This window comes from Patescibacteria group bacterium (assembly GCA_023473585.1).
Classification (GTDB): Bacteria; Patescibacteriota; Microgenomatia; order JAMCYU01; family JAMCYU01; genus JAMCYU01.
Window position 1 is genome coordinate 1 of record JAMCYU010000008.1, and the last position, 57671, is coordinate 57671.

Sequence of the window (57671 nt, forward strand, 5' to 3'; positions counted from 1 at the left end):
AGGTTCCTGCATTCGCCAAACCATTCCATTGTGAACAATCAACAGCACAAGCAGGCGGAGCCGTTGGCACCGGCGTCGGTCCGGGCGTGGCTGTGCAACAAGAAGGTCCGACGCAGTTGACCACCGGACTTGACCCCGCGGGACATTCACCGGAAAACTCACCGCCGGTGCAAGCCACAACCGAACCACCCTGACAACAGGTTTTATAATCGCCGCCAACCTTACAACCGCTCGCGTCGCATAAACCCGCCTCTAAATAGGGCGTATCCAGACAACTGTCAACCGCTCCACACTTGGAGTAAGAATACTGATATTGGTAATCACATTGTCCAGCTTTAGTTTCGTTTGCTTTGACCTGGCAACTGGCCGCGTAACACCAACCCCATTGGGCCAATGTTCCACAGGCGCTGCTGCAACCTCCGCCGCTTTGTGTACAGCAAACGTTTTGAGGACTGCCCAAAGATGATTGACACTCGCTAACCGGAACATTGGTCCAATTCGTATAGGGACAACTGGGATAACAGCAGTTTAATAAATGACTCTTACAGTAATTAACATCGGTTGAACAAAGACCCGGACCCTCGGGACAACAATCAACAATCGCCTTAACTTCCGGTGGCTGATATAAAAAAAGAGAAAAAAGAAAGAAAAAAAAGAAAAGAAATTTAATTTTCATCTGAGCATTTCTTTCGTCAATTTAACCGGCTTACCGTTTTGGATTAAGGTCACGCCCAAGTTGGCTCCGCCCAGACAGTTGATCCCGCCGCTTAACTCGTCTATTTCGGCGATTTTTTCCGCCTCAAGGACGCTGTCGCCTTCTTTAACTAAAAGTTTGCTCCTGGCCGAGAAAAGATAGCTGGCGTTAAGATTTTTTGCTTGGTTTCTGATAATGATATTCTCAAATTCGGGTGTCTCTCCGGAAAGCTTGCTACCAGCATAAGTAATTTTGCCGGAAATAAGAGCGTAAACAGGGGTCCTTGGGGCGAGGAAAAAAACCAACCGATCGGAGTCGCTGGCCGTCGCCGGCAAGGTTCCTAATAATTCTTTTTTGACCGGTAAGGCAAAAGTTTCCTTAAGCTCGACGGCTTGCAAAGCCGGGGGCGTTGGCGAAGATTGGGCTTTTTGCCAGAGTTTGGCTGATTTGGGGAAGAAAAAATTGAAGCTGATGACAATAACGGTTACAATTAAAACAATCAGGCTAAATGATAAAATTAATCCGCGTTTATTCACCGGCAGTAATACCTCTAAATTTTAGACTACTATAATGTTAGAAGACTGTCAATCCCTCGTTGATTAAAAATTAAGAGAGGCGAAGAAAAAAGTTACTTTATGTAAACGAGGCGACCCTCATTAGTTCTTAAAAAATTCGCAAAAGAAATGTCTGTGGCTTTTTCTCTTAACGAAGACGCCATTATTGTTTGACAATCACTGTCTCCAAAAGCAGATGGAAAAGTTGTTTCACTAATATTGACAAGAGGCGTTTCAAGATTAACCACACCACCATAAGAAGGACCAAGATACTGATCTTTAGTGGGATAATAGATATTTACGCTAATTAATTTGTCAGGGCTGGATAGCTTAATATAATAAGCATCGATCCTTCCTTTACCATTTCCCGACGCAACTTTAGATACCATTCCCCCAAAAGAAGCAAAGATAACCGTATTTGTTTTAAGATTACGAAACGCGAGATATTTTTTTAGACTCGCTCTTTCTAAAACCTGTCCCTCATTCGGCAAAAAGGGAATGGGCAATTTTATTTCTCCCTCTCCCGCCGCCTTAAGAATTGCGCTTTCTGCTTCTTTAGCCGCCCAACCCGTAAATAAAGCTTGGTGTTTTTTAAAATCAATTTCTTTTATTCCTTCTATCAGTTCTACCCTTCCTTTCCCTTCGTTTCCTTTTTCATTCCAATAGGCAATTTTTTTACCGTCAGTATCAAGATAGGTCCAGACTTTCTTTTCCGGGTCGTATTTTTGGGTAAAACCTTCAAGTTTTAAACCTTTAAATTCCGGTATGGGAATAATTTCTTTGGCTTCTCCGGTTTTGGGGTCAACGGTGGCGATCAGTTTTTTGTCTTTGGTCCAATAGCCCATTTGTTCCATGCCAAACCAGCCGGCACCTTTGGTCGCGATGGTGCTGTCGCCCAAATAACCTACATTCCCCTTTGAATCTTTAAAAGTCTCCTGTTTGGCCCAAATAATCCCCGTCACTTCATTTTTCTCATCAAGAGCAAAATAGCCCCAGTTTCCGGCCAGAACCGAATCTTCCAGCCTTTCGCCGCTTAAAGTTCTTATTGAAATCAGCAAATTGCCGTTCGTGTCTCTTTCCGAAACGATAACGCCCGAGAAAGGACGGTTATTTAAAACGTCAATTAAAGGATTTTTAAGATAATAGTCGGCGGCTTTTTGCGCCAGACTCTCTCTTTGGATATCGGGCGTCGGGGTTGGCCGGGGTTCAGGCCCGCCCACCACCGGCGGCAAATTAATAACCACGGCTGTTGGCGTCGGCGGAATCCTTGTCGGGGTCGCATCCGGTTTTAAAGTCGCTGTCGGCGAAGGTAAAGGAGTGGGGGTATCGGGTGTCGGTGTTGATTCCGGTTGGCCTCGATTACAACCTAAACCCGCAAGAGCGGCGAATAACAAACTTCCGCCTAGAAGTTCTCTTCTCCCGAGTTTTTTGTCCGAGTTATTTAAAGCCGAAACCAAAACACCACCGGCAATAATCGCTTCGACTAATGGCTTGGGTAATTTGACTTCATCACGTTCATCAGGAAAGCTGACAAGAACATAGGTCCGGTCAGGACTTATCTTTTCCGCCAAAGGATTACTTTCTCTTTCGAAACTTAGACCCGCTTTTTCAGGTGTCTCCATGATTTCGCTCTCTTTATCCTATAACATTTACGGCTTGCTTGTCAAATCCTGGGTTTTTGATCCGGCGGATATGCTGTATTGCTATTTAAGTAGGCTAACTCAGTTGCTTTTGCTAGATCATCAAGATTATGGCTTCGCGACGTAAACACAGGAAGCATTTCAGCGCTCAGGCCAATGGGAGGCATACGCACCATTCCTATGCAATAAAATTTATCATCCAGGAAATATATAATGACGCTTTTTTTGGCAAAACTCATATGATTACGGTACCTCAACTATAACCAGTGTAACATCTTTTGTTTGCGCGTAATCCTGCATCTCTAAAAGTTCTTTACTTGTTGCTTCAGTGGCTTTTCCAGCTGAAATTCCTATTTCTATGTATCATCAAGATCATATCTTCTTATCTGTGTGATATACTTTACTCAAAATTTCTTCTGCTATATTCTGAGCAGAAAGCGGTGGAAGTAATATTTTTCTCGCGCCATCTATTCCTCTCCACGCCTTTCCTTCTCCCAAATCTGGCTCATTAGGATCATAGGACTCCTGAGGCGATATTTCCACACTTCCGTCTTCGTACCAATCAACCTCCCATAACTTTGCGGCCTTAGCCCAAACTTTTCCGTAATCTCCATCCCATGGCGTCACATCTGTTCTTATTTGGTGTTGAAAATAACGCTCCTTACTTACATCACTTCCTAACCGCGCAGATTCTATGGCCTGTGCTAATTTTTTACCATCTGAAAACTGTACCATATATACAGGTTCTACCTGACGACAAAAACCAAAAGGCTGGATGCGAACCGACCCCACAACATAAAACTGATCGTCTAGGTAGTAGACAGAAACCTCGTGAATATTATCACCCCTTGCTTCAATCATAATTATGGCACCTCACAAATAACCAACGTTACATCTTTACTTTGAGCATAGTTTTGCAATTCCTCCAACTTTTCAATCTGTTCTGGGCTAGCTTTCCCTGCAGGAATACCAATCTCTACATATCTATCTTGAAAATTTTCTTCTTTACAGCTGTTTTAATATCTCCCTGGCAATATCTTTTGTAGAAACGGGTGGAGAGAATGTTTTTTCTGAAATTGTTTTCCATTGCATATCTCCCCTATACATTTTATCGGGGTTTTCAGTATCCATATCAACGCTTCCATCTTCCTTCCACCATAAAGACCATAACTTTAAGGCGTGGTTCCACACCCTGTTTTTTTCTCCATCCCATGGTTTTATTTCTAGATTTGCATGGTCCGGGTCAAAATGAGATTTACTTACTATGTGAGCTGAATCGATTGCTTGAGAGAGTTTTTCAATACTGAAATCTTGTAATTTTATCACAGGGTTAACATGTGCCCAGACAAAAATAGGTGGAAGCTCTACCGAACCAACCACATAAAGAATTCTATTAAATAAGTAAATGGATACATGATGATACGTTTTTTTAATTTCAACCATAGATTATGGCACCTCAACTATAACCAGTGTAACATCTTTTGTTTGCGCGTAATCCTGTAGTTCATAAAGCTTTTCAATCTGTTCTGGGCTAGCTTTCCCTGCAGGAATACCAACTTCTAAATATCTATCTTGAAAATTTTCTTCTTCACAGCTGTTTTAATATCTCCCTAGCAATATCTTTTGTAGAAACGGGTGGAGATAAATGTTTCTTGGCACCCTTTATACTCCTCCAAGCCTTACCTTCTCCCAAATCTGGTTCATTAGGATCGTAGGGTTCATCAAGCGACATGTCCACACTTCCGTCTTCATTCCACCATATTGACCACGATTTTGAAGAATTATTCCAAACTCTTTCATGTTCTCCGTCCCACGGTTTTATTTCTGGGTTTGCATGATCAGGATGAAAGCGTGACTTACTTATCAGTCGAGCCACCCCTATAGCATCCGCAAGTTTATCTCTATTGTGGTTTTTTACTGTAATAATAGGATTTACTTGCCTCCACACAAAAATAGGTGGCATTTCGACCGCCCCCACAACGTAAAACATGTCACTGAAATAATAGACAAGGACAAGGTGGGCTGTTTTTTTTATTGGCTCAGTCATATTTATTATTTTATTATGGCACCTCCACGATGACAAGTGTTACATCTCGACTTTGTGCATAATCTTGTAATTCATGAAGCTTGGCAGTCTGTTCTGGGTTGGTTCTTCCTGCAGGAATACCTAGCTCTAAATACCTGTCCTGAAAATTACGCCCTCTTTCAAAAACCATATCTTTCCATCGTCCATAAGTAAATCCACTAAGTTCATCAATATATTTTCTCACTGTCGAATCAACTTCTCTTATATCTTGATATGATTTTAGTGCTAAGTCAAGCGTCTTCATGCTTGTTGCTGTCATTGCATCAATAACGATATCATCAACTACGGGACAGTTACTACCCAAATTAGCCCTACGCAACTGTTCGTAATCATGTCCACGTGCATCTATTCCTTTTTCGCTCCACAAAGTATCTCTATGTAGTTTAGTTTGCAATTCGTCATGACTCATACTAAACCAATGTGGTCGTTCTTTTGTTTGCTCTTTCTCTGGTCGATTTCCACGCCCACCGTCGCCTGCAGATTTTGATGCAACATCTCATCTTCTAAATAAAAACCAAACGCTTTATCACATCTTGGGGTATGAATATAATGCAGGGACAACTTGAATATCTCCTCTTTCAACACTCTCTTTTAAGGTATTTTGCAGAGCTTTGAAATGAGAATATTGAATAATTGTCTTTAAAGCACTTAAATAAATATTGCCTGTATTTGGAACGACTAGATCGACATTTCTATCAATATTCGCAAAAGCTATGCCTTTTCCATTAATCGTTATGGCCGGACTTTTAATGTCGGGGTTACTGTTTCCCATAAAAACAAGCAGGCTTTTGTTTTTAGCTACAAATTCCCTAAAATATCTTGTGGTGTATCCCATGAATGATTCGTAACCTGCTAAATCCCTTGTTAATTCTGATCTTTTTTGAGCTTCTGCCGAAACTACACTAGTAATATCAATATTCGCATCGGGTCGTTTTTCGGTAATGGTTATCCCTCGATTTAACGCTGATAAATCTAATCTTGCAATTAGATCATCATAAAAGGATTTTCTTGCTTTACCAATCTGCCTGCGTAAAGTAGGATTATCTCTTAATTCTTGGCTTCGTTTATATTGTTTATCATAAGGAATGGTTAAATTATCCCTAATTATTAAGTAGGCTAAGGCATGTAGAATAAAAAACTCACTAAAAGGTGCCCACCAAAGATCTCATTGACTCTATAAAATTAGAGACTTTAATGTCATCTGGAGCTAAAAAATCCCCATATGGAATTTTATCCCAAGATATTAAGAGATTATTGTCTCTATAGACTAACCTTCTTTCTTCTCTACCCTTTTCCCTATAGTTTTGCGCAGGCAAAAGATCTGTTATCGCTCTGTTTGGCTGTGTTTCAGTAATACTCATATATAAACCAAAAATAACTTTAGGGGCTATTATAGCCTATTACATCATTCATATCAAATATTATAGGCTCTAGTTGCAAAAGCTCTCCAGCATTCAAATTAATCATGAATTCGAATCCCACTGGGGCTCTACATTATGAGTTTAACGTTGGGAGGAGATCACGCTGGCTTCTGCTTTTTTATCTGGTCTTTGCGCCAGGCGGCAATTGGGAAATGAAAATATCTGTACTTGGGAGACAATCTTTAAAATTAATTTTTTCTGGCTTAAACCATTTAAAATCTCGATTCTCTTGATTAGCAATTTTGGGTTGTCCTCTAATAATTTGAGTCAAATAACACAAAAGGATACCGTGATAAATCATTTTATCGGTCCTAAAAACATAAGAGGTAAGAAAAGGCGTTTTCGTCAAGATCCTAACTTCCACGCCCAATTCCTCTTTAAGCTCTGTTACCAGCCTTTCTTCGGGATTATCACCGAATTCTAAATGTCCCCCAGGAATGCCCCATTTTCCATCCCAAATCGGAAATTCTTGTTCATTTCTCTGGGTGAGCAGGACTTCGTTATTTTTATTTAGCGACCAAAAGTACGCCATATTCAAAAAAACCCGTTTCAAAACGGGGAAAGACTAGTTTAAAATGACGACTAAAAATCCTTTTTTGTTAAGTTTGTTTTAATTTTTTCTCTATAAAATAAAAAAGCTCTTCCGCATCAAAAAGGGCCTGTTCTGTTTCCTCTTTTGAATAATCAATAATGGCATCAGCCGGATACTTCGTTTCAATGAAATATTCGTTAAGTATTTTACATTGTTTTTCGAATTGCAAAAAATCCCGATCTTTATCCACGCACATTGTCAAAAGCAAAGGAAGAATATGAATTTTAGGAAGAAATTCCAACCCTTTGGCTAAAAGATAGGCTTTAAGAGCCTTCTCGGTTGCTTGATGGCAAAAATAACATGTCGTATCCGTATAACCGCCATGACGATTATTCAAAAATCCCGTATCAAGATCACGCCTGGCTTTTAATAGCCAATCTTCATAATATTTAGATTCGCGAAACTTTTTCTTCACAGAAAAGCTTTGCTTAACCATACAGAACTTTACCTTTTTGGAGAATTTCGCTTATAAAAACATTGCCCCTGTTGATTTCGTACTCTACCTCCGAGGGAGTATAAATCAAAAAATCTACGGGGATATTTTGGGCAGGAAGACATGACCAAGCTTCTGTAGCTCTTTTTCCCAATCTGCTCACTAAAGTTTTTTTGATCAAGAAAAGATCTATGTCATTACTTTGGGTTTTAGAATCAATCATACTACCGAAGAGAATGATCTTTTCCGGCTTGTAGCCCTTTTTAAGAGCAGCTACTATTTGAGGAAGTTTTTTAAGATAATCTTCCTTTCTACTCGCGGAGAAACTTTGCTTCTTTAGCATACTTAATTATCTTAACATATCCGTCAACTTATTTTCGTCAAGTTTCTGCTTTTTTTCTGGTCTTTGTGCCAAGCGGTGATTGAAATTGATATCTTGACTTTAATTCTTTAAACATCTTAAATAAAGATGTGCAAACTACTAAAAAACCCAATATCGAATTAAAAAGACTAGAAAAACTGCTAAACAAGCTTCTTGAGCAAACTGAAATTACGAAGATTGAGGCAAGAAAACTTAACGAAAAAATTGAGGGAACGCGAAACTGGACATGGTTTGAGCTTGAAAAATTTTCAGATAAAATCCTCGACGAGATGGCTTTACTTAGAAACGATGTGGCCAACATAAAAGACGAAATTATAACTGAACTTAAAACGTCAAGAGAGGAATTTGTCGCCCATCAAGGCGCTCACTTCCGCAAACAAGAAACACTTGACGATCACGAAAAAAGAATTGCCAAACTGGAAAATTCTTCTCTTCCTTCTGTTAACCCCACCTAGATTTAAATTGATTTTTATGGATATAAATGTCCCAGTCTTCGCTTTTTGGCCTCTAAATCTTTGGCGGTCATTTTGCTATTTACTTTGATGGGTAACGGTTCGACGTCAACGACAAACCCCGCCTCCCGCAATGCCGCAAGTTTATCGGGATTATGCGTCATCATTCGCAATGGGGCGGTAACATGCAAATTCCTGTAAATATCAACCCCGGCCTGGTAACAACGGTTTTCTCCCTTCATGCCCTGATTCTCAAAAGCCGTTACCGTATCCACGCCTTTTTCCACCATTTCCTTAAGCTGTAAAACCTTGCCCGCCAAACCATTTCCCCTGCCCTCTTGATGCAGCCAAACGATTAACCCTCTGTTGGCATCGGCTATCTTTTTCATCGCTGCTTCTATTTGTTCATGGCAATCGCAGTTGGTAGCGTGAAAAGTTTCTGCCGTCACACAAGACGAATGCAGACGGGTTAATAATGGTTCTTTTGTGGTTATGTCACCTTTGTATAAAACAACGTGTTCTTCATTATCATCTTTTTGCCGATAACTGACTATATGCCATATTCCTGTTTTTGTAGGCAATAATCCCTCGGCAGTTCTTTCAACGATTGATTGGTACTTATTAGGTTCCATAGCTACTCTCCTTTCAATTGGCCTATATTGCTGGCCGATGATCCACCTGTCTAACATATTATCCTTTAAAAATTAATTTTTTGCTAATTTTAGTTCTATCTACATGGAAAGCTGTTCTTTTCTCTCCATGAGTGGTACAAATAAATATTGTTCCAAAAACAACCCCGCACCTTGAGCAGAATAAAGTTTTGTCGTCTTGTCTTGCCAACCCTCATTCCAGCACCTTATCGGGATAAATTTTCCTAAACATCCTGTGGGATAGACCGTCTTTTTGGTAAATTAATAATTTTCCTTTACAGATTATACACTTAACTAAATTGACAGTTGAGATATTACCTCTTGTCTCCCGATATTTGTCTCCTATAAGTTTCATAATTATGAGATTAAGTCCTGCATTTTCCTTTCAGGTTTTACTTTTAATTTCATCTCGTCTCCAGGCGGCAAAGGTACAGGTCGGATAATTACGGCAACCGAAAAAGCTTCTGCCTTTTTTCGTTTTTTTGATGACGATGTTTCCCCCGCACTCGGGGCATTTAAGATCGGTTTTGTTGACAAAATTTTTCGTGAACTTGCACTCCGGAAATTTAGAACAGGCCAAAAACTTGCCAAATTTGCCCAGCCTTATAACCAAAGGCGCCCCGCACTTCTCGCACTTCTCGTCGGTTTCCTCAACCGGAACGGCCACCCTTTTGGCTTTCTCCAAAACCTCGTCCAGTTTTTTTTCAAAAGGAGTATAAAACTCGGAAAGCATCGGCTGCCATTCAACTTCACCGTTGGCAATGGCATCCAAATTATCTTCCATTTTCGCGGTAAAATCGTAATCAACAATTTCCGCAAAGTTCGCGACCAAAAAATCATTGACGGTTGTCCCTAAAACCGTCGGCGCAAATTTTTTGCCCCGCCCGCCTCCTGATGGGTCGGTTTTTTCCACATACTGGCGCTCCTGAATGGTCGAAATAATCGGCGCGTAAGTTGACGGCCGGCCAATCCCCTTTTCCTCCAAAGTTTTAATCAGGGTCGCTTCGGTGTATCTGGCCGGCGGTTCGGTAAAATGCTGGTTGGGCAAAAGTTGAAGGAGCGTTAAAAGCTCACCGATGGTTAAGGCCGGGATTTCATTTCCCGTCCCCTCCTCCTCATCATTATTATTCCCATAAATTTTCTTCCAGCCGTCAAATTTTAAATTACTCCCTGTGGCGCGCAAAAGATAGTTGCCCGCGCTAATTTCCACTTTAGTTTCCTCAAAAACCGCTTCTTTCATTTGACAGGCAACAAACCTTTTCCAAATTAATTCGTAAAGCTTTTCTTCATCCCGACTGATTCCTGATTCCTGATTCCTGATCTCTACTTTCGTCGGTCTGATCGCTTCGTGAGCTTCCTGGGCAACCTTGCTTTTCGTTTTATAAAAACGCGACGCCTCGGGCAAATAATTTGGGCCGTATTCGTGAACGATGAAATCGCGACAAGCCGAAACCGCCAATTGAGCCAAATTTAAAGAATCGGTCCGGTGATAGGTAATTAGGCCCTGCTCGTATAAACTCTGGGCGACCTGCATCGTCCTTTTGCTTGTCCAGCCGAAAAGAACGGCCGCCGCCTGCTGCATCGTCGAGGTCGTAAACGGCGGATAAGGATGCCTTAAAGCATCATTAATTTTGATTTCTTTAACCTGATAGGTTAATTTTTGTAAGTCGGCGACAATTTGCTCGGCCTGCTCTTTATTTTTAATTTCCAATTTTTTCTCGTCTTGACTGACTAAATTAGCCAAGAAAGAGTTTTTAGTAATGGCGCGGGGAGGCACAAAATTTTTGAGGGTTTCATTACGAGCGGCAATAGACTGTTTAACAGTTAGTGCCACATCCGCGAGAGATTTGGAACCCGAAAAAATTTTTGTGCCGACATCAGCGCCAACTTTATCGGATATTAATTCCGCCTGAATCGTCCAATATTCTTCCGCTTTAAAAGCCTGAATTTCCCGTTCCCTTTCCACAATCAAACGAACCGCGACCGATTGCACTCTTCCGGCCGACAAGCCCCGCCTTATCTTTCTCCACAACAAGGGCGACAGTTTATAACCGACCAGCCTGTCTAAAATTCTTCGGGCTTGCTGGGCATCAACCAAATGAAGATCAATTTCCCGGGGATTTTTTAAAGCTTCTTTAATCGCTGACTCTGTGATTTCGTGAAAAACAATACGTTGGTATTTATTGGGAGTCTTGGTATTTATTGGGAGTATTTTGGAAACGTGCCAGGCAATCGCCTCTCCTTCCCGATCAGGGTCGGTCGCCAAAATAACCTGGCCGGCTTTTGGGGCATCTTTGACCAGTTTATCAATCGTTTCTTTTTTCTTGGGAATTAAAGCGTAATCTGGCAAAAAATCATAAGATTGGCCTTCTTTTTTCTTTTTAATTTCGATGCTCAATTTTTGAGAAGGCAGATCGCGAAGATGACCCATGGTCGCTTCGATTTGATAATCGCTGCCCAAGAAGCGACTTAAGGTCTTGGCTTTTGTCGGTGATTCAACAATAATTAAATTCATTTTATAGTCATTAGATTATTTGTTTATTGTGTACACCATTCCGCCCAGATTTTTGACCTTGCCTTTAATTTCCATTAAGGTCAAAAGGCTGGCAATCCTTCCTGCTTCCATACCAGATATTCTAACAAGACTGTCAATATGCAGACGTTCGTTTTCCAAAATCTGCAGAATTTTTTCTTCCTCGGGATTTTCCGGGATAATTTTTTTTGCCTTTTGACTTTTAATTTTTGATTTGATGTCAAGTTCTTCCAGTATATCAGAAACATGATAAACCAATTTCGCCCCTTCTTTAATCAGAATCGAGGAGGCTGCCGAAAGATAACTGGTAATCGGCCCGGGCACGGCAAAAACCTCACGACCCTGGTTCGCCGCATCCCGGGCGGTAATTAAGGCTCCGGAGTCCTCGGCGCCTTCAGTAACGACCACGCCTAAGGAAAGACCGGCGATAATCCGGTTGCGGGCAGGAAAAATACCTTTGGCCACGTATTGTCCGGGCGCCACTTCGGAAACAACCGCACCATGCAAAATTATTTGTTCATAAAGGGCTTTATTCTCCGGTGGATAGACCAAATCGACTCCGCAGCCTAAGACGGCAATCGTCCGGCCGGCGGCCTCAAGAGCGATTTTATGAGCTAAAGAATCAACCCCTCTGGCCAAGCCGGAAACGATGGTCAGGCCCGAGGCGACGAGATCGCGGGTCAAAATTTCGGTCACTTCCCGGCCGTAAGCAGAGATTTTTCTGGTGCCGACAATGGCCACGGCCAGCTCGTCTTCGATTTTGATTTGCCCCTTTATATATAGTACCGGCGGACAATCGCTAATCTGCCGCAATGAATCCGGGTAATTTTTGTCTTTTAGGGTTAAAATCGTGATGCCTTTTTTCTTCACTTCTTCGTAAAAACCTTGGGGGTTAAATTTTTGCCGGAAGATTAAAAATTGAGAAACGAGGTTGGCCCCAAGGCCGGTTTTTAAAAGTGTCTCTTCGTTAGCTTCATAGGCTTTTTGCGCTTTGCCGAAATATTTTAAAAGAAGTTTGAATCTTTGCGGGCCGATGCCGGAGAAAAAATTAAACGCCAACCAAAAAGGCAGGTCTTTTTGCATTAATAACAATTTAACAGGTTATTTTAAATTTGACAAGGCAAATAATGTGCCTTATAATCGGCCAATCCTAATTTCTGTCCGGAAAGGAGAAATAAAAGATGCCAAGTCCTATCGAAGCAAAATCAGTCGTCTTGGTTCTTTTTGGAGTTGACCCCAGAACAGGCAACCGTACGGTTAGTCCGAAAACACGCCAGTGTCCTCAAGGCTGTTTGGGAAATAGAGCGTTTGACCCTGATAAACAATGCTATTCGGGCATGACGAAACGTGGTTTTAATTGCGACGGTAAAGAAATTGTGCCTAATCCTTCTAAAAATATATAAAGTTTTATAAACTGTCCGGAAAGGAAAAATAAATGTCACCACATTTTGAAACGGTTAAGGGCGATAATATCATGCTTTTCCATAATCCAATCTCGCAGGATAAAGAAGGAGCGAGAAGAAGACACGCCGACGCTCAAAACTATGCCAATGAACACCAGGTCGAAGTTGTGGAAGTTGCCGACGGTCGGGGCCAACCTTGTGCTGCGTGCAAGGATATAAGCAATCGTTATCAACCGCAAACTCAAAAATAAAAGATTTTAAGAGAAAGGAAATTTATGCCACCAGCTCTTGAATGTCGTCTTTGTCACTATAGAATTAAAACAACTAAAGAACCGGCAACAGTAAAACAAATGGTAAATCTGCTTACGGCAACCAAAGTCCATGAAGCCGCGGCTGGACATGTAAATAATCAAGAAGAAGAACCCATAAGCCACTGGAATTATTATCCAGAAACACCCAAAACGCCCGCTTTCAATTCCAAAGACGTCGTTGTTATCAACGGTTAAACCATTCTTCCGGCACACTGCAACTTTACTAGCTTTTTATAGAAAAAATTCTACGTCTTGATTATAAAGATTTGAAGGTTTTTTATTTGGGTGACGTTTTAAATATTGAGCAATTAAGTTGAACCCAACTGTATATCCTGCCCACCGAGGAATTTTCTCTTTTTTTGATCCAAAAAACCAAGCCTCATGATTGTAAGACAAATCATTATACTGCCCTTTGGCACGTTTGCTTAGATCTCTTAATTGTTTTTTATCAAGTGCTACATCCCATTTTTCTGGTCTTTTTTTATTTACTTCGATATCAAAATGGTCCGCTAGCCCTTCGTTTATAAGAGCTCCAAATAGTGTCTGTTTTTTTCTATATCTATATTTTCTAATGCAATGGTACAATTCATGAGCGATTATCCTCGGAAGATTTTCTTTTAGACTTTCTTCAAGTTTATTGAATTCAGGATTTATAGAAATCATTATAAGATTTACTGTTGCGGAATATCCGCCTACCCCCAAATGTTGAATTATTCCCTTTGTACCACCGTCATAAAAAATAATATCGACATTATCTATCGGGATAAGTTTAACAATAGAATCTATGGAAGACTTTGAAACCTTTTTTATTGCATGTTCAAAAGGTTTTAATCTGCCACTCGCATGAAGTATTTGAGGTTTGATGTTCATAATTATATTATTAAAAATAGACTTCAGACTTTTTACCTTGTGACGTTTGAGTTTCTAAAAACTTGACAGGCTTCTGTCAGATATTTAAAAGGAATTAAACTTCTATTGATAACGAATAATTTTCCCTAATACAATTTCACTTTCATATCCATAATTAGTTTTAACAGATTTTACTTTTTCGCCTTCTACTATATATCCAAGATTTAGAAAAAACCTCAAGGTTTTAGTCGATGTTTTGCGAATTGATACTTCTATTTTTTCTATTTGTATTTGAGGAGCCATTTTTTCTATCTGAAAAATTAATTTATTTCCAACGTGATTATTTTGATATTCAGGTAATACTCCTATTAATAACAAACCAATGTGTTTTTGAAACTTTAAAGATCTTCTTGTTAGGGTCACCCAACCGATAATTTTTTGATTAATCAGTGCGAAAATCGTAATATTATGTTTCATATTTTCTTCAAGATAGCCCTCTAGATTTTCTTCGTTAAATGGATACATATCGGTTAAATAGTTTAACCCATCGTTCATTAAATTATTGAACAATTCAATTGCAGATGGTTCATCTCCGTGTTGGGCTATTCTAAAAAACAGATTATCCATATTTTTACTTTTTGCATTCATTATTAAGAATTGAAAATAACAAAGAGTCTCTATACGTCTGATTTCTGGGCATCCATATATTGCCCCTTATGTATCCTTCATATTTCATGCCGGTTTTTTGCATCGTCCTTTTTGACGAAATATTACCTGGATCACATGTTGCCCAAATTCTGTGTAATCCCAGGTCTTCAAATCCAAAATTCAACATCGCCGATTGAACCTCTGTGCCTAGTCCATTGCCCCACTCTTCTTTTTTTAGGAAAATTCCCCACTCCGCAGATCGATTCGCCATATTCACTTGAAGGCTTGTATATCCTATTAATTCTTTTGACGTTTTTAACATCACTGCTAATCCGTAATTGGTTCTGGGGGTTCTCTTTTGATTTCCAATAACCCTTAATATAAAAGACTTTGCTTGACCTATCGTAATATATGGTCTCCAAGATACATATTTTGTTACGTCTGGATCAGAAAATATCTTATACAATGCTTCGGCATCGTCTAGAGCAAATTCACGAATAAATAATCGTGGGGTTATTAATACCAGCTCTTTTCTTGTTGGGAATTCGTTTTCAATATTTGTCACTATATTTATTACCACACTACGATATTCTCTCCCCCATACTAACATGTTTAAGAGGGAATATATTTGTTCGAATCAATTTTATTTACCTTGCTCTTCTCACTTTTCCGCTGGTTACGGCTATTTTTTTAGCTCTATTTTTCATGTATCCATCGTCACAAGAACATCCTGAGCTGTCTGAATTGCATTCACAATCTCTGGCCCCCCAAATTCTTTTGTGTAGCTTACTAATGGCCGAGCATTTTTCATTTCTATATTAATCATTTAATATATCACCTCCTTTCAAAAATTTGCCTTTTACCAATTGCTAAGACCATTATGGTGGATTCTTCTATTCCGTCAATATCAAGTAAATTATTGATTTTATCATCCAAAAAACCACCTATTGCACAACAGCCTAATTTTAATGACGTAGAAACAAGGTAGGCGTTTTGAGACATGTGCCCAGCATCAATCATGACAAATCGATATCCTCTAAGGCTATATTTCATCTCTGACCGCCAAAAAACACTTGTAAATAGTAAAAGCAAGGCTGCGTGTTTTATCCATGGCTGATCAAAGCAGCTAAATATATTAGATTCAAAATTCTTCCCCGTCCAAAGATATTCTAAAGAATGGCTAATTACATTATAGTGATATATACCTTTATTCAGATTGTTGATATTTAGTATTACTGGATAAACTTCAATCGGATATCGCGCTCCCGCAGAGGGATAGAATCTATTATTTTTCTCCTTTCTTTGACCGAATGAATAAAAGAGTAAAGAAGAAAAAACGTTTTGGCTCAAAGACTCATTGGAAAAATCACGAATACTAGATCTTTTGATTAGACACTTATCTAAAGAGGGTAAATCTTTTATAATGGGGGCTAATTTTATTTTATTAAAACGAGGGTAGGTTTTATAATGAATTTCCGTCCATTCTCTCGGCCATTCGCCTGGCTTATGTTTATTACCGACAAAATCTCTAGTTTTTGTCTTATCGTGAAATTCTTGCGTAGTCGAATATTTAATATGTGGCAAGTTTTTATCCATGTTTATTATATAAAAGGGTGCGGAATATTATTAATAGGCTTCTCAACCTTATAACCAAGTAGTTTTGGAACCTCGTATAGTCTTTTAACCCCTAAGTATTTATATGCCTCGTCAACATAAAATGGGTAGAGTTCGGGAATAATAACTTTTATTACATAAAATCCTGTAGCTCCTATAGGCTTTGGGGTTAAATTTACAAAATATGTTCTTAAATGATTTTCTTCTAATATTTTTAAGACTTCTTTTAAGATTGGTCCAGAATCGTAATTTGTAAATTTGGGGTATTTTTTTAATTTTTTCGGTTTTTGTTTTGTCCAGAAATCAAGGTACTTCAATTTAGATTGATCATACCAATACATCCCTCTATCTTCTGCACTAGATATTTCTTCTGGATTTATTTTTTGAGTTTTTATATGATGATATTCGTAATATTCTCTCATCCATCCAATGACATGTAAACTTTCTTCAAAAGAATTGCAAATGGCTTTGTATGGGTCAAGATTAGATTTAAGCCCGATAGTAACAGGGTCACCGATACCAGTTCTATCTATCAACAGTGTGGCAAATGAAGGAATATTTATATCTGTAGTTATGTCAATAACATGTGCCTCTAGCCTATATCTTTTAGTAATATCAATAATCTTTTGGATTGATTTTCTATTTATTTTAGATAAATCTACTTTATAACCATGTAATCTCTTCAAATAGTGGATCATGAATGAATCTCTTTCAATTGTTTCATATATTCCTCTTAAAATAGCTGCTGCCTTACTTCCTCCGCCGGCTGTTCCAGTGCTTATGTTTAACCTTATATATCTTTCTCCCGCTATCGGTCTATAGTTAAAATAGATCAATTGCGCCGGTATGAATTTACTGGTTATTGTCTCTGGGCTTATTTCAAAACCCTTCATCCATGAAAAAACAGAATTGTTGTCAAAATTAAATATCTCGAATCCTTTTTCCAAAAGTTGTTTTTTTGAAAAAGCCGAAAAATCTTTTGGGTCGACCGCTTTGTTTTTTCCTAATTCAGAGAAACTATTCTTTATAAAATTTGATTGAAAATATGAACTAGAATAATATCTTTCGAGAGCTTCAGCGACACACTTTAAATATGCTTCCTTTTCAGAAAATAAAGATGTTCCGCCGCTATTGTCTCGGCTTCTTGGATTTCCGTCACCCGTTTTTTTAGAGACTTCTTTTACCCTACATATAAAATGAAAAAATTTAGGCTCATCATTATACAGGGGAACTCTATATATATTTTCGATAAAGCTCAACTGGGGAATAATTTTACAAAAGGAAGTAAGCAACTTGTCAATCGATTTTTCCGAATCGCGGAATAAAAGCTGGTCCATATATAATAATTAGATTATACTACCAATGTAAATTAAATTCAACAAATTGTATGGGTTGCGGATTTTTTCGCCATTCTTATAAAATAGACTCTCTTTACCTTACCTGTTAAACCACTCTTCCAAAATCTTTTTGGCGATCACGGTTCGACCGCTGTCCTACCCAATTCCTTGGCTTTTTCACGAAAGAAATTTTTTATTTTATCTAGGGTCAAGGGCTTAATCATTTTCGGCAAAGTTTCAAAATCCTCAACCTTCAAAAAATCCGAGGACAGATTATAAGCCTCAATTTCCTGATGAAATTTTATTCGTACTCCTTCAATCAAATCCCAAAGACCAAATTGCGGTTCAAGATAGTAAAGATCAACAAAATCTTTGATGTCTGTTCTTCTAATAATGGTTGAAAGTTTATTAATCGCAATGTCCAGAAGGCTATCAACGTAAATTCCGTCCTGCAAAATACTTTTTTCAACTCTTTTATAAGAATAATTATTAAAGTCAATTTTTAAAAACGGCTCTTTGCCAAAATCAAGAAAAAACATATTAACTGTTTCTATTGTTTCTACTTGATATTTAAAATGGTATTCCTCGCTCAAACTATCCATAAAGGAAATAATAATTTGCGGGTCGAATTTCTTTTCTGAAAAGATATCAATATCTTCTGAATAACGATGGTGAAGATAAAATTCCGATAAAGCCGTACCGCCGGTAAAATAGAAATTTTCGCGGATAAAATCGTTTGTCCTTATCCCATCCAGAATGGTTTTTTGTTCTGGGGTGAGGATTGATATTTGCCCCATATTAAAAGCTCCATAAGCCGTCTTCTCACGGCAAAAAGATTAGGAACTAATTTGTCCCAGTATTTTTTGACCAAAGACAGTTTTATTTTTTTCTTGCCTGGGCCGTAATTTAACATTCTCTCCAGAATAAAAATCCGACCCTTTTCGGTTTTTTGCAGTTCCTTCTCATCATAATCCCAAAGATAAGCAGAGCTTTTCTGCGAATAAACCATACGGAGATATTATCTCAAATTTACCTTGACTTGACAAGGAGGAGGAGGAGTAAGATATGGAAAATTCTGTCCGGAAAGGAAAAAATTATGTCACCAGCCATTGAATGCAAAGATTGTGGTAAAAGATTTAAAACGCCAGTTACAAACAAAGCCACCCCCGAAGAAATGGCAAGGATGATTAACGAGGCTTGTTGCCATGCTGCTGTCGAATGTTTAGGCGGTCTTTTTATGAAAGGCCCATCAGGAAAACCACACGCAGAAACAATAGCAGCGACTGGGTATTGGTTTGAACCAGTTACCGGCCAAACCCAATATGGATTTGAATTTCATCAGAAAAAACCTATCACTAAGGAAAAGTGATATGCTTTTTTTATCTACCTGTTAAACCATTCTTCCAAAATCTTTTTGGCAATCGGCGCGGCGACGTTGGAACCTTCACCGCCTCCTTCCACCAAAACGGTTATTGTTAATTCGGGTTCGTCTGCAGGGGCCGCCTTCGCTGACTTTTCGGCGGGCAAGGGGGCGAAGACCGTAAACCAGGCGTGGGTTTTATTCTGCGGATCGCCGTATTCCGCCGTCCCTGTCTTGCAGGCCACCGAAATTTTTCTCTCTCCGAACTCCGAACTCTGAACTTTAAACTCAAAAAACGGCCAACCCGTCCCCCCGGTCGAACACGCCTCTTTCATCCCCTCCTTAATTAAACCGATGGTTTCTTTTTTAAGGCCCAAATCTTTACAGTCCTGGTTTTTCAGTAAAGTCGGCCGGCAAAGCTTGCCGCCATTGGCAATGACATTCGTCCAAAAATTCGCCTGGAGGGGCGTCACCTGCAAATCTCCCTGACCAATGGCTAAATGATAGGTGTCGCCCAAATACCACTCGTCCCCGCGGGTTTTTTTGCGCCACTCCGGCGTCGGCATGACCCCGGCCGCTTCACCGGGCAAGTCAATACCTAAAATTTTGCCGACGCCCATTTTTCCGGCCCATTGAGCCAACTTTTCCACTCCCACCCACTCCCCGACTTTATAGAAATAAATGTCGTTTGATCTTTTTAAAGCCGTGACAATATTTAAAAGACCATCGGTTTTGCCGTACTGCAGCCAAAACCAATTAGGATATTTATAAGGACCAATCGTAATCACCCCGGTATCCTCAACCAAAGTTTCCTTATCAATTTTTCCGGTTTCCAAACCGGCGGTGGCCGTGATAATTTTGAAAATTGAACCGGGCGGATAAAGACCGGAAATCGTCCGATCAAACATCGGTTTTTCCAAATCTTCCAGCGTTTTTTGACTGATTTCGTTAGGATCAAAAGTCGGTGAGGAATATAAGGCTAAAATTTCGCCGGTTTGCGGTTGGGAAACCAAAACGGCGCCCGTTTTTCCTTCCAAAGCGTCAGCGGCGACTTTTTGAAGGTTTAAATCAATCGTCAAATCCAGTGCCTCTCCGGCAACCGGCTCAATCTTACCTAAAGTTTTAAGTTTAGAGCCGGCCGCGTCAACTTCAATCAATTCTTTGCCGTCAACACCGCGCAAGGTTTTTTCATGTTGCTCCTCAACACCGGTCCTGCCTTTTAAATCGCCCAGTTTATAATCCAAGCTTTTTAAGCTTTCGGCGTCAAGTTCCTTATCGGTAACCTCGCCGATATAGCCCAAAACATGAGCTAAAATTCCTCCCCAGGGATATTCTCTTTTTAAGTCCGTGATTAAACGCCCCGCCTCCGTTCCTCCTTTGGTTTCCATCGCCAAAGCCTCTTCGCGGCTGATGACTTGGCAATCATTTCTTCTTCCCGCTTGATTGCCGGCATCACATTTTTTATAAACCGGCGTGTTTCTGACCAAAACCTGGCGGTGACGATCATAAATAATGCCCCGAGGGGCTCTGATAAATTTTTCCTGAATGCGATTACCCTCGGAAAGATCGCGGAAATAACCACCCCGAACCACGGTTAAATCAATTAAACGGATGATCAGAAACCAAAAAGAAAAAATTAAAAGAAGATAGAAAGGTAAATAGCGCCATCTCATCTTTCTTGGTTTATCTTAGGAATTTTTTTAAAAAACGGCAAAAAGAAAATAATCAAGACTGAATTTACCAGTATTTGCCAGGGAATTAAAACTTGCTTAAAAAGCCAGTGATCAAGAAAAACCGTGATTAAGGATACCGGCCATAAAAAAGCGACTTTATCGGCCCGAAAGCGATTTTTATAAACATAAATTAAAAAACTGACGGTTAAGAAAAAAAGACTGGAAGAACCCAAAGGTTGACCTTTAAGAATGTCCAAAATAAGACCGGCGAAAAAGGCCACGACAAAGCCTTCCTCGGCCACTTTTAAAGCCGACCACAAGACAATAACCAGCAAAACCAGGTTCAAAGAAGTCACCGTTGCCTCTAACAACGAAAAGAAAAAAATAAGAGAAAAAAGAAAGATTAAGGACATTATTTTAGTAAAAAAACATTTTCCAGTTTGGCAAAGTCTAAAAGCGATTCGACTCCCGCTTTTTGGAAAGGGTCAACTTCGTTTTTGCTTATTTTCCCGATTTTACCCAGGAGAAGATCGCGCGCGTAGCCGCCTTCCCCTGTCGTCACGACCAAATCACCGGTTTCTAAAATTTCCGACTGTAAAACCTTGGTCAAAACGGCTTTGGTGCCGAATTCACCGACGACTAGCCCTCTGGCGCCGGTTTTGAAAGTTCTCACCGGAATTTTGGAATCAGGATCAATCGGCAAAAGGACCTGACTGGTTTGCGGCGTTACCGCCGTCACTTTTCCCAGTAAAATATTTTCCGAAATAACGGTGGCGCCGACTTGAACCTTATCTTTTTCACCTTTATCAATAACCAGATATCTAACCAAGCCCAACGTCTTCGCCGGAAGAAATTGGTAACTGGCCGGCAACGGCGCCTCCAATTGTTGACGCAGAGCCTTATTTTCCTCTGCCAAAAGCCCCATTTGTAAGGTTTGGTTTTGTAACGTCTTCACTTCTTTTTCAAGCTTAACAATCTTTTGCTCATTCGTTCGCCAGGAAATTAAAGCCTGAAAGGTTTGCCTTCCTCCCTGCCAGGTTTGGAAAATGCCGCCTCTTAAGGGCAGGGTAATTTTTTCGGCTAAAACCCTTAAAGGTTTTAACAATCCGGCGTTCTCCGTCAAAATCACAAACAGAGTGATGAAGATAAAAAATAAAAAAAGCGGTAAAAGTTGTTTCCTCGGCATAGGCTAAATTAGATTTTAAGCTTTTACCTTTCAAGAAGCAAGAATTCTTATCTTAGGAACGAAGCAGGAAATACCAACCGATCCAAAAAACCAGAAAAGAGAGTAAGAAACCGCCTAAAAGCTGCGCGGGGGTGTGTTTATGGCGGACATAACGCGACCAGGCAATCGGCGGCAAAAAAAGATAAAGGAAAAAAAACCCGGGAAAAAGATAGTTAAGAATGTTGATAAAAAGCGTGTCAACAAGCAGATGAATGCTTATTTTCCAAAAAAGGGTGATTAAGGTCGCCAGGAAAAAAGCCAGGGAAAAAATTAAATAAAGATTCCCGGCCAGGCTGTTGCCGAAAAAATAGACAATCATCGTCCCCAGAAAAAAAAGAAACGAGAGAATTAAATAAAAATTGATTCTTTCCAACCTTTTTGTCATCTCCCAGTCAGAAATCCAGCCTTTTTTCATAAAAATTGTCCATAAAATCGCCGGCACGACAAGGTCAATGAAAAAAATCAAAGGCAGAATTAATTTTTCCTGATCAAAGGTAAGATGGGCTTTCAAAATGACCAAAAGCAAAAGCAAAGGAAAAGTGAAGGACGGATTAAAAAGAAAACTGATCAAGGCCGCTGTTTTCTTTTTCACCGTAAGCCTCCGGTCACTCTGACTTGAGCCAGCAACGCCTCATCTTCCAAGACCTTACCGCAACCCTTAACGACACAGGTTTGCGGATCATCGGCTCGCCAGACCGGCATTTTCGTCTCTTGAGCGACCAATTTTTCCATTCCCGCCAAAAGCGAACCGCCGCCGGCCAAGGCTAAACCTCTTTCCATTAAATCACCAACCAGCTCCGGCGGTGTCTCTTCGATAATTTCCGCAATCCCTTCCGTAATTTCGTTCAAAACCGGCGCCAAAGCTTCGCGTATCTCGGCGCTGCCGATTTTAATCGATTTGGGCAACCCGGTTTCCAGGTCGCGGCCTCTTATAACCGTGTTTTTTTCTTCAGCCAAGGGATAAGCCGAACCGATTTGCATTTTAACCTCTTCGGCGGTCGTCTCGCCGATTAAAAGGGAATATTTAAGACGGCAAAAAGCAATAATCGCCTCGTCCATTTCATCGCCGGCAGTTCGTAAACACCTGGAAACGACAATTCCGCCCAAAGAAATGACCGCCATCTCCGTCGTTCCCCCGCCGATGTCACAGATAAAAGACCCGCCGGCATCTTTAATGGGTAAACCGGCCCCGATCGCAGCCGCCATCGGCTCTTCAATTAAATAGGCCTTGCGGGCGCCGGCCGCCAAAGCCGCTTCCTGAACCGCCCGTCGCTCCACTTCGGTCACCCCGGAAGGAATCCCGATGACCACTCTTGGCCGAGCCACCGTCGGCATAAAATTTCTGGGGAATTGGTCAGGATCAGCTCTTTGGTGGACTTTCTTAATATAAGAGGTTAAAATCGCTTCCGTCGCGTCAAAATCAGCAATGACGCCGTCGCGCAAAGGCCGGAAAGCTTCGATCGTTCCCGGCGTTTTTCCCATCATTTTTTTGGCTTCAAAACCAATGGCTAGGATTCTTTTCGTTTTTTTTTGTCTGGCCACACACGAAGGTTCGCGGATGACAATCCCCTTGCCTTTAACCAAAACGAGGATATTGGCCGTCCCCAAATCAATGGCTAAATCATGGGAAAATAAGGCAAAGATGGAATCGAACATCATGATTAAAAATCATTTTATCACATCCCAATTTTTTGTGATATACTAGGCTCATGAAAGTGAGCCGGCTTTGTGAGCGAGTGATCGTCTTTGGCTTTTCTTCTCTCTTTTTCTTCATCCCCCTGCTTTTAACGCCTCTTAATTACGAGCTTTTTGAATATAACAAAATGATGGCTGTTTACGCTTTAACGACGCTTATCGTCGTCGCCTGGCTTGGCAAAATGGTCGGTCAAAAGAAGATAATTTTTCAAAGGACCCCCTTTGATCTGCCAATTCTGCTCTTTTTCACAACGCAATTATTAAGTACCTTTGTTTCATTAGATCGGCACGTTTCGCTTTGGGGCTATTATTCGCGCTTTCACGGCGGTTTGATCTCAACTATAAGTTACCTTCTTCTTTATTACGCTTTGGTCAGTAATCTCGATCGCGAAAGGGTCATTAAACTTTTCAAAATCTCTTTATTGTCAGGCTTGCTCGTTTCTTTTTACGGCTTTTTGGAGCATTTCGGGATTGACAAAGATCTTTGGGTTCAGGACGTCATGAATCGGGTTTTCTCAACTTTGGGTCAGCCGAATTGGCTCGCCGCTTATCTTGTCATTCTTTTACCCTTAACCTGGGCATTCATTCTCATTTCCGATGGTAAATCATGGGTGATGGATCGAAGGACAATCTTCTATTATCTAGTATCTATAATCTATTATTTGACGCTTCTTTTTACCAAATCCCGTTCGGGTCTTATCGCTTTCGGTCTTACTTATTTGCTTTTTTGGAGCGGCTTTTTTGTTGCCAATAAACAAAATTTAAAAGTTATCTTGCGTCCTTTTCTTTTCCTTACGCTTTCTTATTTTTTCCTTCTTTTAATCGTCGGCACCCCCTGGACACCGAAAATCCAGGAGTTTATTGTAAAACCGGCCCAAACTGCCGTTTTAAAACCCTTGGGAACCGCCATGGAAACCGGCGGCACCGAGTCGGGAGAGATCAGAAAAATCGTTTGGAAGGGAGCCTGGGATATTGCCCGCCATTACCCGCTTTTCGGCTCCGGGGTGGAAACCTTTGCTTATGCTTATTATCAATATCGTCCCCAAGAACACAATTTGGTCTCCGAATGGGACTTTTTATACAATAAAGCGCATAACGAATATCTAAACTACGCAGCGACGACCGGCTTCGTCGGTTTGGGAAGCTATTTACTCTTGATCGGGTGGATCATCGTGTGGAACACCAAGAAAATTTTCAATTTTAAATTAGACCAATTAGAAATTAGACCAATTAGAAATTTGTTAATCGCTCTTTTCTCCGGTTGGCTCTCGATTTTAATCACCAACTTTTTCGGCTTTTCCGTCGTCACCGTCGCCCTTTACTTTTACTTGATTCCGGGGATGAGTTGGCTTATTTTCACCAAACAAAACACGGAAAAAGCAATCCCGCAAAATCCTTTGTCGCCAAAACAAAAAGTTTTTTTGCTTCTTTTAGTGTTTTCTCTTTTTTCTTTTCTTTTTTCACTGGGCAGAATGTGGTATGCCGACACGGTTTTTAACAAAGGTTATCTTTTAACCAAGTCCGACTCTTATAAAGACGCTTATTTTGCTTATCATGAGGCTATAAATCTTAATCAGGGCGAACCCTTTTACCGGGATGAACTTGCCTATACGGCGGCACTTTTAGCTTCGGCGGCCTGGGAACAAAAAGAAGCCACTGTCTCTTCGCAATTGGCCGACGAAGCGATTGCCCAAAATAAATTAGCCTTAAAGATTTCACCTTTCAACGTCAATTTTTGGAAAACCCAAACTAAGGTTTATTATACCTTAGCCACGATTGATCCCAAATATAACGAGGACGCTTTGACGGCCATTATGAAGGCGCAAAAACTGGCGCCGACGGACGCGAAAATTTCTTACAATCTGGCTCTGCTTTATGGCAGAAACAATAATCCCAAAATGGCGATCAAAACTTTAGAAGATACCGTTTCCCTAAAGCCAAATTATCAGGACGCGCGGTTCGCTTTGGCCTTGTATTATAAAGAGGCCGGCCGCCAAGATGAGGCCATAATTCAGCTTCGGTATATTTTGGAAAAAATCTCAAGTGATGCCGCTTCGGTTAAAGACAAACTCAAAGAATGGGGTCAATGAAAGAAGCGATTCTCTACGAAAAACTAAAAGATGCCTCGGTACGCTGTCATGTCTGTCGGCGTCAGTGTTTAATTGCCAAGGATCAGGTTGGTTACTGTCAAACCAGAAAAAATTTTGCGGGCAAGCTTTATACGACTGTTTACGGCTTAGTCTCTTCCTGTTATAACGATCCGATCGAAAAAAAACCGGTTTTCCATTTTAAACCGGGCTCCTTATGTTTTTCCCTGGGGACTTTCGGCTGTAACTTTCGCTGTCGCTTTTGTCAAAACTGGGAAATCGCCTATGCCGACCCTTCAGCCAAAAACTTTAAGGCTGAAACTTCTAAACTGCAAATAACGCCGGGGGCAGCCTGCAAAATGGCTCTTATACAGGACGCCAAAGGTATTGCCTTAACCTACAACGAGCCGGTAATCTGGCTTGAATACGGCCTCGATCTGTTCAAATTGGCCAAAGCGGAAAACCTTTATACGGTTTGGGTCACCAACGGTTATGCAAGTCAGGAAGCAATTGATCAAATTGCTCCCTATCTTGATGTGTATCGGGTCGATTTAAAATCCCTTGACGATAAATTCTATCAGCAATTAATCAAAATCCCCCGGGCGGCGGACATTTTCAAAATGACCAAATATGTCCATGATCAATATCCCAAGATTCATCTTGAGACCGTCACTAATATTGTCCCCGGTTGGAATGATGGCCCCAAAATGCTTACCAAAATCGCCCGGTTTATTAAGGAAAATTTGGGCGTTAAAACGCCATGGCACGTTACCCGTTTTTACCCTGATGCCGAAATGCAGGACGTCCCGCCGACTCCCGAAGCAACGCTTTTTAGAGCCAGAGAGATCGGCCTGAAAGAGGGCTTAAAATTCGTTTATATCGGCAATTTAGCGGTTGAGGGAGAAGACGACACTTTTTGCCCCAAATGCGGCCAATTGGCGATTAAAAGAGACGGCTATCAAGTCGAAATTTTAGGCGTTGACCAAAAAGGCCATTGTCTAAAATGCCAAGATGACTTAAAAATTATAATGTGATAGGATAATTTTATATGAATGAATTCAGTGAAACGCCAGTAAAAAGCAGCAACCCGGTCAGACAATTTTTGGGAAAAGTTTTTGATGCCATGGATCCGGTCCCTCCGGTGCCAAAAGAAAATATCACTCCCCAGATCACGGCCCAAAGACTCCTTGAGAATATGGGAAATCCGATCAGAGAAAAAGTTCTCGGCCAAGACACTTATTGGGACAATCCGTTTTCTCTAAGAGACGTTTTAGCTGCCTTAGGACATATCCCTCTTTTTACTGCTCAAGATCACTTTGACGTCTTTCCCCAGGAATGTCAAGCAACCGGAAAAGCTCTGCAAGAATTGGTTAATCGGGGCGCTTTGCAAATTGTTCCCCAAGAAAAAGCCGATCGTTATAATCAAAGAGTTTATTGGCGCGTTATTGATGAAGCAAAATTAAAAGAAATCGCCCGGGGAAAACCAACAGCTAAACCTTAAATTATGTTTGTTTTTGGTTGTCTTTCTCCTCATCCGCCTCTGCTTTTGCCAAATATTGGCAGCCCCGCTGACCGCCGAAAAGTCAAACACACCATTTCAGCTCTTACATCTTTGGCGCCAAAACTCGAAAAAGCCAAACCGGATATCGTGATTATCTCCAGTCCCCATCCCGACTGGGGTATCAATGTCCCCCTGTATTTTTTAAATCCTAATTTCCAATTTCTAAATTCTAAACAAATTTTAATGTCCAATGACCAATTCTTAATTAAAAAATTAGGTCAATTATTTAGGAATTCAGATTTAGAAATTAAAAATTCCGCAATTTTGCCTATCCTAACAACGTTAAACTCACCTCAGAAACATTATCGCTATGGCCAAGAAATAATTAAGGCTATTCCTCCAAAATTGCGGCTGGCCTGGATTGCCTCAGGCGATATGAGCCATCGGCTTAAAAAAGACGGACCTTACGGTTTTCATCCTTCCGGCCCTAAATTTGACCAGAAATTTATTGAACTTTTAAAGAAGAAGAACACCCGGGGAATTTTAAATTTGGATCCGGAATTGGCCGAAGAAGCCGGCGAATGCGGCCTGCGAAGTTTTTGCCTCCTTTTAGGTGCCCTGGAACAGGAAAAAATTAATTGGCAACCGGAAATCTTATCATATGAGGGGCCGTTTGGCGTCGGTTATCTGGTCGCAAAACTTTATGATTGATTCTTATCTTTTATTAGCGCAAAAAACCGTTGAGGAGTATGTTAAAACGGGCCAGGTTATTTCTTTGCCCAGGGACTTGCCGAAAGAAATGCTGACTAAAAAAGCCGGCGTCTTTATTTCAATTCACCAAAAAGACGGTTCTTTAAGAGGCTGTATCGGAACATTTCTGCCTACGCAGGATAACCTCGCCCACGAGATTGTCCGTAATGCTATCGAATCGGCCACAGCCGATCCCCGCTTTTCGGCAATTTTGGCCCAAGAATTGCCTGATTTAGTTTACAGCGTTGATATTCTCTCCGAACCGGAACCGGCCGAGAAAAAAGATCTTAACCCCAAAAAATACGGTCTGATTGTCACCACGGCTGACGGCCGCCGCGGCCTGCTTCTGCCCGATTTGGAAGGGGTGGAGACAATCGAGCAACAAATATCTGTCTGCCGGCAAAAAGCCGGAATTGCCGAAACCGAACCGGTTTCCTTTTTGCGCTTCCGGGTAGAAAGACACGCGGAAAAATGATAAAATCGGCTCATGGAAATTGTTAAAATTCCCCATCCGGTTCTTTTTCAAAAGGCAAAGCCGGTTGAAAAAATTGATAAAAAGATCCTGGAACTAGTTGAGGAAATGAAAAAAACGCTCTTGGCAGCGGAAAATCCGAAAGGGGTTGGTCTGGCCGCTCCCCAAGTCGGTAAGCCGCTGCGGATTTTTTTAACAAAGCCCTGGCCGAAATCGACAATTGGCGTTTTTATTAATCCCGAATTAAAAGACCAGTCCGAGGAATTAACCAGTGGTGTCCCCGAAAGGGATAATAAGCAGAGCTTTTCTTCGAATAAACTCGAAGGCTGTCTTTCCATCCCTAAAATTTGGGGCGTGGTTAAAAGACACGAAAGGGTTACTCTTAAATACCAAACACCCGACGGCAAAACGCATGTGAAAAAATTCTCCGGCTTTATGGCCACCATTATTCAGCATGAGATGGACCATTTAGACGGCCGCCTTTTCTCTTCCCGAACCGTCGAGCAAAAGGGTAAGTTTTATCAAATTGAAAAAAATAAAAAGGGCGAAGAAGAACTGATAGAAATAGAATTAGCCTAAGATGATTAATACAGTTTTTTTTGGCACACCTGATTTCGTCTTACCGATTTGCGAGGCCCTACGTGATTTAAAAGAATTCCACCTTGCCGCTGTTATTACCAGTCCTGATAAACCGGTTGGCCGCAAGCAAATTCTCACTCCTTCTCCTGTCAAACAATGGGCGCTTAGTCATAAAATCCCAGTTTTTACTCCGGAAAAACTATCTACTACTAATTCCCAATTCCCATTATCCAATATCCAAGGTGATCTTGGCGTTCTCGCCGCTTACGGCAAGATCATTCCCCAGGAAATCATTGATTTTTTTCCCAAGGGCATTTTGGTTATCCATCCTTCGCTTTTACCCAAATACCGCGGCGCCTCGCCGGTCCCGGCCGCAATTTTAGCAGGCGACAAGGAAACCGGCGTGACCATTTTTAAAATGGATAACCTCATGGATCACGGTCCCATCGTTACCCAGTTTAGAGAAAAAATAAAAGCCGACGACACCACCGAAAGCCTTTTGACTAGGCTTTTTAGTAAGACAACGGATATCTTATTAACAATCTTAAAGCCATATATTGAAGACAAAATTATTCCAACAATTCAGGACCATAAAAAAGCGACTTTTTGTCCTCTTCTTAAAAAGGAAGATGGTAAAATTAACTGGCATTGGCCCACTCCTAAAATTGACCGTTTGGTTCGCGCCATGATTCCCTGGCCGGGAGCCTTTACTTACATAACACTAAACACTAAACGCCAAATACCAATTGTTAAGCGGTTAAAAATTTTAGAAACCCACTTATCGCTTAATACTAAATACTTGATACTTGATACTGTCCAACTGGAAGGCAAAAATCCTGTTTCGTGGCGACAATTTAAACAAGCTTATCCCGAATTCGAGGTTACTTTTTAATCGTTTTTTTCGTTCTCACCGGCTTTTTTGTTTCTTTTTCGGGAGTTCTTTTTTTGCTTCTAATTTATAAGTCGCGATCTTGCCTTCTTTTTTGGCTTTAGAATAACATTTCATGCAGATTTTAATCTTTTTAGAGTCAGACGGATTTCCGGCCACCAGGATTTTCGCCAAACGTAAATTAGGCAAAAAGACTCTTTTGGTCCGGCGTTTTGAATAGGAAACATTATGACCAACCCTTTTTCCTTTACCGCAAATTTCGCATACTTGAGCCATAGACACCCCCTTTTAGAATAGGTTATACTATATCATAGGCAAACCTGATTTAGCAACAAATAGAATATTACCAATACTTACCAATGTCAAATTCAAATAATCAATCAGAAAATAAAAAATATCAAAAACAAAAAACCATTGATATCCATGACCGAATCTATAAATTTGTAACCCGGGTTATTGAACTTACTAAAGCTCTCCCAAAAACTTCTCAAAATCTTGTTTTAATTAATCAGGTTATGCGTTCGGCTACTTCGATGGGGGCAAACGACCAAGAAGCTGATGGTAGTATCACCAAAAAAGATTTTATTCACTGTCTCACAACCGTAAGAAAAGAAAGCAAAGAAACAAATTATTGGCTAACTCTTATTGCCGATACTAATTTGTCGATTAAGCCACGAATGAACGCCATACTCCAAGAAAATAAAGAAATCATCAAAATTATCAGCAGTATTATTACCAATACCAAATCCAAGATGTAATATTGGCTTATTTGTAGTATTATATTAGATTATTGGTAGTATTAGTATTTATTGGTAGTATTTTTAATTAAAATATGTTGGGTGAGCTTTTCAATAACCCGTTTTCCTTTTTTGTTTGGACATTGTCTTTACTTGTCGCCATTACCATTCATGAATTCTCTCACGCCTGGGCTTCTGACCGCTTAGGCGACCCCACCGCCCGCTTAATGGGCCGGCTGACCTTAAATCCCCTGGTTCATCTTGATCCTCTGGGAACTTTATTTTTGCTTTTCGCCCGCTTCGGCTGGGGCAAACCCGTTCCCTTTGACCCTTTTAATCTTAAAAATCCCCGCCGCGATGCCGCCTTAATTTCTTTAGCCGGACCGGGTTCCAATTTAATGACCGCCATCATTTTGTCTTTTATTTTGAAAATTATCCCCGGTCTACCTTTTTCTTTAACCGCTTACCTTCTTATTCAGACTCTTCTGGTTCCCCTCATCATTATGTCGGTTTCTTTGGGAATTTTTAACCTTCTTCCGGTTTCGCCCCTGGACGGCTTTAAGATCGTGGCCGGTTTTCTACCGAAAAATTTGGCTTCTCAATGGGAAGAGTTGGAAAATTACGGCCTGTTGTTTTTGCTTTTAATGCTTTTTCCCATGGCCGGCGGTTCGCTTTTGACCAATATCATGAATCCTCTTCTTAATTTTGTCCTCACTCTTCTTCTCCCCGGCCTGGGCACGATTATTTAATGTCTTGACACGTTGATCTATTTTGTGCTAGTCTGAAATTGCCCTGGTTTTAAGGCGTGGAGTAAGACTATTTTCCTCTACAGTTTCATTAAACTTAAGGGCGGGGCGAATTGCTGAAGTCTGCGGATTTTAGCTGAGCCCTCCCACCTGGATTATCCGGGGAAACTTCTTACTTACTGCCTAAAACTGGGGCATTTTCGCTCTCCTTCTTCTTTGTGATATAATTTTCCTGAAATCAAGCTGATGTAGCTCAATGGTAGAGCAGCTGTTTTGTAAACAGCAGGTTGTCGGTTCGAGCCCGACCGTCAGCTCAAAAAAGGCCGGGATACTCAAGTGGCCAACGAGGGCAGTCTGTAAAACTGCTGGCGTAAGCCTACGTAGGTTCGAATCCTGCTCCCGGCACTTCCGCAAGCTTTGTCCGCTCAGTAACTGCTCTCTTGAAAAGATCTAAAACTCATGGTATCTTGATCATATGTTGGATAAAAACGATCTTTCGCAAATCAAAAAAATCGTTCACGAAGAAACGACTAAAATTATTGACGCTAAACTAAAACCTATCAAACAGGATATTGCCCAAATCAGAAACGATCAAAAAACCATTATCGCCTTTTTCGACCGAGAATATTTAGATTTAAGAAAAAGGGTCGAAAGAATCGAAGGGCACCTCAATCTACCTCCTCTTTCCCAAGCTCAATAATTACTAGTTTTAAACGTATGGTATGAGCTACGATACATCTTCGACGCTCCCTTGAAATCTTTCGCGCGCGCAAAAAACAGATCGTCTGTTCCTTTGAAATTATTCTACCCACATCTCTTTTTCCTCAAGATTGACTTCTGGGAGTGAAACATTAACCTCCAAAAACCTGGCCGGCTGGGTCTTTTTTTCGGTATAAATCGCCCCAACGGTTTGGGTTTTTAACCCATCATATCCGTAGGCACCAAGATAATGAATGTGGCCGGCAAAGAGTTCTCTAACCTTAAGGGCCTTAAACTCTCTAACTAAATTCGCGGCTTGACTCGCTACCTCCGGACTATCCTCACCCATAATATGGCTTAAATAAGCATGATTTAAGGGCATATGGGTAAAAACCAGACAATAAATTTTCGGGCATTCCTGTAACTCTTGCCTCAACCACGTCCCTTGATTCTCGCCGTTTAAACCGGTTACACCCTCAACGCCCAATTGACCATCGGCATTATTGACCAAAATAAATTTGATTTTTTGGTTTTGAAACGACCGGAAGTCCGGCCCAAAAACCTCACGGAAATAATTAATCCCCGAAGCCCATAAATCGTGATTGCCGGGTAAAACAAAATACGGCAATTCATTTTTCTCCAAAACGGCCTTAACTTTTTTAAGCTCCACTAGCTCTCCCGAAGTCGTCAGGTCACCGGCAATCACCAGGAATTCACTTTTATCAGCCTTAACCCTGTCAATCGCCTTTTGCAGGCTTTCGGTATCGCTATGGATATCCGATAAAACGGCAAAACGGAAAGACGTTGCCGAAACTTTAGGTAAAGGAGAAATCGTTTCCTTAGGAGAGATTTCTTTGCCTTTAAGGAAAAGAAAAGGGACTAAAACCAAAAGCAGAAAAAAGAAAAATAAAATCCGGCGCAAGATTTTCATAAACCACGTTTTAAGTATAGCTTATTCCTTCAAATTTTTCTTAAAAAATTCCAAATCCCGCGCCGTAACCTGATCCCAATTGATGCTTAAATTATGATTATCGCCCTGATAAGTAAAATAAGTCACCGGTTTCCCCAAATTTTTCAGTCTTTGGACAAAATCTTCGGTCCAACCCACTTCAATATATTCGTCCCCTGTCCCCTGGTGAACCTGTATTGGCGCTTTAATATCGGCCAAATAAGTAGTCGTAGAAAATTTTTGCGGATTATAATCTTTAACAAAAAAGTCTAATCTTTGTTTGACTTTTAAACCCAAATCGTCAAGTTGATCCATGTAGGTCGTCACGGACTCGGGAAAACCCTTAGTTACCGGTGCCCAAAGAACCGTCGGGATCATTTTTTGACTTATTTCCAAAACCGAGATGGCAATTTGACCGCCGTTGGAATGTCCCCAGAGGAAAATTTTATCGGCTTTGGCCTGATTAAGCGTCTTAACTGAAGCGAAAAGATCCAAAACAGCAACCGGCCGGTAAAACCGGTCTTCCAAAATATCGGGGTAAGTCGTATCCGAATAACCGAAACCTAAAAAATCGGGCGCCAAAGTTATAAATCCGTTTTCGGCAAAAAAAGCCGCCGGTTTTTTCGTCCCCATGCCGGTTGTGTAAATTTTATCGTCAACATACCCGCGCAACATAAGAACAACCGGAAATTTACCCTCGCCTTTGGGCAAATTTAACTGACCACTGATCTTTTTGCCGTCGGATTGGTAAAAAAAGACATAACTTGTATATTTTTCCTTTTTCTCCAAAACCCGGCCGATCTCGATTTGACTACCGATAAAAAGTCTTTTTTGCAAATTTTCAAAGGCGTATTTTTCCAAAAGGCCAGGTTCTTTGGGTTTGTCGGATAAAGGAGAAACCACCGGCAGATTCTTTTTAGCCGAGGTCGTTTGCGAATAAACAAAACCGGCAGTGACGAAAAGAAAAAGGATCGGTAAAAAGATTAATTTTTTCATTTTACGCTTCAGAATCATTTTAACACAACGTCGGTTTTGACCGGCGATGGCTTGACAAATTATTAGGTATTATTTAAGATGCCATCACATGAACGACAAAGAACGAGCCAGAAAATGCCTGCCGGGAAAGAATAGCCGCGCCGCCAGCCAAGCCATGATTTTAAACCTGGCTCTCGATTGTTTAACCCATGAGAGAACAAATTCACTGGCGCAACTCTTAACGGAAAACATGGAAGAAGTCAATCATATCGTCCCAAAAGCAAGAATAAGATTTCAGCAAAAGCTGTTTGAATAAACTTCTGACGCCAATTCGTCTTGAATTAGAAAATAAGTTACTGAATCTTTGTAATCGCCACTTCTACTTTTTGGCTATCGGCTTTAAAGGTAAATTTAACCGGAAAGTTAAAAGCATTCTCAATGTATAAATTTTGATTTTGACTTTTCCAGCCGCTTTGGGGCAGCCAAAAAATCGCCGTCCCGAATTCCCTGGGCACTCCAGGAACCGGCAAAAAATCATGATTAGAAGGAGCTATAACTTTTAAACGGGCTTCTTGAGCCACCCAGTTAATTAAGGTTGCCAAATGACAAACGCCGTCGCCAACCAGAAAGCCGTCGCTTTTAAAACCGTCTTCCCAGTTAAAATGAGCGCCGGTCGTTTTGACAATTTTGCCCTTAAATTCCGGCAAAATATCCTCATGAAAGGCAAAAGCCTCGTTCGGTTTCAAAACAAAAGAGGTCTCAAAAGGTTGTCTGACTTTTTCCCAGTCAGGCTTATTTTGGGCATCGCCCTTAAGATAATGCAAATTAAGTAAAATATTGTCGGCAAAAACCTCGTTAACGCTTTTTTCCGGATAGCGATTTGTTAAATCCAAGGTCTTTTTCGCCAGGGGCTCACTATAAATCTCTTCAACCGCGTTGAAAAAACCCGCTGATGTAGCCTCAAGCGGTGTTGCAAGCGTTAAGCCTAAAAGTGATAAAGAAACCAAGATTTGTCCCATAAATTAATCCTCCATAGGCGAATAAAAAAAGAGTACCGCCAGGTACTCTCATTTAGGGGCGCATTATACCAAAAAACTATAGGATAGTCAAGTTAGGCCAAGGCTTTTACGTATAATTATTTCCCCTTTCCCTTTTTTATGCTAAAATAAATCTATCTTATGAATAACTCTTTTTCCCTTTTGCGTTTCATTCTGCAAACCATTATTTGCTTATCCATTTTGGCCGGCGGCGTGATTATTCTCATTTTAAGAATCAGCGTCTGGAGCCTCGTTTTGGGTTTACCCATGGTCCAAATTGGCGTGTTCTTTTTGATTTTAAGTTTTGACGAGCTTGCCCGAAAAAAATTTGGCAAAGAATCTATACAAGTCGTTCTTTGTTCTGTCTGCGGCCAACCAACCTACTCTCCTTCGTGGCAAAACGAACAAATCTGTCCGGCTTGCGAAAAAAAATTAAAAAACAAACTTCTAGAAGAAAAGAAGATTAAATAAATTATTTCGTTTTTCTTTCGCGTTTTTTTAATTCCTCTACGCCATCACAATATCCATTAATGTATCCCTGTCTTTCCCTGATTCTCGCCGCCAAAACATGAAAAAGAACGACCACGATTAAACCGATAAGTAAAAGCGCTAGTCCCTGATCTTGAATTTCCGAAAAAGGATTCAGTTGATCTTTAACTTCTTTATACGGAACCGAAATCAGCAAAAACCATAATTGTTGATCGATTTTTACCGGCGCATAACCGATAAGTGCTTTATATGATTGATCGTCAGGATAATTTAATTCCGTTATCACGCTTCCTTCTTCTTCTTTTGTCAAATTAGTCGCCAAATTTGGATTGCTATTTAGTAGATTAATACCCGGATTTCCCGCTATTGACGAAGCCACGATTTCTCCTCCCTTATTTAAAAGCGTTTGCACCGAATACGGAGATATGGTTAAGGGCTTAACGTATTTTTCTACTAAATCTTTCGTGGTCACAACGGCGTAAAGAACTCCGTTAAATTGGTTCTTGTAAAAAAGCGGGGTTGTAATCAGGATGATCCAAGTCCCCTTTGCCGGGCCCGTCCTGGCGATAACCGGTACTGAAACATACACTTTTCCTCCTTGGGTCTGACTTTTCGCCCAAAGGAAATACTCACGGTCCGAAAGATCAGTTCCTTCACCTACTTTTTGTTTCTGGGGATTTTCCGACCAAACAATTTTACCGTTTTTATCAATAACACCAAGGCTGGTTATGGGCCGGTCAATCATTTCCTGCACAAATGTTTGGGTAATTGCCCTGCCTTTTACCGGATCCAAGGATTTTATTTCTTCAATATTGGCCAAAAGTAATAATTTTGTTTTTCGGGACTCGAAAAAATCACTGATAGCCAAAGCTCCGGCGCGCGCCAAAATCAATTCGCGCGTTTTGGCTCTTTCCGAAAGGATTTGTTCGGCTTTTTTGGTCGAATTCCAGAAAAGAAAAACCCCAATTGTCGTCATTATTACCAGAATCACCCCTAAAAACACCTGAAGAGAGGAGGTTTTTAAAAAACAACCAACTTTCTTTACCATGTTTCTATCGTAACATTTTGAAAAATTAAAAGTCAAACTTTGAGGCTTGGCAGAAAATATCTTTTGCCGGCATTATAGAGAAGTTTAAGGTTTAACCAGTTATCAAGGCGTTTTACTTCTTGAAAAATTCGGCTCGGTCTTAAATAAAACTTCCGGTAGGCTTCGCGCCATTTTTGGGAAACCAACTCCGGATTTACCTCTCCCAAAACAAACATCCCCTTTCCTTCCAAAATGCCAAAGTCATCCCAATCCGTATTTAAAAGTTGACCGTTTTTTAAAATTTCTTCGTACAACGGGGCTCCGGGAAAGGGAGTCGCAATGCTAAAATGGGCTATATTTGGATTAAGTTTAAGCGCAAATTTAATCGTTTGTTCCATGGTTTTTGCGTTTTCGTCTAAATTCCCGAACATAAAAAAACCCATGGTCTCAAGTCCTGCAATCTTGGCCAACTTAAAAGCCTTTTCAATTTGAAAAAGAGTCAGTTGTTTTTGAATCTTATCCAAAATCTTTTGCAACCCGCTCTCTACCCCAAAAGCCACTCTTTTGCAACCCGCTTGTTTCATTTTTTTGAGAAGTACCAGATCAACTTTATCCGCCCTAATCCCGTTATTGGTAATCCACGGCACTTTATTTAAACCTTTTTTAGTTAACAAATCACAGATTCTAAGAGCTCTTTTGCGATCCAGATTAAAAACATCGTCCTGAACGCCGATTTCCGTTGCCCCCATATCTTTAATTAAATATTCCCACTCCTCCGCGACTTTTTCCGCGCTTTTTGGTCTCCACGTACGGCCGCAAATTCCCTTAAAACAATAAACGCATCCGTAAGGACAACCCCGCGAGGTCATGATGTAAAAAGCTCTATCTTTATCGGTTTGCCGGTCGCGCAATGGCTGAGTAACGCTGTATTTTTCAATTTGGAAAAGGTTGTATGCGGGAAAAGGCAAATCATCGAGATTTTTCTTAAGCGGCCGAGTAGGATTATGAACAATTTTCCCTTTATTTTTAAAAGACAAACCAAAAATATTTTCTTTTTTTCTTTGACCGTTAAGCATGGATATGATTTCCAAAATGGCTTCTTCCCCTTCACCTCTTACCACCATATCAATTCCCTTTTGTTTTAGGGATTCATCGGGCATTGCGCTGGGGTGCGGTCCGCCCAAAACAATGAGTGCCCGAGAATATTTCTTAATTTGTAAGGATAACTCCCAGGCGTTTTTAACCAAAGGCGTTGTTGCCGAAAGACCAACGAGGTCAAATTTATTTTTTTTGAGAAGGGATTTTAAAGATTGTGGCGGTTCAATCGCCGTATCGCAAACCGTAACTTCATGTCCCGCTCTTAATAAAACCGCGCCAATGGAGGCTAGTCCCAGAGGAATTTGTTTAGGCATATTCCAGATTTTGGCTTGAGGATAGACTAAAAGAATTTTCATCTTGTTTTTTCCATAAGTAGATAATGGTGGTGAGCCAAAAAGAACTTTAACCATTTTGGCCAGTTTTCAAACCGGCTTTCCTTAATTTTTTCAATTTTACTTTTTAAAAAAGGCAAATTTCGGAAATATTTCCCGGTTTCGTAAACATCCAAGATAAACCACGGGATATCAAACACCCCAAGTTCCCTAATCTCCCAAACTCCAGCCTTCCTAAAAGTCTGCTTTGCCGACCAACCCGACATTTTGCTCAATTGTCCATGATCCCACTTTTTTCCTGATAAAAAATGAAACAACCAATGGATCAAAACTCCCGGGTTCAAATAATTTTGAGTAATTATTAAGACGTACTTATTAGTTAAATCAGCCATACTTTTAATAAATTCATGGGTATCAGTTGTCTGCTCGAAGGCGCAAAAGTTCCAAACCAAATCAGGTTTTGTTTGCCTCTTGGGTATTTTAAAAACCTTTCTTTCTCCTAGAAGCTGATTTTGAGGATATTCCAAGACCGATTTAATCTTATATTTATTAATCATTTTGACCGCAATTTTTTCTAAAATATATTTTTCGTATTCTGTCCCGAATCCTAAATCGGCTGGCTTTTTTTGACCCGTTATAAAGACAATCGAACCAAAGTTATTAACAAACGGCAGTTTTTCGAAAAAATCATTTAACTTTTTTGAAAATTGCTTCTCCAAAAAACCTACGGGCGGCATTCTCAAGGGTAAATGTTTTTGTTTTTCGATATTCCAGCTATCAGCAAAAACTTCATCGCAAAGTTTAAGATCAACAAAGGTTTCTTCCGGCGAGCCGCATCCGGATATTTTTTGATATTTTTTTTCGCCCATTAAAAGAATCGCAAAACGGCGGGTTAAATAATAAGGTAAGTTCAAACTCCATTTGGTCGGTTCGCTGATGAAAACTTGTCCTCCGGTTTTTAAAACGCGGGCAATCTCCTCAAGGGCCTTCTTTTGATTCTCTAGATGATGAAGCACCCCTACCATGTAAACAAAATCAAAGCTTTGGTCCGGAAATAGCAGGTTTTCCGCATCCCCAACCACCAGTTTTACCTTACCTTTATTTTCCTTAAGAAGAACCGGACTGATATCTAAAGCCGTAACTTCATTATCTTTATCAAAAAGACTTAAAAACTCGCTTCTTCCCGCCCCGATTTCCAAAATTTTTTTCTTTTTAAAATGATATTTTTCTAATTCTTGAGTAATTTTTTGTTTTAAATAAACAAAGTACGGCCGAGACATCAGTTCTTCGTATGCGGTTAGGTCTGAAAAGGTTTTAATTTCTTTTTTCTTCCTTGGACTTAACTTATAAATATTTTTCATTCTTTAACTCAACAGTTAACTGTGGCGTCTTTTTAAACAAAATCCCTTTCATGCCTAAATTTATTGCGGCTTCAAGTTTTATTTTATCGTCATCAATATAAAGACACTCTCTTGGTATTACCCCAAGCTTTTGACAAATAAGAAGATAAATTTCCGGGTCTGGTTTCATAAGTCCTGTCTCTCCCGAACAAATCATCATATCAAAGTACTTATCAAGGGAAAATCGGTTAACCGCATCTTCGAGAAAAGCTTTCGGACAATTCCCTAAAAGTCCCAACTTGTATTTCGGCCTTAATTTTTTAACCAAAGACAATATTCCTTCTACCGGAATGCTTTGTAAGTAATATTCTTGCCGTGTTTTTTCCTCCCACTTTATATCCTTTCCTAATTCCTGTGCCCATTTTTGCCAAAATTGTTTTTCCGAAGTTTCTCCCCGCCAAAAAGGCTGCCATATTTCCAACGATAAAATCTTTTCCCTTTTAACAATTGGGTTTAGACCGTTTTTAATGATGGTGTCGTGGAAATCAAAAATTATCGCTTTAATCATGCTTTTAAAAAATTTGCCCCAACGGTTATTAAGGTTTTTGGGCTTAAAAGAATATTAGTATAGCTAACATTAGCTAAAGGACAATAACATTTTTTATTCCTAATTGATTTTCGAACTAAATCACTTTTAGGCGAAAACCAGATTTTCTTAAAATCAAAATTGTTCTCTTTCAGGTTCCCTAAAATATCCGCCCGGACACAGCAAGGCCAGATATCGCCGTTTGAAGCAATTTGCGCTGAAGCTAAACCGGCGTAGCAAGGAATAACCTGTCTTTGTTCTTTTAAGAACTTCATAACCAAATCGTAATAAACAAGCCGGAAGGCCCGCTGTATTCTGGGTAAAATCGCCAATTTTTCCTTCTTCATTCTGGTTTTTAAATAGTTAATAGCTGTTTTATAATCCCGCAACGAAGGTTGTATTTTATTACTCAAATTATCGAGTTCGACCCGATTCTCCGCGATTTCCGTAATGTATGAATCAGGCTTTAACGTGTCTAAAACATAGTCGGTAATCCTTGGAAATTCCTTAACATTATTTTTAGAAATAACGGTATGAATACCGATCGTCAGATTTCTCTTTTTCAGTTTTTTTAGTAAAGATAACGTTTTGACTGTTTTATCGAAATTACCCTTAATCCCCCTGGCCTGGTCGTGCTTTTCCCTTATTCCATCAAGCGATAAATTAATCACAAAATTTGTTTTGGGATTGGCCTTGGTAATTTTTCCAACATCATTAACAATCTTTTCTGTTAATAAGCCATTAGAGGGAATGTTTATAATTTTTGGGTTGCCTATCCGGCATAAATCACTAACAATTTCCATAAGATCAGCCCGCAAGAAGGGTTCTCCGCCAGATAATGTCACCCAATAAGGAGAATGTCCCAGTGATTGAAAAATCCGTTTCCACTCTTCTTTTGTTAGTTCAACCGTAGCTTTTTTTTGCCAAATATTGCAGGTTAAACAGCGGGAATTACACTTATTAGTTAAGCTGAAGGTATAACTTAAGGGCAGAATTTTAAAAAAAGAAAAAATTTTAAACAACATTGAGGTTTTTTGTTGATTCCACCCTGTCCCAAATAGTGTGCTTATTTTTTTGAAAATGATAATCATAAGTCCCGAGGATTCTGGCCATCATTTCCAATAAAGCCACGGCTGGCGACCAGATTAAATATTTAAAATCAGGCTTTAAAACTTTTACCCAAGCAAGAAGAGTTTTTCTTAAACCTAAAGTAGAAACTTGATAACCTTGAATTTTTTTTAAAGCTAAATGGCCGCTATAGATTCTTCTTCTTTGCTTCATAAATTCGAATAAATTCTCTGTCCCTTTATTTAAAACAATCGCGTCGGGAACGTATTTAAGAGTGTACCCTTGACCAACAATTAAAGGTTCAACCGTGGCTTCGTCAACGGCCGAAGCGTAAGGAATTCTTTCAAAGATTTTCCGGTAAGCCACCATCTCCCCCATTTTTGGGGACATTAAAGCCACTTGGTGATGAAGCTCCCATAAAAGGTGGGCGGCAAAACCAAAGAAATGATCTTGAGGGTCTGAAGGAATCGGCCGGGCTCCGGTCATCCCGATTCTTGGATTGGAAAATGGCCTTGCCAATTTTTCAATTACATCCTCCTGTGGAATCGTGTCCGCCCCGGCGCAAACCACAATTTTCCCTTTGGCATGTTTTAGAAATAAATTAACGGCCGAAGATTTCCCCAAACGTTCTTTTTGAATCAAGAGTTTGATTCTTTTGTCGGTTTTGGCCAGGCGTTTAACAATGGGAATTGTCTTGTCAGTGCAACCAGAAGCCACGACAAATATTTCCTTAATCTGGGCTTTATTAAGTTCTTGTGACAGTATGGCCTCAAGGCAACGGGCAATGTTTTGTTCCTCGTTGTAAGCCATCACGCCGATACTTGCTTCAATCATTCGTCTTCCTTTCCTAACCAAGCGATTTTATCACTTTTAAGATTTTTCATCTGCCGTCTTTTAATGATTTTCTCCTCAAGGAAAAAATAAATAATTGTCCAAAGGATCGTTAAAAAGCTAAGGATAAATAACACCCACCCTATTTTGTTCCCATTATAAGTAATATTGACTTTTAAATCCCCAGTTGTTCCTTCTGGTACTCTTACGTACATAAAATAAGGTCCGGCCCGATAGACGCTTAAATCCGCCTTCTTTGGCAATAAAAGTTTACTTCCCCAACCTTCCCAATAATTTTCTTTAAAAAGGACGCCTCTAAATCCTTTTCCGGAAACCTGGACGTGCTCGTTATCAGATCTTTGAACGTTGACCCCATTCAAATCTTCTTCTTTTTGTAAAGGAACCATTTCCGAAAGAAGATTTTTAAAAAATTTGGCTTCTTCCGTATTCAGATAATAAATAAAATGGTACGGCAGATTAAGACCGCTCCAAATTACCTGCCCATTACCCAACTTGCCTTGAGCTAAAATTATTTTGTCACCCTGTGATAAAACGGGCTTCGCCCAAGAACGAAGATCGCCGGAAGCGTAAGATAATTTCCAAGGGGCTTCTTCGTAAGCCAGTTTCGAAAATTGCGAAAAATCAATCCCTTTAATCATTGGACTGTCGCCAAAACTTAAGGCCCAATTTCCACCCAAGTTTTCTCTTTTGGTTTTTTCTATCGGGAAAACCGCAGGCAATTGGTCTAGTTTTTTAAAAGACAATAAACTTGAATCCGACTCAATAACCTCGCCTCCGGTCTCAATAAAGAGTTTTCCGCCTTTCTTAACCCAATCTTCAATTTTTTTCCAAGAGGCCCGCGGCCGGACGTTAAAATCTTTTTCGTTTTTATATTGATAGCTGTATAAAATAATCGCGTCGAAATCGTCCAAATTCATTTTGGCTAAATCTTCAATATATTCCGGACCATGAATTGGCACCAGATAACGTGAATTTAAATTTTCCGTGGCCAGTAGTTTCAAGAAAGTATCATAGGCGACGGTACTGCCCACCAGCAGTACGGAAGGAACGTTTGTAGCTTTGATAATCGGCGAAGTAAGGTTATCAAAAAATTTCATCGGGTAAAGCGGTTCCGAGTTTTCCTTATTAAGAACGGCTTCAAACTCAACCACGCCTGGATCATTTTTCAAATAATCCGCCAAGGGCAAACCGTAGATATCCAAATAGCGGATGGCGTACCAGTCAATTAAAAATAAGGCATGCTGTTTGGCAATCACCTCCGAGATATTAAAATGCCAAACGTATTCGCCTAAAATTGTCTGGTCAACCCAATAAATCCAATCATTAACCTTAGAGGTCATAATCCCGTAATAACCCTTAATCAGGGGTAAAGAAAAGACCGAATTCCACCAAGTCTGTATTCCGGGAGTAATCTCGTAATACCGATAATCTTTCGTTTCCGTATCCAGCCACGGCGGAACCATTACTTTTTTCACCTCTTCCTTATCCCCTCGAATAGCCGCCGGCATGGCGTTTGAGGGATATCCGTTTTGGCTAAGATGATCTTCAAAATTCTTTTTGAAACTCGGGAGTGTAAGCGAAAGAAAAATCGGCATAAAAATAATTAAAGTCAAAAAGACCCCTTTGCTTTTACTAAACCAGGATTGACCCTCAATTTTGGGAAAAATAATTCTCCAAAAAACCGCAATCAGCCCAGCGATGGCCAAGCTGCTAATCCACCAAAACCGGCCGGGACCAAGCGCTTGCGATAAAGGATGACGGCCGATAAAAAGAAGAAAACAAGAAAAGGAAATATAGATTAAAATTGTCAAAAAGGGCAGAGCCTTAAACGCTTCTTTTAACTTTCTTTTGAAAACGAGCAGGACGCCAAAAAGGAAAAACAAACCCCACAAATAGGGGTTAGCGCTGGAAAAAAGACCAATAATGGCGTCGCTTTGAATTTTTGTCTCAAAACCAACTTGAGCCCACGCCACGCCGTTTTTTTTGTAATCCAGCATCAAATAAACAATGGGGTAAAGAGTTACTAGTCCGATAAAAAAACTGGTGGCGACAAAAATAACCATCTCTTTTCTTCTGGAAAAAGAAATTAATTTGGTTTCATCAATTCTCGTTATTAAAAACAAAGCCGCCGGCGCCAGACTTAAAATCAGAAACGAACCGGCGTGTCCAAGCGCGGATAATCCCACCATAAGTCCGGCCAAGAGAAGAAATTTTTTTTTCTTACTATTAAAATATTTTAACAGTAACCACAGGGTTAAAGGCAAAAACATTCTGGTGGCCGTAAAGGTCGCCGTGCCGCCGTCAAAAAGACCGATGTAAAAATCGACTGAGGAAATCAAGCCAAAAGTTAAAGCCGCCGAAACGAGAATGCTTCCGGAAATTTCAAAAAATAACAAATAGGAAAAAAGGGCTTGCGCCACCATGGTTAAAGTCAGATAAATTCGGCTGGCATCAATAACTGATAAAAAATTGGTCAAGGGCAAGGTTAAATAAAAATGCAGCCAGGCATTGTCAAAAACAGAAGGAGAACCGCCGTACCAAATATATTTCCAAGATAAGGGCGGAATTTTAAGATCATTTTTTAATTGAGCCACAAAAGTGGGAAATTGCAAAAAATCAGCCCCCATGGGCGGAGAAATAAGATTGTAGGATTTTAAAATAGGAAGCCATAAGGCCAAAATTAAACCAAAAACGGCTAAATGCAAAAAGGGAGAGATAATTTTTTTCATTTTAGTTTTTAAGAATCCTCATCATTTAACCAGGTTTTCGTTTTAACAGAAAGCGGTTTTTGCATCCTGCCGAGAGCGATTTTCATTTTTTCCGCAGGAAATAAATTAAAAAGAGAAAAAATCAAAAATAAAATTGACAAAAGGGTTAAAGCTAGCCCCGCTTGTACGGCTAAGCCTTGAGTGTATTCAAGCGTCACCTTAAGAGGATATTGGCTTGTTTTGGGTAAAGAAGCGTACATCATTCCCGGCCCGGCCAACTCTAAATGTAAATTGGTTTTTTTATTTTTACCATCTAATGCGTAAGCTTTCCAGCTCGGATAATAGCTTTCTTTAAACAAAACTCCCGCGGCCCTTTCCGAAATCAAAATTTCTCTTTTTTCGGGATTTATAAAAGCCGCTTGAGCCGAATTTGGTAAACTCGCCGCCGCAAAATCCGTAAAAAATTGCCTTAAAAGTTTGGCTTCTTCAAAATTTTTATAGGCATTGGTGTGGTAAAGAAAATTAAAACTTGTCCAGACAATTTTACCCTTACCGTATTTTCCGGACACGACGAGCGGTCCTTGTTTTGAATCTAAAACCACTTTTGCCCAAGGTTTTAAATTGCTTCCCTTGGCCATTTTCCACGGCGCTCCGTTATAAAGCGGCGGCGAAAAAAGGGTTAAATCAACATCGTTAAAAAAAGGACTTTCCTGTTTTTGAAAATCCCAAGTTCCCTGAATTTGGTTTCTGTTAAGAAGAGAAAAAGGCGAAGGTTCGGGAAGATCTTTCGCTGTTCCCTTTTCGTTTAAAAGTTCCGGCGAATCCCAGGCTTCCCATAAAATATTTCCTCCTTCATTTAAATAATCGGTTAGAATTTTATAAGCCCTTTTTTGATCGCGGTAACGATATCCGAACAAAACCAAGCTCGTGTAAGCTTTAAAATCTTTAGCGGTGTAGTCATCTAAGTAAAGTTTGCCGCGGACCGGAATTAATTTTGAACTATTGTAATTAGTAAAAGTCAGGTTAGTAAAAAGAAGGTTGTAGCTTTTGGGATCGCCGATATAAAGCACTGTCGGCGCGCTGGTGGCAGAAAGAATCGGGCCGGGGTTTTCAACCTCAAATTGTTCCTGAACTCCGTCATAATGCACTCGGCCGTAAGAAACGAGGTTAAAACCAGATTCACGAAGATAACGATTTTGGCTTGCGGCCACAAAATCGGCCGCTGACTTTCCCCCGCCGGCGCCATTATAAGCTTCATAATCGGAAATATCTTTACTTCTTTCGTAAGTTGAAAACCAGCGTACCGCAAACCAATCTAAGGCCGACCTTGCTTCGTCAAGCGAAAACTTTTGGTTATCCCAAAGAGCCTGTTCAAACCAATAGCGCCAATCAGGATACAAAATTCCTTGTCCGTAATAATCTCTTACTTGAGGAATCTTGTAAAGGGTATTAAACCAAACGGCCTCGTCGGCGTCAAAAGCGGCGAAACGGTGGTTAAAATCTCCTGCTTGGGGAAATTTCAGAATCCGCTGCAGTTTATAAACGGCATTTTGGGGAATATCGGCACTCGTATCGTTAATATTGATTTGGCGATCGTCCTTTTTAATTAGGGGAACACCGACAGCCAACGTTGACCCCCAAACAACCGCTATTAAAAGAAAACCAATTAGGGGCAAAACTCGTTTGGCTGTTGGTTGCAGCCGCGCCAGCAAAAGACCAATAAGAATACTCCCGTAAAGAGTCATAAAAAGAGTCGCGGAAAGAGGAATAAACCCGTTAATATAATAATACTTTCCCGAAAGACCCGTGTACCCAATCAAGGCATAAGCGGAAAAAAGAAGAAACATAACAAGCGGAGCAAAAATAAGTCTTAAAAGACCAATTTCGCCTTCAGGTTTTAACCGTTTTAAAAAACCCAAAATCAAAACCACCGCTAATAAAGGTAAAACAAACGGCCCCATACCGGCAAAATCAATTAAATAATAAAGCGGAGCCGGCACCACTGGAGAGATAACACCGATAAAGGTCGAGGCGCCTCCGGGGCTTAAAAATAAAGGCAGAAAGAAAAATCCAGCCACGGAAAAAGAAGACAAATAAATTAAAAAACCATATTTTATTTTTTTCTTTAAAGGAAAGACTGAAACAAGAATGAGGAAAAAAATGGCTATCCAAATAAAAAGCCCCATCAGGGCGTGGGTGGTTAAGGCCGCTCCCAGAGCTAAAGCTGCCGCCGCAAATTCCTTCCTCGGAAAAGCTTCTTTACTTTCCGCCGCTTTTAGAAACCTAGCTGTGAACCAAAAAGCAATCAGGGAAAAACCCACCCCCAAAATTCGAGGGTAAATACCGCCGGATAACATCCATGACCAAAGACTAAAAGAAGAAAGCGCTAAAATCGCGGCAAACAACCCCCAAAAAGGTTTTCGGGTTTGCGTCAAGACAAAACCAAAAACTCCAATCCCGATGGCCGCGTAAGCCAAAAAACCAAGAATAATCAGGCTGAAAAAAGGACTGCCCGAAAAGATTTTGGCAATAATGGCGCCCAAGAAATAAAACAAAGGCGCTTCGGTTTTAAAAGTCGGCATTCCGTCGGCCCAGTGATATTGCCAAAAGACATGAGGAAAAAAATCTAAAAGATAAACTATCCGTGTAATTCGGGCGTAAGCATCCGCCCCCTTAGGGAAACCCGTAAAAGTTTCCAGTTGATATCCGTAAAGAGCAACCACGAAAAGAATCAAAATAAAACAGAAAATAAGAACAAATTTTTGTCTATTCATCTTCGTCTTTATCCTCCTCCCATTTAGCTTTGGCTTGTTTAAAAAGCCCGTTTAAACGCTTCGTTAAAAAGGGGTAAGCGATAAAACCAATAACCGTCATGATCGTTAACAAATATCCCAACCAAATATCCCCAGTTTTATGCCAAGTCAGGGTAATTTCCATGTTTCCCGTTGCCTTTGGTTCCAGTAACATAAAACCTAACGGGTCTTTTTTGATCGCAATCTTTTCCTGACCGGAAAAAGCCTGCCAGCCGCTACTGTAAGGAATCTGCAAAGCAACCCCTTCTTCTTTATCTAAGTTGGCCGTAATTTTGGCTTGACCATTTTTAAACCAAGTAAAATTAGCCTCCGGCAATTTGTTGTTATCGATATAAATTAAATAATCTTGTAAGGCTGAATAATCAACGGCGTTTTTTAATGGTTTTAGGTTAACAAAATTCGTTTTGCTGACAACTTGAGCGAGTGACGGCTGAACCAAGGGTACTTTATAAATCACATCCCCTTTCAAGTCAATTATTTTCGTTAAATCAGGGTTTTCGGTGAACCTTTCGATTTTTTTAAAATCATGGAAAACCTCCGAAGACTGAGGAGTATTCACCACCAAATAGGAAACATTCAAAATTCTCAGCCAAGAGAGGGCGATTTCCGCTTCTTTTCCTAAAGGCGCGTTTTCTCCGGTGTTAATTTGATAAATCGCGTGGAGAACCCAAGGATTGGCCAAACCGTCATTGCCACCTCTGACCTGAGGGACGTCGAAAAAAGTATTCAGCCAAAAAGCGGTCGAACCGGAAGCATAAACCCTTTCTCCGTCAGTGTTATTTTTAAGCCAAGAGGCAATTTTATACTCCGAGGTTTGCTCAATTGCCTGGTGAGGTTGCGTTAAATTCCAAACTTGGTTAATATATCTTAATGGCAAATAGAGTATCAAAATAGTAATTAGTGTATATAAAATTCCTTTTGCCCAGACCAATTTCGGGATGATTTTTTCAATTAAAAGAAAAATTCCCCAAGAAAGAAAAAGAGCCATCCCCATGTCCATTTCCGGAAGATAGCGATTTGGTTGAGGTAAAAGCATGACTTCCTTGGTGAACCAAAAATAAGCGGAGGAGAAAAACAAAACAACCCAAGTCACGGTTATCAACGGTAGTTTCCAATTTTCTTTTTTAGCCGCAAGGGCGAAAAGAAAAACTAAAGGAATCAATAAAAAAATAAACGGTAAAAAACGAAAATACACCTCGCCTAAACTGCCACCCGCTCCCCCGGTCCCAATCGAGAGGCTGGCTTTCATAAAAGAAAGGTTATACCAAAAACTGACTAAACCAAAACTGTAAAAAACAAGAAGGAAAGATCTTCCCGCTTTTTTCTGCCAATCCTGACCAATATCTTCAATGATAAAAACGGTCATCAGCATCATCGTCAGTCCCATTAAAGAGATCATGTTCGTTAGAGCGACAAAAGCGATAAAAATACTGGCCATTAAATAATTTCGCAAATTACCCTGCCGAAGGGTTTTAAAAGTAAAAAGAATCGCCAAGGGCAGAAAGAATAAACCAATAATGTGCCCGCCTTCCCCATATAGAATCATGGTTAAAAAACGCCATGGGGCAAAATTGTGAGCTTCAGCCGTTCCGGAAAGTCCCGGCATTAAATATCCGACGGTGGGCGCGAAGGCAAAAATCATGGCCGATAAAAAACCGGCGGCCGTATTCTTGAGAAGATAGCGAACCAGAAAATACACGCTAATCGGCGTCGCCGCGTAAAAAAAGCCGATCAAAATCCGATACCATGATTCAAGAGGAATTGAACTAAAACAGGCGTGGAGCAAAACCATTAAGTATGGCAAAAAGGGCGTATAAAATAAATGAAACGGGAAACCCGTATACCAATAAGGATTCCAGGACAAATTGGGAAAATTTTCCGCGATAAAGCGGGCGTCGGCAATAAAAACACTTTCAATTGACCCCATTTGGCTGGTATAACCGCCGCTAAAAAGCGGCCAAATCAGCATCGCGTTAACCGTAAAGAGAAAGAGCGGAATAACCATCAAGGAAAATAATAATTTGATTATTCTCATATTGATTGAATGGTTAAAAAGGCTTTAATTTTCCGATTTAAATCGGATAGACCTCTTATTTGTCCCAGTTGCCTCAAAAGAAATTTTGGCTGGCGATAAAATTCCCGATACGCTTTTTTTTCGTACGCTTGAACTGTTTGCGCGTTCAAACCTTCAGGTACATAATAAAGATGGTTAGGCAGATTTACTAGAAGTCTATCATAAGCAACGTTTTTTAAAAAACTGCGTTTCTTGGCCTCCTGCCAAAGTTTTGTTCCCGGGTAAGGCGTCGCGATCGTAAAATTAGCCACGGATAAGGGCAGGCTTTTAGCAAAATCAATTGTCTCCTGCATGGTCTTTTCCGTTTCCCCGGGCAAACCTAAAATAAAAAATCCCAAAGCCTGAATTCCAACCCTGGTTGTTTCCCCAACCGCCTCCTCTACCATTTTTTTGGTGATGCCTTTATTTAAACTTTTCAAGATTTCCTCATTTCCCGATTCAATGCCGTAGGAAATCTGCCAGCAGCCGGCTTTTTTCATCAAACGAAACATTTCCCCATCCGCTTTATTCACCCGTCCCAAACAAGTCCAAGTAAATTTCAACTTTTTTTTAAAAATTAAACGACAGATTTCTTTAACCCGATCCGTATCCGCGTTAAAGGTATCGTCCCAAAGACGAATTTCCTTGGCGCCATATTTGTTAATCAGAATTTCCATTTCCGAAACGACACTTTCAGGGCTTCGGAAGCGCCATTTATTACCAAAAACGCCTCGGAAACAAAAATTGCATTGGTATGGACAACCGCGGCTGGTAATCATTGTCCCCACCGGAAAATTTTGATAGGTTGCCGGAGTCGGATGATAGGCTGATAAAGAAGGCATTAAGTGCCTGGCCGGAAAAGCAATTTGGTCAAGATTCTCAATGTATGCTCTTGGGACGGTTTTGATAACTTTTTTTCCTTTTCGGAAAACAATTCCGGCGACCTTGCTAAGATTGCCCTTATTAGTTAAAACCTGAATAAGCTCGACAATCGTCTGTTCACCTTCACCAATGACCCCAACATCAAAACAAGAAAATTTGGCGACCTCCTTTGGCATTGCGGTCACATGAGGCCCGCCGATAATAACGAACGCTTTCTGAGATTTTTTTAATGCCCTTGCTAGTCTGACAGCCTTATTAAAATCAACCGTTGAAGCAGAAAGACCGATAAAGTCCGGCAACAACCTTTGCGCCTCGGCAACAACCTCTTTAATCCCCCAACCCAGCGGTGGAGCGTCAATAATTTTAATCTCAAAGCCCGCTTTCTCCAAAACCGCGCCAAGATAACCAATACCAAGTGGCGGCTGCATGTTTCCCACCTCTGCCAGAGAACTGAATTCTTCTTTTAAACTGTAGGGAGGGAAAATGAGTAAAACTTTAGTCATTTTCGACGACGAAAAAGAAATTCATCCCAAAACAACCTCTTTTAAGTCTTAAAATCTTACCTTGGTTGTTAAAAAGAGCTTGAACCTCCCTTTTTTTAAAAATTCGATGATAAGGCTCTCCCGGGTGGGTTGATGATAAAAACCGAAGATGCCAAATTGGATTTTGAGCTGGAACCGAGCCGATTAAAATCCCCTTTGGGGTTAAGACACGAAGGATTTCTGATAAAGCTTTTTGAGGATGAATAAGATGTTCTAGAACATCAGTGCAAATTACCGCCTTAAAAGCTTGGCCGGAAAAAGGCATTTTTTCGATATCTCCAAGGACTAACTTCGCCTGGGGAGCATGAGTTTTAGCCCGGCGAAGATTTCGAGGGTTAATGTCAAGACCAATTGAATCAGGAGGCAAATGGCGCAGAATTAAACCTGTACCACAACCAACATCAAGAAACTTACCTTCCTTTCCAAATTCTTTTACCAATTTTAAAGTCTCCCTTTCTCTTAGACAATGAAGAATCGTCTCCAGACCCCGAAATCGGTTAGCCACCTCAACCCAATCATAGTCTTCTAATTCTTGATAATATCGCTTATTTTCTTTAACAAACTTTTCTGTCGAAATATCGACAGTAAGCCCGTTTTTTGCACAAAATTTCCAATTAACAAATCTCGCTTTTCTCTTCATCTTAAAAACCTTAAAATTTTGAAGAATTTTTCTGACGGCTTCAAAACGTTTAAATCATCCATTTTCGCCTTTGGCGAATTTTTGGCTTAATTTTAAGGTGCTTAAAATTAAAACGGTTGCTGACGAAATAACTATCCCGATGATTTGAGAAAATCCCCCACCGTCTCGGACTAATTGTGCCCCCAAAACTTGGTTAGAACTCTCAAGACGGTTGGTAAATTGCGGCCGCACGAAAAATACCGAAATAACCAAAAAAGATAAAAGAAAACTGATCCAGCCGTAAAAAATAGGACTCACTCTCTCCTTTTTTTCTTTTGGGAATTTTGGAATAAACGGAAGAAGGCGTAAAAAGACACCGGGATTAGTTTTTAAAACCTCGGCAATAATGACCAAAACAACGGCGAGAAAAAAAGAAAAGCTGAAATAAAACTCCGGCAGGAAACGATTCGGAACCGGTAAATAAGTCGTACTAATACTGGGCGCCACATAAATAAGCGTAAAAAACACTAAAAAATGACTCAAGCTTAAAAAAATGGCTTGTAAACTGGGCTTTCGGTCAAAAATCAAAAAAGAAAGGGCACCCAAAACCGGGACCAAAAAGAACGACGGCGGGATGAGATTCAATAGAAGTTTAACGAGTGCTTCTCCGTGCTCGGCTTGAAAAATTTTGTAAACAAAGCTCGGGTGATACCAAAAACTGGAAAGGCCGGCCGCGGCGATCAGAATCATTAAGGTCGACAGCATTTTAAACCGGCCCAAACCTAAAAGCATCTCCGAGTAGGTCAGTAAGCCCAAAAAGATTAATAAGGTAAAAAGACCGAAAGGACTGGTTAAGGCGACCAAAGCGACTCCAACCGCCGAAACCAAAAGCAAACCAATGGTGGGATTGCGTAAAAAACGCAGATTGAAAATTAAAACGATGGGCAAAATCGTTAAGGAAACCAGATGCGCACTGTCGCCAACGGCAACCGTATCATAAAATCTGGAGGCTGACAAAGTGTAAATTAAGCCTGCTAAAAGACTGATTAAGCGTCTATTGGTAATTTCCCAAACATAAAAATATAAAGAAACCGGTCCAAAAATATAGGCGCCGAAAATTAAAAACTTTAAAATTTCTTCTCTGCCTCCGGCAAGAAAAGGCAAAAGAGGCGCCGTGAATTTGCTAAAGGGCAAGGTCTTGTCCATGAGTGGCCAAATCAAAAAAAGATTGAGGATTAAAACAAGAAGGGGCAAAACCAAGGTATGCAAATTTAAACTGATGCGGGGAGCGGCTGGGGTTGACAATTTTGCATGATTACTTAAGCGTCTAAAAAACCGCATGGTTTTATTTTAGTAAAAATGCCATGGGTTATCAAGAATGAAGAAGGTATAAACTCCTTTAATTATTCTTAGCAGATATCAAGTTACTACTTGAATTTTAGCGTTTAATGTTTTATTAATATATCTATAGTAAAGAGAAGGGGGGTGATAAAAATGAAAAAAATATTATTCATCTTGGCCATATGTTTCCTTTTAGGCTTTACCTTAGCCAACGGTCATAAAGGTGATGGATGCGGATGGCCGACAACTCCATTTTCTAGTTTAAAACTTTGTCCCTATTTATAAATTAAAATAAAAACAGATCTTATTTTTATTTTATTTGCTTTCAGTAATTCTGTTTTTTAACCTATTTCTTTCTTTGACAAGAAGGTTTTTCTCTTCCCCATTGATATTTTACCTCCCTCATCATTTTTCTCTTCCAACACATAAGAGTAACTAAACCACCAAAAGAAAAACAACCACAAGATTAAAATAATAACCGAGGAATAATCATGGATGACCGTCGCCGGAACCCCTCTTACATAAACGATCAAAATCGCTACTAAACTGATTCTTAAAATATTAACAAGGATTGTTCCTAAAATTCCTATCATGGCACATTCGATTTTTGAAACCTTCGTATAGGCTCCCTGTAAACCAGTTGCTAGGGTTAGCAATAAAACTAACATTGATTGCCAACCTAAACAATTCCAGGAAATGATGATTTTTTCCCAGACGCCGTTTTTTAAAATACTGATACTGGTCGCCGAAGCGCTTGCCTGCTGTCCCATCGCCCCAAGAAAAACGACAATCATCCGTGTTTCCAGGGGTAAAATAAAACTTTCAATCAGCCGATACCAACCCATCTTTAAGAAAATCGAGGTTAAAAGTTCGTTAAAAGTTGTTAGGAAAGGTAAAAGCAATAAGAAAATCGCCAAGAGACTAAAAATCGTTAGAAATGTTGCCTTAGGATTCCCCTTCACCTAATTACCTCCGATTTGTTGATTTAACCATTGATTGGTCTTATCAATTTGGTATGCCAAACGGTATTCCTCAAGCGCCCTTAACGTCTCACCCCTGGTAAAATACATCTTCCCCAGGGTTACATGTTGACGGAAAAGAAAATATTTATTATCCGTCTTTGGTCTTAAGTCTTTCATGGCTTCGATATTTTTGCTCGTGGTCGCCTGATAAAGACTTTTTGGGGCGGAAAACTCTAAAAAAGGGTGGTTGTCGGTATTTTCTTTGGCTCCCTGAATAAACTTAACTATGCCTTCTTGACCCAACGCTAAATAGCTTAAAAACTGTTCGGCACTTTCAATGAAAATCCGCCCAAATTCATTTTTGATAAGTTTCTGCTCTAATTTCTGGCTGATTAAATCAGCATCTAAATTTATCGGTTCCTGACTGCCCAAGAGCAGCAAATCGTAAGAAGAAAGATTGTCCCAAACAGTAGTATAGGGAAAAACCGATTGAAAAGTCTTAATCTCCGTTTTTAAATCGTCTGTTTTAAGACTGTAAAGTTGAATCCAGTGGGCAAAAATGCCACCCTTATTAAGACGTTTTTTCGCCAACTCAAAATACTCTTTGGTGAAAAGTTTAGAATTTCCCGACAGCCAAATATTCGAAGGTTCGGAAGTAATCACATCGTATTTTTCCGTTCCTTTCAAAAGATAATTTCTACCGTCCCCTGTCACCACTTTTAGTCTTTGGTCTTCTATGGCCCGATGGTTTACCTCACTGAAATATTTATTGGCTTCAATAATGGCTGGTTCAATTTCCACCGCCTCGATATTTTTGGCCGGAAATTGTTCAACAGAACCTAGGGTTATCCCTGATCCTAACCCAACCACCAAGACATCTTCTGGATTAGGATGTAAGATCATCGGTAATGCTCCTGAGAGAACCTGTGTGTCAATATCCAAACCGGTTGAAGCATCGGTTTTCCCGTCAATGCGCAAAAAAACCTGCGCCCCGAGTTTTTTAACGGCCACTGTTACCTCAATCCCTTCCCGATAATAAAGAAAGTCGGAGCCCTGCATTCTTTTTTCGGCTTGCTCTTGGCTGTCTTGGATGAAAAAACGCCAATTGGCATATGGCCCGGAAACTAAAAAATGTTTGTTCCATAATGGCCATAAATAACCAATCAAAAGAATGACTAAGATAACAAAAGAGATCAAAATTCTCGGAAAACTTCGCTTGTCTTTGACAATAAGCCAAACTGCCAAAAAAAGATAAATCGCTGCCATCAGCCAAATTCCCTTCTGGACGCCGATTCGAGGAATCAGGAAAAAACCGGCTAATAAGGAACCAAAGACGCCTCCTAGGGTATTAGCCGCGTAAAGACTGCCGACTGACCAACCGACTAATTTTTCTTCTTCCTGATAGAATTTAATACCCAAGGGCAAAAGCAAACCCATAACCAAAGTCGCCAGAAACATAAGAAAAAAGGAAAGGATAAATTGCCAAAAAAGAATCGACCCAAAAGAAGTGTAGCTGGTTTTGATTATTTCCAAAAGGAAAAAGGGTATCTTTTCAAAAAGAGGGATGCTAAAGATTATCCATGTGCCTAAAATCGCTAAAAAAACGGCCAGCCAAATTTGGCTAAATTTCTTTCCCCATTGGCGAAAAATAAGACTCCCGATGGCAATCCCTAATAAGAAACTGACTAAAACCGTCGCAAAAGCATATATCGAAGCACCGAAAAATAAAATTAAAGTTCTCGTCCAAAAAACCTCCATGGCCAAACCTGCCAAACCAGTCAGGAAAAAAACTCCCAAAAGAAAATAATTTGTGTGAAGACTATCAGGGACTATGTTCGGCCGCTTGCCAGCGATTTTTCTGTCTTCACTTGATACTTGATACTTACTACATAATACTAATATCGTGATACCGATAATTAAATTTATACCCGCGGCCAGCCAGATGGTTTCACGAACGCCCAAAAAAGCAATCAGAAAAAACCCGGCTAAAAAAGCCCCCATGACGGCGCCCAAAGTATTGATAAAATATAAAAAACTTACCCCCTCCCCTATTTCCTGATCTTTAAGAAGAAATTTCGCGATCACCGGCAAAGTTCCACCCATCAGGATTGTTGGTAAAATCAAAGCCAAAAAACTTAAAAGAAATGTCAAAAATTGAAAACCATAAAAAGATGAACCGATATTTTGGCCAACAAGAACCTGCAATCTTTCGACGAATTTAAAAATTAAAGGAGTTAAAAAAGCATATAAACCTATTCCTAATTCTAGAAATGCGTAAAGTTTTAGGGAATTCTCTTTTTGATCGATAATTCGGCCAAAAAAAAAGCTGCCCAAGGCTAAACCGCAAAAAAAGATAGCCAAAACAGAAGCGGTTGCGTAAGCAGTTGTCCCGAAAACCAAAGCCAGCTGCCTTTGCCAAACAACCTGATAGGTTAGGGCGCAAAAACCGGAAAGGAAAAAGAAGAGAACCAAAAGTCTTCGTAAGTTAATCATCGTAATTATAAACTTATAACAACTTGCCATTTATTTTAATGACTGCCAAATGAATTTGCAATCGCCTTTTTTGCCACCACTCGATCACCTTAGGCAAGAAGATCGCCATCGGTATAAAAAGCAGGGCTTTTTCCGGCGCTGCCGGAGCAGTAACTTCGTAAGTTATAAAAGCAGTAAGTCCGCCAAGTTTATCCACATTAACCGGGAGATCAATATTCATGTAATATGCCCTTATATTTCCACTAAGACCTGTTCCTGACGAAGCTGCTAGATTTGATGCATCCTGAAAAGTGGAAACGCTAAGGTTCTCTCCCGTTGTCTGATTTAGAGGACCATACCCAACAGTATCGGCCACTTGTACAAAAGCATACGTCGCACTCGTATAGAAAATTTCGAAATTTCCTTCAGCTCCTGATGAACGCTTTGTCGTCGAAGATTCGGGAATATAAGTATTAAATGTAAAACTTGGATCAGAAGTGCTTTTTGCCGTTTCTTGCCCAACAAACCAATTCACCGTTTTTATACCCGTATATGTACCGCTTGTAGGAATTACGAAGTTATAAGAAACAATTAGTTCCGCTCCTACCGCATAAGTCTCATTAATTTTATCTCCTAAAGCTTCAACCGTCACCGTGTCCCCGGTTTGCCAATTAGTACTAAAGTTACTGGAAATATCAATAAAAATCACATTTCTCCCTGCTTGTTGGGTGACTACTGTTGCGTAATAAGTACTCGCCGAAGGATATTCGACTGCTGTGCCACCGGTTATTGTTACTCGGTAACGCGTGTTAGCCGCAGCTGTGTTTGTCCCCACAATTTTTAAATAAGCATTGTAATTGGAGAGTGAGCTTTCGGGTAAATAAACCGCTGGTGCGCCGATTTGAGTATAAGTTATAGGTAAAGCTCCGCTTAGCTGACCAACATGATATTTAGCCGTATTGCGATGAGTTGTACTTGTTTGGTTGTAATAACTATAAGTATAGGTAATAAGCAGTTCTCCCCCCTTAAGGTTCATTACCTGCGCGTTATTATAAGAAATGATGGTGTTAGAGGCTTTGTAGTTTAATTGACCAAGAGCAGCTCCATCGGCCACAACTCCTACCGGTTCGTACATGGCGACAAAATCCATTGTTGTTTTGTTGGCTCCGTCTATAAAAGTAAAAACTGCCGAAGCGCCTCCAACCGGCAATATTTTTGGATTTGTAATTGGCTGATTGTTATTTATTTCTCCTCTAATTTGAGCGTCTGTTGTACCAGCGGAAACTTGACCAACATACTCCACCCAGGCCTTTTGGATAGTGATATTGGCCTCTTGCAGATTGGGATTAAGTGTACTTGTCAAAGTATCAGTCGAACCCGAACTAGATTGACTATTCTTGGTTTGTAAGGCGTATCTGACGGTTTTTACTTGCGTTGTTACCGTATCATCATATTCGTAAGTCACGATTAATTTAGCAGAATCAGTATTGTGAGTTTGGTTAACATAGGCGTTA

61 protein-coding genes, 2 tRNA genes and 1 pseudogene (1 of these 64 running past the window's edge) are annotated in these 57671 nt (G+C 40.2%); 19 read left to right on the forward strand and 45 right to left on the reverse strand.

What is annotated here, in order from left to right; translation table 11 throughout:
• From M1575_02810 to M1575_02860, 11 genes are all read right to left on the reverse strand, one after another.
• Positions 1-676, reverse strand: a 676-nt coding sequence (locus M1575_02810) for a hypothetical protein (protein ID MCL5095635.1), incomplete at its 3' end; no start/stop codon positions are given.
• Complete coding sequence (locus M1575_02815; protein MCL5095636.1) at positions 673-1230, reverse strand: M23 family metallopeptidase; 558 nt, start codon at positions 1228-1230, stop codon at positions 673-675. The genes M1575_02815 and M1575_02810, both read right to left, overlap by 4 nt.
• A 92-nt stretch (positions 1231-1322) precedes the next feature.
• Positions 1323-2870 carry a hypothetical protein gene (locus M1575_02820; protein MCL5095637.1) on the reverse strand — a complete coding sequence of 516 codons (1548 nt, stop codon included), beginning with the start codon at positions 2868-2870 and terminating at the stop codon, positions 1323-1325.
• A gap of 390 nt (positions 2871-3260) precedes the next feature.
• Positions 3261-3749, reverse strand: coding sequence for a hypothetical protein (locus M1575_02825; GenBank protein MCL5095638.1), 489 nt, complete (start codon positions 3747-3749; stop codon positions 3261-3263).
• Positions 3750-3893: 144 nt separating this feature from the next.
• On the reverse strand, positions 3894-4331 hold the full coding sequence (locus tag M1575_02830; protein ID MCL5095639.1) for a hypothetical protein: 438 nt from the start codon (positions 4329-4331) through the stop codon (positions 3894-3896).
• A gap of 145 nt (positions 4332-4476) precedes the next feature.
• Positions 4477-4935: a hypothetical protein gene (locus M1575_02835; protein MCL5095640.1), complete on the reverse strand. Its 459-nt coding sequence runs from the start codon at positions 4933-4935 to the stop codon at positions 4477-4479.
• Between the two features lie 13 nt (positions 4936-4948).
• On the reverse strand, positions 4949-5368 hold the full coding sequence (locus M1575_02840) for a hypothetical protein (protein MCL5095641.1): 420 nt from the start codon (positions 5366-5368) through the stop codon (positions 4949-4951).
• Positions 5369-5500: 132 nt separating this feature from the next.
• Positions 5501-5809, reverse strand: coding sequence for a hypothetical protein (locus M1575_02845; GenBank protein ID MCL5095642.1), 309 nt, complete (start codon positions 5807-5809; stop codon positions 5501-5503).
• Between the two features lie 704 nt (positions 5810-6513).
• Entirely contained in the window at positions 6514-6927 is a 414-nt protein-coding gene (locus tag M1575_02850) for an NUDIX hydrolase (GenBank protein MCL5095643.1), read from the reverse strand.
• Positions 6928-6994: 67 nt separating this feature from the next.
• Positions 6995-7423 (reverse strand): HEPN domain-containing protein, encoded by a 429-nt coding sequence (locus M1575_02855; GenBank protein ID MCL5095644.1) that lies wholly within the window; start codon positions 7421-7423, stop codon positions 6995-6997.
• Positions 7416-7763 carry a nucleotidyltransferase domain-containing protein gene (locus M1575_02860; protein ID MCL5095645.1) on the reverse strand — a complete coding sequence of 116 codons (348 nt, stop codon included), beginning with the start codon at positions 7761-7763 and terminating at the stop codon, positions 7416-7418. Before M1575_02860 ends, M1575_02855 begins: the two co-directional genes overlap by 8 nt.
• A 128-nt stretch (positions 7764-7891) precedes the next feature.
• Between M1575_02860 and M1575_02865 the strand changes: the two genes are divergently transcribed.
• Positions 7892-8257: a hypothetical protein gene (locus M1575_02865; protein ID MCL5095646.1), complete on the forward strand. Its 366-nt coding sequence runs from the start codon at positions 7892-7894 to the stop codon at positions 8255-8257.
• Between the two features lie 14 nt (positions 8258-8271).
• Here the strand turns inward: M1575_02865 and M1575_02870 are convergent, their stop codons facing one another.
• The 3 genes from M1575_02870 to dprA form a co-directional block, all read right to left on the reverse strand.
• Positions 8272-8943, reverse strand: a complete 672-nt coding sequence (locus M1575_02870) for a GTP cyclohydrolase II (GenBank protein ID MCL5095647.1) — start codon at positions 8941-8943, stop codon at positions 8272-8274.
• A gap of 346 nt (positions 8944-9289) precedes the next feature.
• Positions 9290-11419 (reverse strand): type I DNA topoisomerase, encoded by a 2130-nt coding sequence (gene topA / locus M1575_02875; protein MCL5095648.1) that lies wholly within the window; start codon positions 11417-11419, stop codon positions 9290-9292.
• Between the two features lie 15 nt (positions 11420-11434).
• Entirely contained in the window at positions 11435-12520 is a 1086-nt protein-coding gene (gene dprA / locus M1575_02880; protein MCL5095649.1) for a DNA-processing protein DprA, read from the reverse strand.
• A 98-nt stretch (positions 12521-12618) separates the two neighbouring features.
• Here dprA and M1575_02885 point away from each other — a divergent pair, with 98 nt between their 5' ends.
• From M1575_02885 to M1575_02895, 3 genes are read left to right on the forward strand one after another with little or no spacing between them, the layout of a single operon-like run.
• Positions 12619-12840 carry a hypothetical protein gene (locus M1575_02885; protein MCL5095650.1) on the forward strand — a complete coding sequence of 74 codons (222 nt, stop codon included), beginning with the start codon at positions 12619-12621 and terminating at the stop codon, positions 12838-12840.
• 32 nt (positions 12841-12872) lie between these two features.
• Entirely contained in the window at positions 12873-13091 is a 219-nt protein-coding gene (locus M1575_02890) for a hypothetical protein (protein ID MCL5095651.1), read from the forward strand.
• Between the two features lie 24 nt (positions 13092-13115).
• Entirely contained in the window at positions 13116-13346 is a 231-nt protein-coding gene (locus M1575_02895) for a hypothetical protein (GenBank protein ID MCL5095652.1), read from the forward strand.
• A gap of 36 nt (positions 13347-13382) precedes the next feature.
• On the opposite strand, the gene M1575_02900 is transcribed toward M1575_02895, so the two are convergent.
• The 7 genes from M1575_02900 to M1575_02930 form a co-directional block, all read right to left on the reverse strand.
• On the reverse strand, positions 13383-14021 hold the full coding sequence (locus tag M1575_02900; GenBank protein ID MCL5095653.1) for a DUF2268 domain-containing protein: 639 nt from the start codon (positions 14019-14021) through the stop codon (positions 13383-13385).
• A 102-nt stretch (positions 14022-14123) separates the two neighbouring features.
• Complete coding sequence (locus M1575_02905) at positions 14124-14627, reverse strand: GNAT family N-acetyltransferase (protein MCL5095654.1); 504 nt, start codon at positions 14625-14627, stop codon at positions 14124-14126.
• Positions 14628-14631: 4 nt separating this feature from the next.
• On the reverse strand, positions 14632-15258 hold the full coding sequence (locus M1575_02910) for a GNAT family N-acetyltransferase (GenBank protein MCL5095655.1): 627 nt from the start codon (positions 15256-15258) through the stop codon (positions 14632-14634).
• Positions 15259-15482: 224 nt separating this feature from the next.
• Positions 15483-16244, reverse strand: a complete 762-nt coding sequence (locus M1575_02915) for a SagB/ThcOx family dehydrogenase (protein MCL5095656.1) — start codon at positions 16242-16244, stop codon at positions 15483-15485.
• Between the two features lie 5 nt (positions 16245-16249).
• Complete coding sequence (locus tag M1575_02920; GenBank protein ID MCL5095657.1) at positions 16250-17599, reverse strand: YcaO-like family protein; 1350 nt, start codon at positions 17597-17599, stop codon at positions 16250-16252.
• Positions 17600-17736: 137 nt separating this feature from the next.
• Positions 17737-18396 carry a nucleotidyl transferase AbiEii/AbiGii toxin family protein gene (locus M1575_02925; protein ID MCL5095658.1) on the reverse strand — a complete coding sequence of 220 codons (660 nt, stop codon included), beginning with the start codon at positions 18394-18396 and terminating at the stop codon, positions 17737-17739.
• Positions 18342-18608: a hypothetical protein gene (locus M1575_02930; GenBank protein MCL5095659.1), complete on the reverse strand. Its 267-nt coding sequence runs from the start codon at positions 18606-18608 to the stop codon at positions 18342-18344. Before M1575_02930 ends, M1575_02925 begins: the two co-directional genes overlap by 55 nt.
• Before the next feature lie 87 nt (positions 18609-18695).
• Between M1575_02930 and M1575_02935 the strand changes: the two genes are divergently transcribed.
• Complete coding sequence (locus M1575_02935; GenBank protein MCL5095660.1) at positions 18696-18968, forward strand: hypothetical protein; 273 nt, start codon at positions 18696-18698, stop codon at positions 18966-18968.
• Positions 18969-18982: 14 nt separating this feature from the next.
• On the opposite strand, the gene M1575_02940 is transcribed toward M1575_02935, so the two are convergent.
• The 5 genes from M1575_02940 to M1575_02960 are packed head-to-tail and all read right to left on the reverse strand — an operon-like array spanning position 18983 to position 23513.
• A complete protein-coding gene (locus M1575_02940) occupies positions 18983-20632 on the reverse strand; it encodes a penicillin-binding transpeptidase domain-containing protein (protein ID MCL5095661.1) in 1650 nt (549 codons plus the stop codon).
• Positions 20629-21045, reverse strand: a complete 417-nt coding sequence (mreD, locus tag M1575_02945) for a rod shape-determining protein MreD (protein MCL5095662.1) — start codon at positions 21043-21045, stop codon at positions 20629-20631. The genes M1575_02940 and mreD overlap by 4 nt, the downstream gene beginning before the upstream one ends.
• A complete protein-coding gene (locus M1575_02950) occupies positions 21045-21818 on the reverse strand; it encodes a rod shape-determining protein MreC (GenBank protein ID MCL5095663.1) in 774 nt (257 codons plus the stop codon). The genes mreD and M1575_02950 overlap by 1 nt, the downstream gene beginning before the upstream one ends.
• Before the next feature lie 52 nt (positions 21819-21870).
• Positions 21871-22449: a hypothetical protein gene (locus tag M1575_02955; protein MCL5095664.1), complete on the reverse strand. Its 579-nt coding sequence runs from the start codon at positions 22447-22449 to the stop codon at positions 21871-21873.
• Positions 22446-23513 carry a rod shape-determining protein gene (locus tag M1575_02960; protein MCL5095665.1) on the reverse strand — a complete coding sequence of 356 codons (1068 nt, stop codon included), beginning with the start codon at positions 23511-23513 and terminating at the stop codon, positions 22446-22448. Before M1575_02960 ends, M1575_02955 begins: the two co-directional genes overlap by 4 nt.
• A 53-nt stretch (positions 23514-23566) precedes the next feature.
• Here M1575_02960 and M1575_02965 point away from each other — a divergent pair, with 53 nt between their 5' ends.
• Genes M1575_02965 through fmt form a run of 7 tightly spaced genes read left to right on the forward strand, consistent with a single transcriptional unit; the run spans position 23567 to position 29833 of the window.
• The gene (locus tag M1575_02965; GenBank protein ID MCL5095666.1) at positions 23567-25642 is read left to right on the forward strand and encodes an O-antigen ligase family protein; all 2076 of its coding nucleotides are present in this window, start codon (positions 23567-23569) and stop codon (positions 25640-25642) included.
• A complete protein-coding gene (gene amrS / locus M1575_02970; GenBank protein MCL5095667.1) occupies positions 25639-26673 on the forward strand; it encodes an AmmeMemoRadiSam system radical SAM enzyme in 1035 nt (344 codons plus the stop codon). The genes M1575_02965 and amrS overlap by 4 nt, the downstream gene beginning before the upstream one ends.
• Positions 26674-26687: 14 nt before the next feature.
• Positions 26688-27140: a hypothetical protein gene (locus M1575_02975; protein MCL5095668.1), complete on the forward strand. Its 453-nt coding sequence runs from the start codon at positions 26688-26690 to the stop codon at positions 27138-27140.
• Between the two features lie 3 nt (positions 27141-27143).
• Complete coding sequence (locus M1575_02980) at positions 27144-27851, forward strand: hypothetical protein (protein ID MCL5095669.1); 708 nt, start codon at positions 27144-27146, stop codon at positions 27849-27851.
• Positions 27844-28365 (forward strand): AmmeMemoRadiSam system protein A, encoded by a 522-nt coding sequence (gene amrA, locus M1575_02985; GenBank protein ID MCL5095670.1) that lies wholly within the window; start codon positions 27844-27846, stop codon positions 28363-28365. The genes M1575_02980 and amrA overlap by 8 nt, the downstream gene beginning before the upstream one ends.
• A 12-nt stretch (positions 28366-28377) precedes the next feature.
• Positions 28378-28941 carry a peptide deformylase gene (gene def, locus M1575_02990; GenBank protein ID MCL5095671.1) on the forward strand — a complete coding sequence of 188 codons (564 nt, stop codon included), beginning with the start codon at positions 28378-28380 and terminating at the stop codon, positions 28939-28941.
• 1 nt (position 28942) lies between these two features.
• On the forward strand, positions 28943-29833 hold the full coding sequence (gene fmt / locus M1575_02995) for a methionyl-tRNA formyltransferase (protein MCL5095672.1): 891 nt from the start codon (positions 28943-28945) through the stop codon (positions 29831-29833).
• A gap of 105 nt (positions 29834-29938) precedes the next feature.
• On the opposite strand, the pseudogene rpmB reads toward fmt, so the two are convergent.
• Positions 29939-30106, reverse strand: a pseudogene (gene rpmB / locus M1575_03000) (50S ribosomal protein L28).
• 83 nt (positions 30107-30189) lie between these two features.
• Here rpmB and M1575_03005 point away from each other — a divergent pair.
• The 5 genes from M1575_03005 (at position 30190) to M1575_03025 (ending at position 32013) form a co-directional block, all read left to right on the forward strand.
• Positions 30190-30588 carry a four helix bundle protein gene (locus tag M1575_03005; GenBank protein ID MCL5095673.1) on the forward strand — a complete coding sequence of 133 codons (399 nt, stop codon included), beginning with the start codon at positions 30190-30192 and terminating at the stop codon, positions 30586-30588.
• A gap of 74 nt (positions 30589-30662) precedes the next feature.
• On the forward strand, positions 30663-31316 hold the full coding sequence (locus M1575_03010; protein ID MCL5095674.1) for a site-2 protease family protein: 654 nt from the start codon (positions 30663-30665) through the stop codon (positions 31314-31316).
• Positions 31317-31555: 239 nt separating this feature from the next.
• Positions 31556-31627, forward strand: a tRNA-Thr gene (locus M1575_03015).
• Positions 31628-31635: 8 nt separating this feature from the next.
• Positions 31636-31718: transfer RNA gene (locus M1575_03020), tRNA-Tyr, on the forward strand.
• Positions 31719-31788: 70 nt separating this feature from the next.
• Complete coding sequence (locus tag M1575_03025) at positions 31789-32013, forward strand: hypothetical protein (GenBank protein MCL5095675.1); 225 nt, start codon at positions 31789-31791, stop codon at positions 32011-32013.
• A 99-nt stretch (positions 32014-32112) separates the two neighbouring features.
• Here M1575_03025 and M1575_03030 read toward each other — a convergent pair whose 3' ends face one another.
• Together M1575_03030 and M1575_03035 are read right to left on the reverse strand one after the other, a co-directional pair.
• Positions 32113-32943 (reverse strand): metallophosphoesterase, encoded by an 831-nt coding sequence (locus M1575_03030; protein ID MCL5095676.1) that lies wholly within the window; start codon positions 32941-32943, stop codon positions 32113-32115.
• Positions 32944-32964: 21 nt separating this feature from the next.
• Positions 32965-33957, reverse strand: a complete 993-nt coding sequence (locus tag M1575_03035) for a prolyl oligopeptidase family serine peptidase (protein ID MCL5095677.1) — start codon at positions 33955-33957, stop codon at positions 32965-32967.
• A gap of 88 nt (positions 33958-34045) precedes the next feature.
• Here M1575_03035 and M1575_03040 point away from each other — a divergent pair, with 88 nt between their 5' ends.
• Positions 34046-34252, forward strand: a complete 207-nt coding sequence (locus tag M1575_03040; GenBank protein ID MCL5095678.1) for a hypothetical protein — start codon at positions 34046-34048, stop codon at positions 34250-34252.
• Between the two features lie 37 nt (positions 34253-34289).
• Here the strand turns inward: M1575_03040 and M1575_03045 are convergent, their stop codons facing one another.
• Positions 34290-34955: a VanW family protein gene (locus M1575_03045; GenBank protein ID MCL5095679.1), complete on the reverse strand. Its 666-nt coding sequence runs from the start codon at positions 34953-34955 to the stop codon at positions 34290-34292.
• A gap of 159 nt (positions 34956-35114) precedes the next feature.
• Between M1575_03045 and M1575_03050 the strand changes: the two genes are divergently transcribed.
• On the forward strand, positions 35115-35444 hold the full coding sequence (locus M1575_03050; protein MCL5095680.1) for a hypothetical protein: 330 nt from the start codon (positions 35115-35117) through the stop codon (positions 35442-35444).
• Between the two features lies 1 nt (position 35445).
• Here the strand turns inward: M1575_03050 and M1575_03055 are convergent, their stop codons facing one another.
• The 15 genes from M1575_03055 to M1575_03125 all read right to left on the reverse strand — a co-directional run.
• Positions 35446-36510, reverse strand: coding sequence for a hypothetical protein (locus M1575_03055; GenBank protein ID MCL5095681.1), 1065 nt, complete (start codon positions 36508-36510; stop codon positions 35446-35448).
• Positions 36511-36542: 32 nt separating this feature from the next.
• Positions 36543-37997 (reverse strand): B12-binding domain-containing radical SAM protein, encoded by a 1455-nt coding sequence (locus tag M1575_03060; GenBank protein MCL5095682.1) that lies wholly within the window; start codon positions 37995-37997, stop codon positions 36543-36545.
• On the reverse strand, positions 37940-39280 hold the full coding sequence (locus M1575_03065) for a class I SAM-dependent methyltransferase (protein MCL5095683.1): 1341 nt from the start codon (positions 39278-39280) through the stop codon (positions 37940-37942). The genes M1575_03060 and M1575_03065 overlap by 58 nt, the downstream gene beginning before the upstream one ends.
• Entirely contained in the window at positions 39264-39827 is a 564-nt protein-coding gene (locus M1575_03070) for an HAD family phosphatase (protein ID MCL5095684.1), read from the reverse strand. The genes M1575_03065 and M1575_03070 overlap by 17 nt, the downstream gene beginning before the upstream one ends.
• Positions 39824-40870, reverse strand: a complete 1047-nt coding sequence (locus tag M1575_03075; GenBank protein MCL5095685.1) for a radical SAM protein — start codon at positions 40868-40870, stop codon at positions 39824-39826. The genes M1575_03070 and M1575_03075 overlap by 4 nt, the downstream gene beginning before the upstream one ends.
• Positions 40860-41747, reverse strand: a complete 888-nt coding sequence (locus M1575_03080; protein MCL5095686.1) for a glycosyltransferase — start codon at positions 41745-41747, stop codon at positions 40860-40862. Before M1575_03080 ends, M1575_03075 begins: the two co-directional genes overlap by 11 nt.
• On the reverse strand, positions 41744-44494 hold the full coding sequence (locus tag M1575_03085; protein ID MCL5095687.1) for a hypothetical protein: 2751 nt from the start codon (positions 44492-44494) through the stop codon (positions 41744-41746). The genes M1575_03080 and M1575_03085 overlap by 4 nt, the downstream gene beginning before the upstream one ends.
• 8 nt (positions 44495-44502) lie before the next feature.
• Positions 44503-47247 (reverse strand): hypothetical protein, encoded by a 2745-nt coding sequence (locus M1575_03090; GenBank protein ID MCL5095688.1) that lies wholly within the window; start codon positions 47245-47247, stop codon positions 44503-44505.
• A complete protein-coding gene (locus M1575_03095; GenBank protein MCL5095689.1) occupies positions 47240-49321 on the reverse strand; it encodes a hypothetical protein in 2082 nt (693 codons plus the stop codon). Before M1575_03095 ends, M1575_03090 begins: the two co-directional genes overlap by 8 nt.
• Positions 49318-50724, reverse strand: a complete 1407-nt coding sequence (locus tag M1575_03100; GenBank protein ID MCL5095690.1) for a B12-binding domain-containing radical SAM protein — start codon at positions 50722-50724, stop codon at positions 49318-49320. The genes M1575_03095 and M1575_03100 overlap by 4 nt, the downstream gene beginning before the upstream one ends.
• Entirely contained in the window at positions 50717-51403 is a 687-nt protein-coding gene (locus tag M1575_03105; protein MCL5095691.1) for a class I SAM-dependent methyltransferase, read from the reverse strand. Before M1575_03105 ends, M1575_03100 begins: the two co-directional genes overlap by 8 nt.
• Positions 51404-51457: 54 nt before the next feature.
• Positions 51458-52723 (reverse strand): hypothetical protein, encoded by a 1266-nt coding sequence (locus tag M1575_03110; GenBank protein MCL5095692.1) that lies wholly within the window; start codon positions 52721-52723, stop codon positions 51458-51460.
• 341 nt (positions 52724-53064) lie between these two features.
• A complete protein-coding gene (locus tag M1575_03115) occupies positions 53065-53685 on the reverse strand; it encodes an exosortase/archaeosortase family protein (GenBank protein MCL5095693.1) in 621 nt (206 codons plus the stop codon).
• The gene (locus tag M1575_03120; GenBank protein MCL5095694.1) at positions 53686-56178 is read right to left on the reverse strand and encodes a fused MFS/spermidine synthase; all 2493 of its coding nucleotides are present in this window, start codon (positions 56176-56178) and stop codon (positions 53686-53688) included.
• A 13-nt stretch (positions 56179-56191) separates the two neighbouring features.
• Positions 56192-57671: the end of a glycosyltransferase gene (locus M1575_03125; GenBank protein MCL5095695.1), read on the reverse strand. It continues 2912 nt past the right edge of the window; the window shows 1480 of its 4392 coding nt (coding positions 2913-4392); its start codon lies off the right edge, out of view — the gene reads right to left on this strand; it ends in the stop codon at positions 56192-56194.

Coding starts and splice junctions, on each gene's coding strand:
- M1575_02820 (MCL5095637.1), bottom strand. CDS start 2,870: ATGGAGACACCTGAAAAAGCGGGTCTAAGTTTCGAAAGAGAAAGTAAT.
- M1575_02825 (MCL5095638.1), bottom strand. CDS start 3,749: ATGATTGAAGCAAGGGGTGATAATATTCACGAGGTTTCTGTCTACTAC.
- M1575_02830 (MCL5095639.1), bottom strand. CDS start 4,331: ATGGTTGAAATTAAAAAAACGTATCATCATGTATCCATTTACTTATTT.
- M1575_02835 (MCL5095640.1), bottom strand. CDS start 4,935: ATGACTGAGCCAATAAAAAAAACAGCCCACCTTGTCCTTGTCTATTAT.
- M1575_02845 (MCL5095642.1), bottom strand. CDS start 5,809: ATGGGATACACCACAAGATATTTTAGGGAATTTGTAGCTAAAAACAAA.
- M1575_02850 (MCL5095643.1), bottom strand. CDS start 6,927: ATGGCGTACTTTTGGTCGCTAAATAAAAATAACGAAGTCCTGCTCACC.
- M1575_02855 (MCL5095644.1), bottom strand. CDS start 7,423: ATGGTTAAGCAAAGCTTTTCTGTGAAGAAAAAGTTTCGCGAATCTAAA.
- M1575_02860 (MCL5095645.1), bottom strand. CDS start 7,763: ATGCTAAAGAAGCAAAGTTTCTCCGCGAGTAGAAAGGAAGATTATCTT.
- M1575_02870 (MCL5095647.1), bottom strand. CDS start 8,943: ATGTTAGACAGGTGGATCATCGGCCAGCAATATAGGCCAATTGAAAGG.
- topA (MCL5095648.1), bottom strand. CDS start 11,419: ATGAATTTAATTATTGTTGAATCACCGACAAAAGCCAAGACCTTAAGT.
- dprA (MCL5095649.1), bottom strand. CDS start 12,520: ATGCAAAAAGACCTGCCTTTTTGGTTGGCGTTTAATTTTTTCTCCGGC.
- M1575_02885 (MCL5095650.1), top strand. CDS start 12,619: ATGCCAAGTCCTATCGAAGCAAAATCAGTCGTCTTGGTTCTTTTTGGA.
- M1575_02890 (MCL5095651.1), top strand. CDS start 12,873: ATGTCACCACATTTTGAAACGGTTAAGGGCGATAATATCATGCTTTTC.
- M1575_02895 (MCL5095652.1), top strand. CDS start 13,116: ATGCCACCAGCTCTTGAATGTCGTCTTTGTCACTATAGAATTAAAACA.
- M1575_02900 (MCL5095653.1), bottom strand. CDS start 14,021: ATGAACATCAAACCTCAAATACTTCATGCGAGTGGCAGATTAAAACCT.
- M1575_02905 (MCL5095654.1), bottom strand. CDS start 14,627: ATGGATAATCTGTTTTTTAGAATAGCCCAACACGGAGATGAACCATCT.
- M1575_02910 (MCL5095655.1), bottom strand. CDS start 15,258: ATGTTAGTATGGGGGAGAGAATATCGTAGTGTGGTAATAAATATAGTG.
- M1575_02915 (MCL5095656.1), bottom strand. CDS start 16,244: ATGGATAAAAACTTGCCACATATTAAATATTCGACTACGCAAGAATTT.
- M1575_02920 (MCL5095657.1), bottom strand. CDS start 17,599: ATGGACCAGCTTTTATTCCGCGATTCGGAAAAATCGATTGACAAGTTG.
- M1575_02925 (MCL5095658.1), bottom strand. CDS start 18,396: ATGGGGCAAATATCAATCCTCACCCCAGAACAAAAAACCATTCTGGAT.
- M1575_02930 (MCL5095659.1), bottom strand. CDS start 18,608: ATGGTTTATTCGCAGAAAAGCTCTGCTTATCTTTGGGATTATGATGAG.
- M1575_02935 (MCL5095660.1), top strand. CDS start 18,696: ATGTCACCAGCCATTGAATGCAAAGATTGTGGTAAAAGATTTAAAACG.
- M1575_02940 (MCL5095661.1), bottom strand. CDS start 20,632: ATGAGATGGCGCTATTTACCTTTCTATCTTCTTTTAATTTTTTCTTTT.
- mreD (MCL5095662.1), bottom strand. CDS start 21,045: ATGTCCTTAATCTTTCTTTTTTCTCTTATTTTTTTCTTTTCGTTGTTA.
- M1575_02950 (MCL5095663.1), bottom strand. CDS start 21,818: ATGCCGAGGAAACAACTTTTACCGCTTTTTTTATTTTTTATCTTCATC.
- M1575_02960 (MCL5095665.1), bottom strand. CDS start 23,513: ATGTTCGATTCCATCTTTGCCTTATTTTCCCATGATTTAGCCATTGAT.
- M1575_02965 (MCL5095666.1), top strand. CDS start 23,567: ATGAAAGTGAGCCGGCTTTGTGAGCGAGTGATCGTCTTTGGCTTTTCT.
- amrS (MCL5095667.1), top strand. CDS start 25,639: ATGAAAGAAGCGATTCTCTACGAAAAACTAAAAGATGCCTCGGTACGC.
- M1575_02975 (MCL5095668.1), top strand. CDS start 26,688: ATGAATGAATTCAGTGAAACGCCAGTAAAAAGCAGCAACCCGGTCAGA.
- M1575_02980 (MCL5095669.1), top strand. CDS start 27,144: ATGTTTGTTTTTGGTTGTCTTTCTCCTCATCCGCCTCTGCTTTTGCCA.
- amrA (MCL5095670.1), top strand. CDS start 27,844: ATGATTGATTCTTATCTTTTATTAGCGCAAAAAACCGTTGAGGAGTAT.
- def (MCL5095671.1), top strand. CDS start 28,378: ATGGAAATTGTTAAAATTCCCCATCCGGTTCTTTTTCAAAAGGCAAAG.
- fmt (MCL5095672.1), top strand. CDS start 28,943: ATGATTAATACAGTTTTTTTTGGCACACCTGATTTCGTCTTACCGATT.
- M1575_03005 (MCL5095673.1), top strand. CDS start 30,190: ATGTCAAATTCAAATAATCAATCAGAAAATAAAAAATATCAAAAACAA.
- M1575_03010 (MCL5095674.1), top strand. CDS start 30,663: ATGTTGGGTGAGCTTTTCAATAACCCGTTTTCCTTTTTTGTTTGGACA.
- M1575_03025 (MCL5095675.1), top strand. CDS start 31,789: ATGTTGGATAAAAACGATCTTTCGCAAATCAAAAAAATCGTTCACGAA.
- M1575_03030 (MCL5095676.1), bottom strand. CDS start 32,943: ATGAAAATCTTGCGCCGGATTTTATTTTTCTTTTTTCTGCTTTTGGTT.
- M1575_03035 (MCL5095677.1), bottom strand. CDS start 33,957: ATGAAAAAATTAATCTTTTTACCGATCCTTTTTCTTTTCGTCACTGCC.
- M1575_03040 (MCL5095678.1), top strand. CDS start 34,046: ATGAACGACAAAGAACGAGCCAGAAAATGCCTGCCGGGAAAGAATAGC.
- M1575_03045 (MCL5095679.1), bottom strand. CDS start 34,955: ATGGGACAAATCTTGGTTTCTTTATCACTTTTAGGCTTAACGCTTGCA.
- M1575_03050 (MCL5095680.1), top strand. CDS start 35,115: ATGAATAACTCTTTTTCCCTTTTGCGTTTCATTCTGCAAACCATTATT.
- M1575_03055 (MCL5095681.1), bottom strand. CDS start 36,510: ATGGTAAAGAAAGTTGGTTGTTTTTTAAAAACCTCCTCTCTTCAGGTG.
- M1575_03060 (MCL5095682.1), bottom strand. CDS start 37,997: ATGGTTAAAGTTCTTTTTGGCTCACCACCATTATCTACTTATGGAAAA.
- M1575_03065 (MCL5095683.1), bottom strand. CDS start 39,280: ATGAAAAATATTTATAAGTTAAGTCCAAGGAAGAAAAAAGAAATTAAA.
- M1575_03070 (MCL5095684.1), bottom strand. CDS start 39,827: ATGATTAAAGCGATAATTTTTGATTTCCACGACACCATCATTAAAAAC.
- M1575_03075 (MCL5095685.1), bottom strand. CDS start 40,870: ATGTTGTTTAAAATTTTTTCTTTTTTTAAAATTCTGCCCTTAAGTTAT.
- M1575_03080 (MCL5095686.1), bottom strand. CDS start 41,747: ATGATTGAAGCAAGTATCGGCGTGATGGCTTACAACGAGGAACAAAAC.
- M1575_03085 (MCL5095687.1), bottom strand. CDS start 44,494: ATGAAAAAAATTATCTCTCCCTTTTTGCATTTAGCCGTTTTTGGTTTA.
- M1575_03090 (MCL5095688.1), bottom strand. CDS start 47,247: ATGAATAGACAAAAATTTGTTCTTATTTTCTGTTTTATTTTGATTCTT.
- M1575_03095 (MCL5095689.1), bottom strand. CDS start 49,321: ATGAGAATAATCAAATTATTATTTTCCTTGATGGTTATTCCGCTCTTT.
- M1575_03100 (MCL5095690.1), bottom strand. CDS start 50,724: ATGACTAAAGTTTTACTCATTTTCCCTCCCTACAGTTTAAAAGAAGAA.
- M1575_03105 (MCL5095691.1), bottom strand. CDS start 51,403: ATGAAGAGAAAAGCGAGATTTGTTAATTGGAAATTTTGTGCAAAAAAC.
- M1575_03110 (MCL5095692.1), bottom strand. CDS start 52,723: ATGCGGTTTTTTAGACGCTTAAGTAATCATGCAAAATTGTCAACCCCA.
- M1575_03120 (MCL5095694.1), bottom strand. CDS start 56,178: ATGATTAACTTACGAAGACTTTTGGTTCTCTTCTTTTTCCTTTCCGGT.